We start from the raw sequence: 57,671 nt of genomic DNA, 5'->3' as shown, positions 1-57,671 counted from the left end.
CACCATTTCTTAAAAGACCATGAGCTTGGCCGCTTTAAAAATGTTAGTACCACGATGACAGATGTGCAGTTTGCCAAGGAAATGCAGTATTTAAAAAGCAAAAACTATGAAACAGTCAGTACAGATGAATTATTACGTTTTATGCGCAATGAAATAACATTGCCTGCTTATTCCATCGTCTTAACATTTGATGATGGTTTATTATCAACACGTGAATATGCATATCCTGTGCTAAAAAAACATGGTTTTCAAGCAGCGCAATTTTTAATTACGTATCGTAATGAACATTCGCCAATGGAGCAAATGTTTGATTATACAGACTTACAAGCTATTTCCCGTCAGGATATGGCTAATATGCAAGATGTCTTTACGTATGAGTCACATACGTATAACTTACATGATATGGTAGGTAACAAAGGAAAGATGCTGCTTATTCCATATCATGAAGTGGTACAAGATTTAAAACGTAGTTTAACTATTATTCCGGATGCCAAGGCATTTGCCTATCCGTTTGGTCAATATAATTCCAACACGATTTATGCTGTAAAAGAAGCTGGATTTTCAATGGCATTCTCAACAATGCCTGGCTATAACAATCCATATGATGATGTCTATCAAATTAAACGTTTGTATAGCGATCAAAAAACATCCTTTGCACAATACCAAAAAATGGTCTCTCCTATTGCGCAATAGCTAATTCTGAACTGAACTACTATTAGATGGTGCTCACCCAGAAAATAAAAGGTTTCGGGAATGCCAAACATTCCTGGAACCTTTTGCTTTTCTCTGTGGTTTTTCTAGAACACACGCGTATTGGCATACACCCAGTTAACGAGGGAGGAGTCTTTTGTTGGTGAAAAGCGAACGCTTCTTCAAAAACATCATTATGCTTTAATTACCGATAGCGTAAAAACAAACCCGCATCCTAAGTGATAAGATGCGGGTTTGTTGTGTAGTAGTTTAGATGTTAGCAATGTTCAGAATACAAGAAATTAGTGTAAGCCGATTAAGTGATGTTTGACAACTTCATATGCTTGGCAAACATTTTTGAATTGGTCTTTTTCTTCTGCAATTATGTTAGAAGCGATAGAGAATAATAAGTTTTCTTCATTGTGATCCTCCATGCTGTTCATTAAAGCCGCTTCCATTTTAGCTACATAAGAAATGATTTGAGAATTCATGTATATTTACTCCTTTTTTGGATAAAAAGTGTATTTGTTTTGTTTACGATGTTATCATACACCCATCTGTACTAAAAATCTAGCAAGGTTGTACTAATCAAAAAAGTTTTTGGATGAATGTGACACAAACATGAACTTGTTTTAAAAGTGCTTACTGGAAGCGTTTTCTTCTAATATGACTGATAAATCATACGAATGCTAAATTTTTTAACTGTATTTAAAAAGTAATACAGATTGTTATTTTTAGGCACTGATATAATACAGATTGATGCGTTGAGGAACAGATTATGGTGAAAAATCATATATTAATAAGTAAAAAACATAGGTATCAATTAGGGGTGAATGTATGCCAGCAATTACAGGACAGCAATATATTGATCGTATTGATGCATTGCAAACGTATATATCGTTAGATGGAGAAATAATTAAGGGAAAGATTTCAGAGCATCCAGCGTTTAAAGGTGTTATACAGAGTCAAGCAAGACTCTTTGATTTGCAATATGATGAAGCGGTACATGATAGTATGACCTATGTATCACCAACGACTAACGAGAGGGTGGGCATGTCTTTCCTTCAAACTGTGACGATTGAAGATTTAACGAAAAGACGTCATGCGGCTCGAGAGTGGGCCTTATGTAACCATGGTTTTATGGGAAGAAGTCCTGATTATATGAATACCACACTCATGGCTCTAGCATCAGCTGCGGAATATTTAAAAGATAAACCTAATTGTTTTCCTGATCATCTGCTTAATTTTTACGAGTATGCCCGTGAGCATGATCTGACAATGACTCATACATTTATTGAGCCACAAGTAAATAGGCAAAGATTTTATTATGAAGATGAAGAATTAACAATTGCAGCTAAAATTGTGGATAAAACAAAGAATGGTTTAGTGATTAAAGGGGCAAGGTTGCTTGCGACACAAGGTGGAATCACAGATGAGCTCCTTGTATTATCGACAAATGGCTATGACGAAGGCAAAGGATTTGGTTTCTCGATTCCCAGCAATACTAAAGGCTTGAAATTTTTATGTAGGCAGTCCTTTGTGGGTGGTGAATCAACTTTCGATCACCCGTTAAGCGCCCGTTTTGAAGAAATGGATGCTATTGTGGTCTTTGACAATGTAACAGTGCCTTGGGACCGCGTGTTTTATTTTGAGAATGTGGAAGTCGCTAATAATTTTATGAATGTTAGTGGTTTCCAAGCATTTACTTTACATCAAGTGTTGTCACGCCAGATTGCCAAGACTGAATTTGTATTAGGTGTTGTGCAAACAATTGTAGATACGATAAATATTGGCGACTATCAGCATGTTCAGCACAAGGTTGTTGAAGTCATTGTAACATTAGAAACGATGAAGGCTTTACTGCTAAAGTCAGAAATAGATGCCAAGCGAGATGCTTTTGGCTTCATTAGACCCGATCAGCCAACATTGCAAGTCGCGATTCAAATTTTCCCTAAAGTATATCCGTCCTTTACGGAAATAATCCAGTTGCTTGGAGCGAGTGGATTAATGTCGATTCCGAGCGAAAAAGCATTTGCAGCGGATGATGGTGACTTCGAACATTATTTACAATCCTCTCGTGATGGTGGGGAGGAGCGTGTGAAAAAATTCCGTCTTGCCTGGGATTTAACGATGAGTAGCTTTGGCACAAGGCAAACTTTGTATGAACGCTATTTCTTCGGTGATCCTGTACGCTTGTCGAGCATGCTTTTTCAATCTTATAATCGAGAAAATTTAGTGAAACGGGTGGAAGATTTTTTAAGTGAAAATTAAATAATGGTAGTCAGTAAATCATTATTGATAATTTGATCAAGTGAAGACATAGAAAAAATATTTGATTATATGAAGTGCAAAAGAGCAAGAGAAGTCGATAGTGATTTCCCTTGCTCTTTTACTTATAGTGTAAATGTACGTACTTCTTCTTGTAATTCTTCTGCGTATTTTTCGAGTGCTTCAGCAGTCGCAGCGATTTCTTGCATAGCAGATGCTTGTTTAACAGTCGCCTGTGCCATTGCCTCTACCTCATTTTTTGAAGAAAGTGAAATGTCTTCTATCACTTTCATGTCTCCTACAACTTGATGACTATTAGCAGATATCGTTTTTGATTTTTCTAATACATCATGGAGCTGATCATTAATTTCTTCAATGAATGTTTTCATTTCATGGAAGTTCTCTTCAGTTTGTGTAAACAACTGTAATCCTAAAGTCACTTCGCTATGGCTTGTATCCATTGATGTTGCTAGTTTTGATGCCTCTCGTTGGATAGCTGTAATTATTTGACGAACTTGTGAAGAGGAGTGGTTCGTTTGCTCGGCTAACTTCCGTACTTCATCTGCTACAACTGCAAAACCCTTACCATGCTCGCCTGCGCGTGCTGCTTCAATGGCAGCATTTAGTGCCAACAAATTCGTTTGTTCAGATATCGATGTAATAACCGCTAAAATTTCGTCAATTTCTTTGACATAGGTATTCACCGTTGTAATGTCCGTTGAAAGCTCGTTAATTTTGCCCTCGATTGTTCTCATTTGTTTTTGAGTAGATGCAACGACATTTTGACCTATATCAGCAGTTGCTTCAGCTTTTTCAGCTTTTTGCGTTAAGATATTGGTGTTTTCATAAATTTGATGAATGTCATTTGAAACTTGCTCTAGCGTATCAAAGCTTGCTACTAATTTGGCAGTTTGCTTGTCGATACCTTCAGAAACGGCGATGGCAGCCTGTGACACCCGTTCTGTAGCACGTGAGTTTTCGTCTGTAACTGCACTTAATTCCTCTGAGGAAGCAAGTAGTGAAGTTGATTTTTCGTGAATATGTGATAATACATCACGTAGTGAATCACTCATTTTTTGAAAGGCTTTACCGAGAACGCCGATTTCATCTTTTTTCTTGCTGACCACTTTTGCACGTAAATCACCTGCACTCATCGTTTTAGCTGCATTGATCATAGAGCCTAGTGAGAGTGTAATTGTACGAATTATGACATATAAAATGACACCGAAAAATGCTATAGAAAGACATACGACGATGAATGTAGAAATAAATATAGGTTTTGTCGCATTAGATATTTCACTTCTTGACATCGCTCCACCTACATGCCATCCGGTTAATGCATTTTGTTGTACAAACATTTGCTTTTCTTCATTATCTAATCGGTAGTTAATAAAGTTGTCTGTGCCTTCTAACATCGCTGATGCCCAAGACTCATCTGAAATATCTGCACCAACCTTTATTGTTGGGTGTGAAATGATTGCTTGATTACGACTTACTAAAAATGCATAACCTTCATTGCCAATATGTATGGTACCGATTAAATTTGCTAGCTCTTCCATTTTAAGATTGACAGCAAAGACACCATCGGCATTTTTAATTTCTTTGGAAATCGTCACAACCCAGTCACCTGTTGAAGCAGATTCGTGTGGGTCAGATATAACAACTTCTCCTTGTGCTTCAATGGCGTTCTTGTACCAATCCCGTGTACGTGGATCGAAATCCTTTTTTCCAGATAATCCGAGATTAGGAATTTGAATCATCTCCCCATTCCCAGTACCAATAAATGACGAAACAAGCCCTTTACTCGTATCGAAATATTGCTGCATGCTTTGTAGCAGGATAGTGCGTTCTTCTTGGGATAAAGTTGCCTCTGTTAATGAGTTGCCAAAGTAAGTCACATCTTCTACAATCGGTTGGATATGTTTATTGATAAATTCATCGACAACCGCAACGTTTTGTGAGGCACTTGTATGCATAGTATCGTATATTTCATTTTTTGCGACTGAATACGACGTTATAGCGATAAGTAGGCTCGGAATGATAAGTGCGAAGAAAAAAGTTAAGCCTAATTTTTTTCCAATCGTCATTGTTGTCATATGTTTCTGCTTGTGCATAATTATCCTCTCCTTGTTATAGTGTATCTTTATAGCGAGATACTATTTTAAGTATAACTTATTTTTATTGATAAAAAATGTATATTTTGGGAACGTTTAGACTGACGGAGTGGGGGGAATTATATGGACTATAAGAAGATTTCAACTTCAAGAAATGAACGCTTCACTGTTGGGGTAGACTATAGTGGACTTTAACAAAATTGTAGTTAGATCAATCATGTCAATGGAGAGAATAGTTTAAAAGATGGTAAGTGAACGCTAAATTAACCGTACATTGAAAAATTTCAAATAGTAGTTTATCTTTTAAAAACGGCTGTTGTGAAAGTATTTTAGCTATTCAATAATGGGATTATATATAGAAAATCTTCACAGTAATTCTTTGAGCAGTATTTACTTTAAAACAAGATGAACGTTGACACTCTTTGCAATCTTTTTTATAATTTATTGTATAATAGTAAAAACGAAGATGGAACAAGTACGTATTTGTACGTGGACAAGAAAGGGATTTCTAGGCTGGAAAAATCCTCACGACTAACAAATGCCGAAAGCTACTCCAGAGTGCAGCTAATCACTGCCGTTCACTTACGTTACAAGTGCTTGAGAGGTAAGTAGGTTATACTTACAACTAGGGTGGTACCGCGAGATAATAACAAGTCCTCGTCCCTTTTTTGGGGATGAGGGCTTTTTTTGTTTATTTAGCGGATTCATCTTTGTAATTTTACGTAGATAAGAGGAGGAACTTTCCACATGAAAGCAGCAGAAATTCGACGCATGTATTTAGAATTTTTTAAAGAAAAAGGACATCATCATGAGCCATCAGCACCACTTGTACCTATCAATGACCCATCGTTATTATGGATTAACTCAGGTGTTGCAACACTAAAACCTTATTTTGATGGTCGTATTATTCCTGACAATCCACGTATTACAAATGCACAAAAATCAATCCGTACGAATGATATAGAAAACGTCGGAAAAACAGCTCGTCACCACACATTCTTTGAAATGCTTGGAAACTTCTCAATCGGTGACTATTTCAAAAAAGAATCCATACATTATGCATGGGAGTTTTTAACAGATAAAAAATGGATGGGCTTTGATCCAGAACTATTATCAATTACAATTCATCCAGAAGACCAAGAAGCGTATGCTGTATGGCATAACGAAATTGGCATTCCAGAAGAGCGTTTAATCCGTCTAGAAGGGAACTTCTGGGATATTGGAGAAGGTCCATCAGGTCCGAACTCAGAAATTTTCTATGATCGTGGAGAAGAGTATGGCTCAGATGAAAATGATCCAGAAATGTATCCTGGTGGTGAAAATGAGCGCTATCTTGAAATTTGGAACTTAGTGTTCTCTCAATTCAACCATAATCCTGATGGCACATATACACCACTGCCAAAGCAGAATATTGATACAGGTATGGGTCTAGAGCGTATTGTTTCAGTGATACAAAATGTTCCAACAAACTTTGATACAGATTTATTCATGCCGATTATTGAAAAAATTGAACACGTCGCCAACCGTCAATATAAACGTCCAGGCGAAGTGGAATTAAGTGAAATCTTCGGATCTGAAGAAGACATTAACACACCGTTCAAAGTCATTGCTGACCATATTCGTACAGTAGCGTTTGCAATAGGTGATGGTGCACTTCCTTCAAACGAAGGTCGCGGCTATGTTTTACGTCGTTTACTACGTCGTGCAGTTCGCTATGCAAAACAAATTGGTATCGAAAAACCATTTATGTTTGAATTAGTACCAACTGTTGGTGAAATTATGGTTGATTTCTACCCAGAAGTAACAGAGAAATGTGAATTTATCCAACGTGTTATTAAAAATGAAGAAATTCGCTTCCATGAAACATTAGATGGTGGTTTAGCAATCTTTAACGATGTCGTTGAAGCTCAAAAATCTGCGGGTCATGACTATATTCCTGGTGCAGATGCATTCCGTTTATATGACACATACGGATTCCCAATTGAACTAACAGAAGAATATGCGGAAGAAGTGGGCATGAAAGTAGACCATGAAGGATTTGAAGCTGCAATGGAGGAACAACGTGAGCGTGCACGTGCCGCTCGTCAAGATGTAGACTCTATGCAAGTACAAAACGAAGTACTCGCAAACTTAACAGTGGCAAGTGAATTCGTTGGTTTCGAAACATTAACTGTAGATACAGAAGTTGCGGCGATGATCGTTAACGGCCAAGTGGCAAAAGTGGCTTCGGAAGGCCAAGAAGCGTTAGTGGTATTAGCAAAAACACCATTCTACGCTGAAATGGGTGGACAAATTGCTGACAGTGGTGTCATTTCTAATGATAGTTTTACTGCAATTGTCAAAGACGTACAAAAAGCGCCTAATGGACAACCTTTGCACACTGTAATTGTGGCATCTGGCGAAATGCATGTTGAAGATGCAGCAAAAGCGGTAGTTAGTCGTGATGAGCGTAATCTAATTATTAAAAACCATACAGCTACACATATTATGCAACGTGCATTAAAAGATGTTTTAGGCGACCATGTAAATCAAGCTGGTTCATATGTGGGTCCTGATCGTTTACGTTTTGACTTCTCTCACTTCGGCCAAGTAACAAAAGAAGAATTACAACAAATTGAACGTATCGTAAACGAAAAAGTGTGGGATGATATTGAAGTCGTGATTGAAGAAAAAGGTATTGATGAAGCAAAAGCAATGGGAGCAATGGCATTATTCGGAGAAAAATATGGCGATGTTGTACGTGTTGTATCCGTTGGTGACTACTCTATTGAGCTTTGCGGTGGTATCCACGTAAAACGCTCTTCTGAAATTGGTTTCTTCAAAATTGTCTCTGAAGGTGGTATTGGTGCGGGTACTCGTCGTATTGAAGCAGTTACTGGTAAAGTTGCCTACGAAGCCGTAAAAGAAGAAGAGGCGTACTTAAACGATGCAGCAACATTGCTAAAAGCAAATCCAAAAGATATTGTGACAAAAGTACAAGCGCTCCAAGCCGACTTTAAAGAATTACAACGTGATAATGAAGCACTATCACAAAAAATAGCGAACGCACAAGCAGGAGCGATCGTGGACGCAGCACAAACAATTGGTGATGTAACAGTGCTATCTACTAAAGTAGAAGCGAAGGATAATAATCAATTGCGTCAAATGATGGATGATTTAAAAGTAAAAATGACGAAAGCTATTGTCGTTTTAGGTGCTGTGGATGGCGATAAAGTGATGCTTTGTGCTGGCGTAACAAAAGATTTAAATGGTGGAAATTATCACGCAGGAAATATCGTGAAAATGGTCGCAGAAGCTTGTGGCGGTAAAGGCGGCGGCCGTCCAGATATGGCAATGGCAGGAGCAAAAGATGCATCAAAACTTGAAGAAGCTCTACTTTCTGTGTATGATTACGTTAAATCCATTTAATTAATCCGCCAAATCGGTTATAATAAAGAGAAATTGGAGATGAGCTTCTTTGCACATCTCCTTATTTCTGAAAGCGAGGTGCTGGTCATGAGTTCATTTGATCAAACGATGAAATTTAATTTTCCAGAAGAATCAATGGAACAGGAAGTCAAGCAGGTAATGTTGAAAGTACATTCTTCATTAGAGGAAAAGGGATATAATCCTATCAATCAGATTGTCGGTTACTTACTTTCTGGTGATCCGGCGTATATTCCTCGCCATCAGGATGCTCGTAATTTAATTCGCAAGCTTGAGCGGGACGAAATTCTAGAAGAGCTTGTTAAATTTTATATCAAAAAGAATAACGAGGACTAGAAATGAGAATTATGGGATTAGACGTTGGGTCGAAAACTGTGGGCGTTGCAATTAGTGATGCACTTGGCTGGACGGCACAAGGTATTGAAACCGTAAAAATTGATGAAGCAAATGGCGTGTTCGGCATCGACCGTATAGCCGAGCTAGTGAAGGAATACACGATAACAGAATTTGTTGTAGGATTCCCGAAAAACATGAATAATACGGTAGGACCGCGTGGAGAGGCTTCTGAAAACTATAAAAAGTTATTAGAAGAAACATTTTCTCTACCGGTCAAGCTATGGGACGAGCGATTAACAACGATGGCTGCAGAGCGCATGCTAATCGAAGCGGACGTGAGTCGTAAAAAGCGCAAGCAGGTTATTGATAAAATGGCTGCTGTGATGATTTTACAAGGCTATTTAGATAGCAAAAATTAACTGATGGGGTGACAGACATGGCACAAGAGCATAATCATGAAGAAGAATTACATGTACAACATATTACAGTGATTGACGAAAGTGGAAACGAGCAGCTTTGCGAAGTTATTCACGTACACGAGTCTCCTGAATTTGGCAAATCATACGTATTTTATGCAATGGTAGGCGCTGAAGAAGATGAAGAAGGTTCTGTTGAAATTTTCGTATCTTCATTCGTACCATCTGAAAACGGTGAAGATGGTGAATTAACACCTATCGAAACGGAAGCAGAATGGGATATGGTGGAAGACGTATTAAACGCTTTAGAGGATGAAGACGAAGAATAATCGTTTTTCTATTTAAAGTGTGGGAACAAGGATGGCAATGTGCGGTCCTTGTTCCTTTTTTACTGTGTTCATTCGTGAAGAGAAACCTCTACTGAACAGTTATTTTATGGTGATAGCTTCAAGGTCGCACCATTCGACAATTTCTCGCTCAAAGTATGAGGACGTAATTTTGATGTTGTTTAAGACAATTGTTTTGAAGAAGGAGTGATGTTTGAATGAACGAAGAAATACAAGAGTTTATGATAATAGGTAAGGATGGCAAGGAGCAAAAATGTCGTGTAGTCTTTACATTCGATGCGGAAGAAAAATCCTATGTACTGTTTTCACTAATTGATGCAGATGGCAATGAAATTCCCGGCGATATCTCAGCCATGACGTTCGACTATGATGACAACAATGGAGAAATGACCAATTTACAGCCTGTTGAAACAGAGGCAGAGTGGGAAATGATTAATGAGGTTGTTTTAACACTGCTTGATGAATTTGAAGAACAGCCACAACTTATTACAGTGACAGATGAAGAAGGTAATGATCAAGTGTGTGAGGTAATTCATACGTTTACATCAGAACAATTTGCTAAATCGTATGTGCTCTACGTTCCTGCGACGGACGAGCCAATTGAGGAGCGAGATATTTTTGCTGCGCAGTTTGTGCCAAATGAAGAAGGCCATATTGAGGAATTACTACCAATTGAAACAGATGAAGAATGGGCATTTGTGGAAGATATATTAAATGAATTATAAATGAAACTCTGAGTGGCGATATGCTATTCGGAGTTTTTTTGACGTTTTAGACGTAAGCCTAATTGAAAATTTCTATCGTATCACTAAAAGTTTTCTATCTGCAAACGTAAAATGCGCATTTTTAATTGAATATTTGTCATTAACGAGAAAATAATTGATTTTCGTGATTTTTACGTTCGTGATTTTTTAATTGTAAGGAAAAAATAAGATAAAGTGGCATTGACCAATTACAAGTAAACAGATAATATTTGTTTTAAATAAAAATAAGAAATTTCAAATTATTTGATTTTTTGAGAGGGAATTTTATATGTGCAAGAATTTTCTATTTTTTATTTCGTTATAAAACCAAGTAAATTTATTTACAAAGGGGGATATCGGATTGAGGAAATTAGGGGTATTGTTAGTCAGTGTGTTAGTGATTAGCGTATTAGCAGGTTGTGCTGCATCAGGTGAGGCAAGTAAGGATGAAACGGTCACATTAAAAGTAGGGGCAGCAAGTGTACCTCATGCACAAGTACTGGAATATTTGGCAGATGATATAGCAAAAGAGGGTGTGAAATTAGAAATTTCTATTTTAAAGGATGCCGTACAAACAAATCAACATACAGCAGACGGTGAATTGGATTTCAATTATTTTCAGCACATCCCATTTTTAGAGCAGACGAATAAAGAAAGCCATTTAGATTTAGTAAGTGTAAAAGGTATTCACATTGAACCGTTTGGTGTGTACTCAAAAACAATCGATCACATAGATGATTTACCACACAATGCAAAAGTAGCGGTACCAAATGATGTCGTCAATTTTTCTCGTGCATTATTATTGTTTGAGAGCAATGGTCTGATTGAATTAGATGATGCAAAGCAAAATGATTTTACAGTCGAGGATATAACAAAAAACGAAAAAAATATTCAATTTATTGGGGTGGATTCACTGTTTTTAGTTCGTTCATTAGACGATGTAGACGCATCTGCCATTAATACGAATTATGCCTTAGAAGGGGGCTATAACCCTGTGAAGGATGCACTCATCATTGAAGATTCACAATCACCATATGTCAATATTATCGCCACGACAAAAGATAAAAAGGATGATGCTGCCATTCAAAAAGTTGTCAAATGGTTGACAAGTGATAAGGCGCGCCAGTTTTTTGAAGAACAATATAAAGGTGCTGTCGTTCCAGCTTTTTAACATACATTTTGCAAAATTATAACGGCAAAAGGTTCACTGACAAGGAGGTAAAAATGCATGATTGAATTTATCGAAACGACGAAGGAATTTCAGGTAGGGCAATCCACTGTGAAGGCCCTGAATCACATCAATTTGACCGTTCAGAAAGGGGATATATTTGGCGTTATTGGTTTTAGCGGAGCTGGTAAAAGTACCTTGATTAGAACCGTAAACTTATTGGAAGAGCCAACAGCAGGTCAGGTTCTTGTAAATGGCATAAATCTTACTTCGTTGAGTAAAAAGCAATTACGAGAGGAAAAGAAAAAAATCGGGATGATTTTCCAACATTTCAATCTTCTCAACTCTAAAACGGTTTTTGAAAATGTGGCGATGCCATTAGAGTTAGCTGGTACCCAAAAAACAATAATTGAATCTCAAGTAAGCGAGGTATTAGCATTTGTTGGCCTAGAAGATAAGGCCAATCGTTATATAGACGAATTATCAGGTGGTCAAAAGCAACGGGTCGGGATAGCGCGTGCCCTTGTCACAAAGCCCAAAATTTTATTGTGTGATGAAGCGACAAGTGCGCTTGATCCACAAACGACAAAATCCATTTTAGAGCTATTAAAGCGTGTCAATATTGAGTTCAGTATTACAATTTTAATGATTACTCATGAAATGGAAGTAATACGCGACATATGTAATCGTGTTGCAGTCATGGAAAACGGTCAAATTATTGAAGAAGGGAATGTACTTGACATTTTTTCAGCACCGAAGGAAGACACAACTAAAAACTTTGTGCAATCAGTCGTACGTGATGACATTCCTCTGTCAATCTATGAGCAACTTAAAGAAAACAATGGCTCAAAACGGGTTTATAACATGAAATTTATCGGAGTGGATGTTGGGCAACCGGTCGTCTCGCAGGTGGCAAAGAGATTCAATGTCGATGTAAATGTACTGTTTGGTAATATTACTGAGCTACAAGGTATACCTTTTGGACATTTAATCGTCGAACTTGTGGGTCCTAAGGCAGAAATACAAAAGGCTTTTTTATATATTCAACATAAAAATATTCAGATGGAGGAGGTCAGTGCACATGAAGGTGAGCGCGCAAATCATTATCGACGCAGTGTTGGATACGCTGTACATGGTTAGTATCTCGTTATTTTTCGGAGCTATCTTGGGCTTTATTTTAGGCATTACATTGGTTGTAACAAGAAAAGGACATATTTTGGAAAATAAATTATTCTTCTCTATCGTGAATCCTATTGTAAATACGCTGCGCTCCATTCCCTTTATTATTTTACTGGTTGCCATTATTCCATTTACACGTTTAATTGTTGGTACGGCGATTGGTACAACAGCAGCAATTGTGCCGCTTATTTTGCATATTGGACCGTATATTTCAAGATTAATAGAAAATTCATTACTTGAAGTGGATGAGGGCATCATCGAAGCAGCAAAGGCAATGGGGGCCTCTCCGTTTCAAATTATCCGTAAATTTTTGTTGCCTGAAGCTTTCCCATCATTGATTTTAAGTGTCACTACAGCCACTATTGGCTTAATTGGAGCTACAGCAATGGCAGGCGCAGTTGGTGGCGGTGGTCTTGGTGATGTAGCTCTAACATATGGCTATCAGCGCTTTGATAATGTCACGATTTTAGTAACGGTTGTGATTTTAGTTGTGCTCGTTCAAATTATTCAAAGTATCGGCAATAGCTTTGAAAGAAAACTAAGAAGAGTGTCGTAGAAGGGAAGTCTCACAATGAAAAAAATTCACGTTCTCCTAGGATTGCTTACATTGCTCTTTTTACTTGTAGCATGTGGGAAATCCGAAGAAAAGGATGTCGTAAAAGTGGGGATTCGCAGCTCAGAACTGAAAACATGGGAATATATAAAAGAACAAGCGGCGAAGGAAGACCTTGAGCTAGTACTCGTTACGTTCTCCGCACAATTCGATCCAAATCAAGCGTTAGCAGAAGATGAAGTGGATATTAATGCCTTTCAGCATGTAGCCTACTTAAATTTATTTAATACAAATAATGATACAGATTTACAGGCGATAGGTACAACGATTATGGCACCTATTGGTCTATATTCCAACAAATACAGCTCATTAGCGGATATCAAAGAAGGTGCTAAAATTGCTGTACCAAACGATACGTCAAACTGGGGACGTGCATTGTTATTACTGCAAGAATATAATCTACTGACAGTTTCAGATGATTTTGATGGCAATGGTGGAGAGGACCGTATTAAAGACAATCCGAAAAATTTAACATTGTTACCTGTTGACGGTGCAACAACACCACGCGTAATGGAAGATGCAGATTTCGCGGTTATTAATAATGGTGTGGCAGTAGAAGCTGGCTTGCTTTTAAAGGACGCTATTATTCATGAGAATGAAACTGCAAAACCATTTATCAATGTGATTGTGGCAAAGGCCGAAGATAAGGACAATACCATATTGAAACAAGTTGTGGACATCTATCAACGTGAAGACACGGCGGATTTCATTCAAGAAATTTCAAAGGGGAATTATATTCCTGTAAAGATGTCATTGGAAGAATTAGCTTCATGGAAGAAGTTTTATTCATATTAAAAAGGGAGTGATGATTATGGTAAACAACAAGGAATTGAAGTTAGCGTTGTATTTAATAGGTGCAGGGATGCATGTTGCAGCGTGGAAACATCCGAAAGGGCAGGTAAATGCAAGTATTGATATTCAAGCATTGCAAAAGGCAGCTCAGATTGCGGAGAAGGGTAAATTTGATATTGCTTTTGTGGCAGACAGTTTAGCAATTAATCATGAATCTCATCCACATATTTTAAATCGTTTTGACCCACTCATTCAGATTACAGCTTTAGCGGCAGCAACGACAAAAATTGGTTTAGGTGCAACCGCATCCACAACGTATAGTGAGCCATATGTGTTGGCGAGACAGTTAATGTCTATTGACCATATAAGTAACGGTCGCGTTGCATGGAATTTAGTAACGACAGCCGACGCAACTGGTGAAACGGCTCAAAACTTTAGTCGTGATAAGCATTGGGAGCACGATCATCGATACGAACGTGCAGAGGAATTTATTGATGTCGTCCAGTCATTATGGGATTCATGGGAAGATGATGCTTTTGTTTATGATCGTCAAAATAACATTTTTTATCGCCGAGAGAAGGTCCATGAAACGGCCTTCAAAGGACAATATTTATCGGTAAAGGGTCCGTTAAATATCGCTCGTTCAGTACAAGGGCAGCCTGTTATTGTGGAAGCAGGTGCGTCGAAGCCTGGACAAAAATTGGCTGCACGGACAGCTGAAGTAGTTTTTGTACACTGGGATGATATAGAAAAGTCGAAGGAGCATTATCGTAATTTAAAGGCGCAACTTGCTCCATTTGGTCGTTCGGAAGAAGAGCTTCTTATATTACAGGGGATTTCACCGATTGTCGGTGATACGGAGGAAGAAGCCAATCGTAAGTACAATGAGTTACAAGCGCTGGTAGATCCGTATGAGAGTTTGAAGTTTGTGTCAGGTTATATGGGTAATGTTGACTTTTCGAAGTATTCTTTAGATACACCAGCAATCGAAGTAGAATTCCCGAAGGTCAACAGTATTCAAAGTCATTTCTATGAACATTTAGACATTATTAAAAAAGAAAATTTAAAGGTTGGGGATTTATATGCTCGCCTATTCGGTCCGGCACGCCGTGATGCTTTTGTAGGGACACCCATTCAAATTGCCGATGAGATGGAGCGTTGGATTAAAGAGCATGCAGCAGATGGCTTTATGTTGCAATTCCCACTTTTACCACGTGATTTAGAGGACTTTGTAGAAAAGGTAATCCCCATTTTACAAGAACGCGGCATCTATCGAAAAGATTATACAGGTTCGACCTTGCGAGAGCATTTAGGGCTGAAAATACCCGAAAATCGATTTGTCAAAAGCAAGGTGACACCACAATGAGCGATGTTTTTATTCGCAATGAACGTGAACAACAGCTTGTACAATATGCTCGTGGCTTATCCACACAAATTGAAAAAACGGCAGCTACCTATGATGAACGTGGAGAATTTCCATTTGAGCATTTTAAAATTTTAGAAGATGCGGGTTATTTCCGATTAACAGTGCCGAAAAAATATGGAGGGGATGAAATTTCACTCTATGAACTGTTATTAGTTCAGGAGCAGTTAGCTCGAGGTGATGCTTCAACTGCACTGTCAGTCGGCTGGCATTTATTAACCTTTTTAAATGTTCGAGAGGCAAGGACATGGCCAGAACCAGTGTTTGCAGAACTGAGCCGTAAAGCGGTTGAGGAAGGATCGTTACTAAATATTATAACTAGTGAGCGTGGGAAGGGCAATATTTCACGCGGTAGCTTGCCTGGAACGATTGCTAAAAAAGTTAATGGTGGCTATATTATTTCAGGTGAGAAGGCCTTTGCTTCATTAGCGCCGATATTAAAGCAATTTACGATTATCGCCTATTTAGAAGAAGAAAATTTAACTGCGGAGTTTTTAATGACGAAAAACGAGCAGGTAGAAGTTCTTAATACATGGGATGCGATGGGCATGCGTGCTACAGGTAGTCATGATATTATTTTTCATGACACATTTGTGCCTGAAGAAGCATTATTATACCGTCATCGCCCGAATGAAGTGAATCGTTTTTTAGCAGATGGTCGGGTCTATTCACTAGAAATTCCAGCTGTCTATTTAGGTATTGCAGGGTCTGCCAGGGATTATGCGATTGACTGTGCGAAAAATACCTATTCATACAGTCTTAATAATACGATTGCCCATGCTAGTCATGTACAACAAAAAATTGGCGAAATGGAAGTGTTGTATCAAACAGCCAGACGTACTCTTTATAGCATTGCCTCGCAGGTAGAACAGATTCCAGCTATTAAGGAGCAATTAGCGGATGATGTGAGTATTGCAAAGTATATGATTTGTAATAATGTGATTGAAATTGTGACAAAAGCTATGCAAATTGTTGGTGGGCGTAGCATTTCGAAATCCAATAAATTGCAGCGCTTATTCCGGGACGTACAGTGCAGCCGTTTCAATCCACCTGCTGACGATGTGGTCATTTCACAACTTGCACAAGGCTTATTGGTGGACGAAAAACAAGGTGCTTTTCAATTATGAAAATCAGGTAATCTGCTGACAAAAGTGTCAGCAGATTTTTTTATGTGTGCTAATTCTCCTGAATTGTCGATTTCTGTTTGTCGTAAAAGTTGATTTCTAGTATGATATTGGATAGTGATAGGGGGGAAACCCGTGGATAACGGTTCAAAAAAACAAGAAATGTTTTCAAAAATGCAGGAAAAAAAATCTGAGGTAAAAATTGTGAGAAAAATAGTTGCTATTATAGCAATTGTTTTTGTTCTAGTATTAGGGATTGTTGGTTTTATGGGCTATAACTATGTGAAGAGTGCACTAAAGCCGATGGATCCTGATGCAACAAAAACAATTGCCGTTGAAGTACCAATTGGTTCAAGTTTAGGGTCTATTTCGGCTTTATTAGAAGATAAGAACATTATTAAAGATGCACGCGTTTTTAAGTATTATGCCAAGTTTAAAAATGAATCACAATTCCAAGCTGGAAATTATGATTTAACACAAGCTATGACATTGGACGAGCTGATCGAGAGTTTAAAAACTGGGAAAGTTTATCGTACGCCAGTCTTCGCAATGACAATACCAGAAGGCTTAACACTTGAACAAATAGGTAAAATTATTGAGAAGAAAACGCCGTATACGCAAAAAGAATTTATGGAACTTGTGACAAGTGAGACGTTTGTGCAGCAAATGATGGCCAACTATCCTGAACTTGTGACAGAGGCTGTTTTAGCAGATAATATTCGCTATGATTTAGAGGGCTATTTATTCCCAGCAACGTATTCATACTTTGAAGAAAAACCTTCCTTAGAGTCTATAGTAGAAGAAATGATAGCCGCTATGAATAATGTTGTGAAAAATTACAGTGATGTTTTAACTGAAAAACAAATGTCAGTGCATCAGCTTTTAACATTTGCCTCATTATTGGAGGAAGAAGCGACAGCGCAAACAGATCGTGAAACAATAGCAAGTGTATTCTTTAATCGTATCGATGAAGGCATGCCATTGCAAACAGACCCAACTGTTTTATATGCACTTGGATCTCATAAAGACCGTGTACTATACGAAGATTTAGAAGTAGAAAATGCTTATAACACATACAAAAACAAAGGCTTACCACCTGGACCAATTGCGGGTGCTGGAAAAACATCGATTGAAGCGTCGTTAAATCCTAGCAAAACGGATTATTTCTATTTCTTAGCTGATAAAGAAGGGGTCAACCACTTCTCGAAAACTTATGATGAGCATTTACAAAAGGTAGAAAAATATTTACGCCAAGCTGAATAGTTGCATGTAAATAGAAAAAAGCATATGCAATAGCATGAATAGAAGGAAAGAAAAATAGCTTTCCTTCTATTTTCATGCTATTATAAGTTGTGATTTTAACATTATTCAGCAAAATACTACCTTTATAGGTTGATGCAAGTGCAGGTTTCGACTTGCCGTAAGCAGGCATAGGAAATGACTGTAGAATAAAGTTAATGCCTCCGTGATTGTCACAGCTGTTTTTTACGCGAAAATGAAGCGTCAATAAAGACTCTGCAAGTATTGGATTGTGTTCACACAATTCATCATCTGGACGCAATTACACTTAGTGTAATTGATTCAATATATACGTGGTGGCAATTGTTTCGAGCATATTCGAAAAAACAATTGCTCATTTTTGTATGGCAAAGTACCAAGACATCACGTTTGGTCTTTTTCTTTTTGTAGTAAATGATGATGAAATATGGGTATCGTCAATGGGGCTTCTCTCGTTGCTTGTAATTTATCAGCAGGTCTTTTTTATGTGACGACCAGAATCCTCTACTACGGGGATAAGTGCCAAAAAATATTTTAGGCTCAATTGAGATTCAAACTCAACTGAGTCAAGTGAAAGCGCCCAGCGAATGTCAAAATTGAGGAAAGGTCTAAAGCTAAAAATGCCAATTTCTATGGTTATCCTAGGTTATTGACATCGACTCTACCTTCTTGCATTGCTACATGCAATGTGAATTTGGACGTATTGTTATCTATGTGAAAACAGTCTGCTAGCAATGGGTCAATGGCAATTCTGCGGTGGTGTGATTAATTGAGGTGTAAATAAAACAATGGAATTATCGGATGCATATATACAATCATTTATTCAACCACGTAATGATTTGCTTTTAGAAATGGAAGCGTATGCGAAGGACCATCATGTACCAATTATGCAACTTGCAGGCATAGATGCATTGAATCAGTTACTGCGTATTCAAAATCCATCTAACATTTTAGAAATTGGTACGGCCATCGGTTATTCGGCACTACGTATGGCACAAGCTTTGCCAAATGTGCAAATCGTTACGATTGAGCGTGATGTAGACCGGGTTAAGAAAGCAAAGGATTATATAGCACGATCCACGGATTCAAATCGTATTACTGTTATTGAGGGGGACGCCTTAGAAGTGGATGATGAGGCGATTCATACGGCATTCGATGCAGTTTTTATTGATGCAGCAAAAGGACAATATCAACGTTTTTTTGAAAAATATGCACCGCTTGTGAAATCAGGTGGAGTGTTATATATCGATAATATGTATATGCATGGCTTGTCAGATTTGGACTTAAAGGACGTGCCGCGTCGCAAGCGCACTATGATTCGAAATTTAAAAAACTTCACTGATTGGATTATGCATCATCCTGATTATACAAGTGCATTTTTACCAGTCGGTGATGGCTTATTATTATGTTTGAAGAGGTGACTACTATGAAAAAACCTGAATTGCTTGTAACACCACAGACGGTGGACCATGTAAAAGCATTATTAGAAACTGGAGCAGATGCTTTTGTCATTGGTGAACAACAATTTGGCCTTCGTCTAGCTGGAGAATTTTCTGTCAGCGAAGTAGAAGAAGCAACAAAGCTTATTCATGCAGCAGGTAAGAAAGTATATGTGGCAGTGAATGCGCTTTTCCATAATGAAAAACTAGAAGCGCTTGGCAACTATTTAAAAGAGATGCAGCGAATTGGCGTTGACCGTTTAATTTACGGTGACCCTGCTGTTATCATTGTACGTCGTGAGCAAGGTGTCACAATTCCACTGCACTGGAATCCAGAAACAACCGCGACAAACTGGTTTACGGCTAATTACTGGGGAAAACGTGGTGCCACTCGAGCGGTTCTAGCACGTGAACTTTCGTTAGATGAAGTGATAGAAATTAAAGAAAATGTCGAGATGGAAATAGAAGTTCAGGTGCATGGTATGACATGTATGTTCCAATCGAAGCGTCCTTTATTAGGCCATTATTTCTTATATCAAGAAAAAGTTATGGAGATTGAAAATCGTAAGGAAAATCGGAATATGTTCCTTCATGATGATGAACGTAACAATAAGTATCCGATTTATGAGGATGCAAATGGTACACATATTTTCAGTCCAAATGATATGTGCATGATCGATGAGCTCGGAGAATTATTCGAGGCTGGTATTGATGCATTAAAAATTGAAGGTGTACTGCAAACACCGGAATACGTTGTAACGGTAACACAAACTTATCGTCAAGCAATTGACACATATTTTGACGAATCAGAAGATGCTTATGAAGACATTAAAGATGATTTACTAGCAAAAATTGAAGACATTCAGCCAGCAATCAGACCTCTCGATACTGGGTTTATCTTCAAAGAAACAGTGTACTAGGAGGTGGCAAGAACATGGCATTAGCATTAGAACAAAATGACAAAATCCGTGGAATCGTGGATGGTAAGCGTGTCATTACAAAGAAACCTGAACTACTTGCCCCCGCAGGTAGCTTAGAAAAATTAAAAGTGGCCGTTCATTACGGTGCAGATGCTGTATTTATTGGTGGTCGTGAATTCGGTCTTCGTTCAAGCGCAGATAACTTCTCTATTGAGGAAATGCGTGAGGGTGTAGGATTCGCCAACAAATATGGCGCAAAAATCTATGTGACAACGAATATTTTTGCCCACAATGAAAATATGGATGGCTTAGAGCAGTATTTAAAGGATATTGAATCTGCGGGTGTAACGGGCATTATCGTAGCGGACCCGTTAATTATTGAAACATGCCGTACTGTTGCACCTAAGCTTGAAATTCATCTTTCTACACAACAATCTCTATCTAACTGGAAGGCAGTACAGTATTGGAAAGAAGAGGGCTTACACCGTGTAGTATTAGCACGTGAAGTAGGCGGCGAAGAAATGAAGCTAATGAAGGAAAAAGTCGATATTGAAATCGAAGCGTTTGTTCATGGTGCAATGTGTATCGCTTATTCTGGCCGATGTGTACTATCTAATCATATGACTGCACGTGACTCTAACCGTGGAGGATGCTGTCAATCTTGTCGTTGGGATTATGATTTATATGAGGTAGAAGACGGTGCGGAAAAAGCATTATTCGATGATAATCATGCGCCGTTTGCTATGAGCCCAAAAGATTTAAAATTAATTGAAGCAATTCCTCATATGATTGAGCTTGGTATTGATTCGTTAAAGGTAGAAGGCCGCATGAAATCAATACATTATGTGGCAACCGTAGTTTCTGTTTATCGTAAAGTAATTGATGCTTATTGTGCTGATCCAGATAACTTCATCATTAAACGTGAATGGCTTGAAGAGCTAGATAAATGTGCAAATCGTGACACAGCGGAAGCATTCTTCCATGATGCGCCTGGCCACGAAGAGCAAATGTTTGGCGTTCATGGCCGTAAAACGACCTATGAATTTGCAGGGTTAATTTTAGACCATGATCCAGCATCGAACATTGTGACAATGCAACAGCGTAACTATTTTAAACCTGGAGACGAAGTAGAATTCTTTGGGCCAGAAATTGAAAACTTCCGCTTAACAATGGGTGAAATTTGGGATGAGGATGGTAATAGCCTAGATGCGGCACGTCATCCATTACAAATTGTTAAATTTAAATGCGATACGCCCTTAAAACCGCATAATATGATGCGAAAGGAGAATAATTAATGGCAACAAAGCGTCCAGTCGTCATCGGAATCGCTGGTGGCTCATGCTCGGGTAAGACGAGTGTGACACGTGCTATTTATGATGTTTTCCGTGAGCATTCCGTAGTGGTAATCGAACAAGATTATTACTACAAAGATCAAAGTCATTTAACGTTTGAGGAGCGTTTAGAGACAAACTATGACCATCCACTTGCGTTTGATAATGATTTGCTAATTGAGCATATTAACAAGCTATTAAAGCGTCAGCCTATTGAAAAACCTGTATATGACTATGTACAACATACAAGGGCGCAGGAAGTAATCCAGGTAGCCCCAGTCGATGTTATTATATTAGAAGGTATTTTAGTACTAGAAGATGCAGATTTACGTGATTTAATGGATATTAAATTATTTGTAGATACAGATTCTGATTTACGTATTATCCGTCGAATACTACGTGATATTAAAGAGCGAGGACGTACAACGGATTCAGTAATCGATCAGTACCTATCTGCAGTTCGTCCGATGCATAATTTATTTATTGAACCAACAAAACGTTATGCTGATATTATTATTCCTGAAGGTGGGGATAATGAGGTGGCAATCGATTTGATGGTAACGAAAATTAAAACTATTCTTGAAACTGACCACGTATTGTAATAAGATAGAGTGGTATTGACAATATTTACATGCTTATCGATGCATATACTTGTAAAGCATGCATACTATTAGGTCAAAGAGCATTTTGAAATGGATTAAAAATAATAAAATTCGATTAAATGCATCATTGCATGCATTTGGTCGAGTTTTATGTTTTTATATTGAAGAATTAGGGAGTGAAGAACTGTGTCAAATGAAAAACAGTACCCAATGACAGCTGAGGGTAAGAAAAAATTAGAAGAAGAATTAGTGAAATTAGAAACAGAAACACGTAAGGAAATCGTAGAACGTATAAAAATTGCACGTGACTTCGGGGATCTTTCTGAAAATGCGGAGTATGATTCTGCTAAAGAAGAACAAGCCTTTTTAGAAGGACGTATCTCTACTTTAAAATCTATGATTCGTAACGCGGTAATTATCGCAGAAGATGAAACAGATAACAGTGTAGTTTCACTTGGGAAAACGGTTACATTTGTAGAGATTATTGATGGAAAACCATCAACAGATAAAGAATCATACACAATTGTTGGTTCAGCAGAAGCGGATCCAATGGAATTCCGTATCTCAAATGAATCACCGATTGCTAAAGGTTTGCTAGGACGAGCAGAAGGTGAAGAGGTAGCTGTTCAAACACCTGGTGGCGAGATGAAAGTGAAAATTATTTCGATTAAATAATTGATGTGTACAAGCAGTTAGCTTTTCTTTCTTAAGAAGGGCTAGCTGTTTTTATTTTGCAAGTGGTCAGGAACTTGTTAAAATATTGGCTAGAGAGGGGGAGATTTCGTGAGTGAACGACAAACACGAAGCAGTCGTCATCTACAGCCATCTCACAATAAAAAGTTCGATAAACTTTTAAATGTATTAATTGGCGTTGTGCTTATACTAATTGTTATAACAGCAATATATGTGATTAAATGGCAAGACGACTCAGAAGAAACAGCAAAAGAGGACCCAGGTCAGGAGCAAAAGAACGAGGAGGCGACGAAAGAGCCTTCAAAAGAGGACAACGAAGACGGCAAAGTAGATGAGGAAGATGTCAACGTAGACGAGGAAGTATCTAAAGAGGAACTGCCTACAGAGGAATCACAACAGCCTGAGCAGGATACAGCTGTTGAAACAACATCCGATAATCCAATTGTTGACCGTGTGGTGACAGATAAGAACTGGCAACCTACACCTACAACCCAGACAGGTGAGCATGTGTCGTCCTATAATGATAAATCTGTAGACTGGGCAGAAAAAGTAGCAACCATTACAGCTGCAACAGGCATTGCCGAAAACAATATGATTATTTGGCGTTTAAAAAATAATGGTAGCGCTGATACAGCCATTGCTACGGTATCCACTAATGACAAGGCAGAAATGTATCGAGTGAGCATGGAGTGGGTTAATAATGAAGGCTGGCTGCCTGTAAAGCTTGAGCAACTGAATACATTGGAAGGTGCCTATTGACGAAAGTAACTCTATTGATTATTTTTAATAGAGTTGAATATAGAAGGGAAGTAACATACACATGAAAATCGCTGTAATCGGTGCAATGGAAGAAGAAGTAGAACTATTACGTGCATCTTTAGCAAATGCTAAGAGCACAACAATTGCGGGTAGTGAATATACAACTGGAACGTATGAAGGCAATGAAGTTATTTTATTGAAGAGCGGTATTGGTAAAGTCAATGCAGCCATGTCAACAACAATTTTATTACATGAATTTCAACCAGATGTAGTGATAAATACAGGCTCTGCTGGAGGCTATGACGAGGCATTAGAAGTGGGTGCAGTTGTTATTTCAGATGAAGTGCGTCATCATGACGTGGATGTGACGATTTTTGGTTATGAGATGGGTCAGATGGCTGGTATGCCGGCAGCATATATATCAGATGCAAAGCTTATGAAAGTCGCTGAAGAGGCTGTGAAGGCAGTAGGCGAACATCAATATGATATTGGATTAATTTGTTCAGGTGATGCCTTTATGAATGATCCTGTGCGTGTCGAAGCTGTACGTGCTCATTTCCCCCAAATGAAAGCAGTCGAAATGGAAGCAGCAGCTGTTGCACAAGTATGTTACCAATTTGGAACACCTTTTGTTGTTATTCGTGCTCTATCTGATATTGCAGGAAAAGAATCAAATATTAGCTTTGATGAATTTTTACCGGTGGCAGCAAAACATTCGACACAAGTAGTGTTAAAAGCGATTTCCTCGCTATAATCTACACAAAATGGTCAAAATGAGTGCCTGAAAAGTGAGAAAAATCACAGTTTTATAGTGCATACTAATGCTACACTGTCATTAATAAAATTAAACTTTAATCATGGAACTTTCGATGTTCAGGACATGCTATACAAGCATTGATACACTATAGTAGTTCATCATCCACGATTTTAGCCATCAGGAGCGGGTCCAACATACGGTACCACACAATGCGGTGAACTGTATGTGTGTTCCTATTAGCCCTCATAAATGCGCACCTACTCACCTTGAAGATAGGTGTCAGAGCACCCGTTAATATGGGGTAAATTCTCTTTACATTCGGATGGGAGGCATGAATGATGTTATTTTTGACAGCAGGTGTAGTCATTCTTACGACGTTAATCGGTTCACTTATATCAGCTGAACTTTCTGAAGCTACTCATTAATAGTATGTAAAGCTCCTTTGAGGCTGCTAAAGCCGCAAAGGAGTTTTTTCTTATCAGAGGAGATAACAAGCTACTTAGACTAATAATTTTAGACGCGGTCATGAATTATTATGACTTGTGTTGAATTTTTGTCTTTAACAAATTACAATAAACTACTCAATAGACTTTTGATCCCGTTTATAAAATTGATAGAGTTTAATGAGTGCTCGCTTTTCAATGCGAGATACATAGCTTCGAGAAATGTTCAAACGCGCAGCAATTTCTTTTTGCGTGAGTGCATCCTGATGATTTAAGCCATAACGGAGTGTCACAATTTCAAGCTCACGTTCATCGAGCATGTGTAAATAGTGATATAGCTGTGCAACGTGTTCCTTATGTTCGAGCTTTTCTGTCGCACTTTCTTCATCACATTGTAGAAGGTCACGAATTTGCAAAGCATTGCCATCTTTGTCTGTACCAATTGGTTCAAACAAGGATACATCCTTTTGAACTTTCTTTTGGGTACGCAGATGCATTAAAATTTCATTTTCGATACAGCGTGCTGCGTACGTAGCTAACCGTGTTTTTTTGTCAGGGGTATAGCTTTCAACGGCCTTCATAAGACCAATCGTACCGATGGAAATATAGTCATCAAGCTGCTCATGTTTTGGATGGAATTTCTTTACGACATGTGCGACGAGCCTCATATTGCGTTCGATTAAATCTAGACGTGCTTGCTCATCACCACCTAAAAATCGTTCAATACAAGCAGCTTCCTCTTCCTTTGAAAAGGGTTTATGGAATGTTTGCCCTTTTAAGTAACCTAATAATGCTGGGATCTCAAACCATAATTGAAGCATAGAAGTAAAAATTCCGCTCATTGAATGATTTCATCCTTTCCCCATTTTTCGACAGTATATGTTAAGAAACGGCGTTCAATGAAAAAAAGTGCAACAGCAAGTTTGCTGTTACACTTTTTTTAGCGTAAATGTACTAATCATTAATAACGCTAGTATTGGAAAAAGGAAAAGATAAAACGCAGGGTGGAACGTATTTGATGCAAAATACGTTAATGTTAATAACGTACCTGCAGCTGTAATCGGTAACCCTGTGAAAAAGCCGTTAGCTTCACTAATATTGAAGCGAGCTAATCGCATTGCACCGCAGACGATGTAAAGAACGGTCATCATCATACCGACAAAACCAAAGTCGACTAGGACAACTTCATACATTAATAATGCAGGTGCTACACCAAATGATATAATATCACTCATAGAATCTAATTGCTTACCTAACTCAGATTCTTGTCCGAGCGCGCGCGCTACTTTTCCATCGTAGCGATCAAGAAGGGCTGCAATAAAGATAAACAGGACACTATAGCTATAATATTCATGTAAAGTGGCCATAATGGCCGCGCCACCAAAGGACATATTACTAATTGTAATGAAGTTTGCTGCGTGCGATTTCATTTTCTTAACCGTGGTATCCACCAACTTGTGATAAAAAAACAAGGGGGATCACTCCTTTGCACTTAAGATATTGTACCATTATACTTCGGATGCGAAAAAATTGACAGTCTAATTTAATCGATAGGAGTTTTGCTTTATGAAAGAGAAACTGTATCAACGTTTGATAGAATTAACGAATGGCAAGCAATCTTCCCATCTTTTGCAAACTATTGCAAAAGCAAAGTGGAGTAAACGTATTATTCCAAGCTATATGAAAATATACGATATTAACCTTGAAGAAGTTTCAAAAAAACCACAACAATTTTCAAGTTTACATGACTTTTTTACACGAGAGCTTTTAGAAGAAGCACGACCAATCGAACAAAGTCCAACAGTCTATGCAAGTCCTGTTGATGCGAAAGTGGAATCGTTTGGCCGAATTGAATGGGATATGACTTTTCTTGTGAAAGGCAAGCCCTATTCTTTGCAAGACTTACTAGGGAATGCAGAGCGTGCTGCGCGCTATGCAGATGGACATTACATCGTATTTTATTTAAGCCCAGCGGATTATCACCGGATACATAGCCCAATTGATGGCCATGTACTACGACAATATACACTCGGTCAAACGTCCTACCCAGTTAATCAACTGGGTCTCACATATGGTAAAAAACCGATTTCACATAATTATCGTCAAGTGACGGAGCTGAAAACAGTGAATGACCAACAAGTCGCATTCATCAAAGTTGGTGCTACCTTTGTAAACTCCATTGTGTTGACAAATACAACAGCTCATTGGCGTAAGGGCGAGGAAGTCGGCTATTTTTCATTCGGTTCAACAGTAGTTATGCTTTTTGAAAAAGATGCCATTGCATTTACTGATAATGTAGTGCAAGGTAGCCCAATTCGAATGGGTGAAGCCTTTGCAAATATGCTATAATGGTCGAATAATACGTTTAGATTAGGGGTCGCTATTTTGTATAATTTTTTATTACCAGATGAATTTGTGACGAGTATTTTTGAAATCACACCAGAAAAGCTTCAAGAACTAGGTATTAAAGGCATTATTACGGATTTAGATAACACGCTTGTAGAATGGGATCGTGCAGACGCAACTGAAGAGCTAATTATTTGGCTACGTATTATGAAAGAGTCGGGCATTCGTGTTATCATCGCGTCGAATAACAATGAGGCACGTGTAAAACATTTTGCTGAACCACTTGGGATTCCGTATATCCATAAAGCGAAAAAGCCATTCCGTAATGCATTTTATAGTGCCATTATTCAACTAGGGTTACGTCCAAATGAAGTAGTAATGGTTGGAGATCAGCTACTAACAGACGTAATGGGGGCTAATCGATTGGACTTGCATACGGTTTTAGTAAAACCGGTTGCACAATCTGATGGGCTCGTTACAAAATTTAATCGTTTCATTGAACGCCGAGTGTTCAATGATTTAAAACGAAAAGGAATACTTACTTGGGAGGAAAAAGAATGAACGAAATGCCAAATTGTATTGGCTGTGGTACGACAATTCAAACAGAAGATAAAACAGCAGTTGGGTATGCACCCCCTTCATCATTAGAAAAAGACGTGGTCATATGCCAACGTTGCTTCCGTTTGAAAAATTACAATGAAATTCAACCAGTGTCATTAACAGATGACGACTTTTTACGTATTTTAAATGGTCTAGGAACACAGCAAGGCTTAATCGTAAAAATAGTTGATATTTTTGACTTCAATGGGAGCTGGTTGCCAGGTCTACACCGCTTCGTTGGCAAAAATCCAGTGTTACTAGTAGCAAATAAAGCCGATTTACTACCTAAATCTGTGAAGCCTAAGAAAGTCATTAATTGGTTAAAAAGAGAAGCGAAGGCACTCGGTTTACAACCAATTGATGTACTTTTAGTCAGTGCACATAAGGGTAAAGGCATGGCTGAAGCAATGGAGGCTATCGACGAATACCGTAATGGGCAAAACGTTTATGTTGTAGGTTGTACAAATGTTGGGAAATCAACGTTCATTAACCGCATCATAAAACAAGCAACTGGTGAAGGGGAAGTGATTACAACGTCTCATTTCCCAGGAACGACATTAGATATGATTGAAATTCCACTCGATGATGGTAGTGCATTATATGATACACCGGGGATTATTAATCACCATCAGATGGCACACCATATTGACGCAAGTGAATTGAAATATATTATGCCCAAAAAAGAAATTAAGCCTAAAGTATATCAGCAAAATGCTGGTCAAACTTTATTTATTGGGGCACTTGCACGCTTTGACTTTATCCAAGGTGAGCGTTCAGCATTTACGGTACATGTGGCTAATGATTTGCCAATTCACAGAACAAAGCTTGACAAGGCGGATGCATTGTATGCTGAGCATAAAGGCGAATTACTTGCACCCCCAACGGCAAACTTTATCGACCAATTGCCAGAATTGGTACGTCACGAATTTTCCATAAAAGAAGCAAAAACCGATGTGGTGTTTTCTGGTCTCGGTTGGATTACGATACAGCATGCAAATGTTGTCGTTGCCGCTCATGCACCAAAAGGTGTACAAGTATCGATTCGTCCGTCACTCATTTAATTATTAGAAGAGAAGAGGCACTAGAAAATGAAGAAATGGTTTGCAGTTATTGGTGATCCAATCGAGCATTCGAAATCACCAGCAATGCACAATGCTTGGTTTGAGGAGATGGCAATCGATGCAACGTACATACCAGTGCATGTGCCATCAGAAAATTTAGAGGCGGCTGTTAGTGGTTTTAAAACATTAGGTGCAAGTGGCTGGAATGTCACAATCCCACATAAAACAGCGATCATTCCTTATTTAGATGAGCTAGATCAGTTAGCAGAGAAAATGGGAGCAGTAAATACAGTTGTACGGACAAATGAAGGCAAATTAAAAGGCTATAATACAGACGGTGTTGGATTTGTTCGCTCACTTGAAGAAGCGATTGGCACATCGCAGAAAGAAAAGCCTGTGCTTCTTATTGGAGCTGGTGGAGCGGCACGTGGCATCGCTTTTGCAATGCATCAGCAAGGCTATACAAATTTAACGATTGCTAATCGTACTGTCGCGAATGCACAAACTATCGTCGATGAAATGGGTACTGGTCGTGCCATTTCGTTAGCACAGGCAGAGGAAACATTGGCCGACTTCAGCATTTTAGTGCAAATGACGTCAGCTGGGCTTGCTACGGGTAATTTTTCAATGCCATTTTCACTAGATCGACTTGCAAAAGGCGCAATTGTTGCGGATATTGTGTATAATCCATTAATGACGCCTTTTTTACAAGCGGCTGAGGAAAAAGGGGCAACTGTCGTTGCAGGTCTTGGAATGTTCGTGCATCAAGGAGCAATTGCTTTCAATTACTGGCTTGGCGAATACCCAAATACAAATTCAATGATTGCGCAATTGAAGGCGCAATTAGGAGGACAATAATTTTTATGTTAACAGGTAAACAAAAGCGTTTTTTACGTGCGGAAGCACATCATTTAACTCCAATTTTCCAAGTAGGAAAAGGCGGCGTTAATGACGAAATGACAAAGCAAATTCGAGAAGCATTAGAAGTACGTGAGCTTATTAAGGTACGTATTTTAGATAACTGTGAAGAGGACAAGCATGATGTGGCACAGGCTCTTGCGAAAGGGGCACATGCAGAGCTTGTTCAATTAATAGGTCTAACAGTTGTTTTATATAAAGAATCACGCACGAACAAAAAGATTGTATTACCAAAAGCAGCGAAATAGGTGAGACAATGAAGAAAGTCGGTTTACTCGGAGGGACGTTTAATCCACCACATATCGGACATTTAATGATGGCGAATGAAGTATTTCATGCGTTGGCATTAGATGAAGTCCGTTTTATGCCGAATGCATTACCACCGCATAAACAAGCTCGACATGATGCAAGTGATGCTCATCGCCTTGAAATGGTAAAGCGTGCAATAAGTCCATATCCGCAATTTCGTGTAGAGTCGTATGAGGTAGTCAAAGGTGGCGTATCCTATTCGTATGACACACTTGCTGCATTATGTGCGAGAGAGCCGGATGTAAAGTTTTACTTTATCATTGGTGGAGATATGATTGATTCGCTTCATACGTGGTACTGTATTGACGAATTAGTAGAGCTTGTACAATTTGTAGGTGTGAAACGTCCAAGTACGGAGGCACGAACCGAGTACCCTGTATTAATGGTGGAAGTGCCACAAATCGACTTATCGTCAACCTTGATTCGTGAACGCCTTGCTACTGGTGGAACGGTAACATTTTTACTGCCTGAAGCGGTAGAGACGTTCATACGAGAGGAAGGTCTATATGGAACGTGAAGAGTATTTAGCGGCGATTAAGCCACGAATGCCTGAAAAACGCTATATTCATACGATAGGTGTGATGGAAACAGCGATTGCGTTAGCGAAGGTCTATGGCGAGAACGAGAAAAATGCTGAAATAGCGGCCATACTGCATGATATTGCAAAGTACGCAGACATAGCTTGGATGGAGAAAATTGTTCGAGACGAAAAACTGGATCACCGTCTGATTGGATGGGGTAGTGAATTACTACATGGACCAGTTGGAGCGTATATTGCAGAACATGAATTTGGCATTGTTGAGGAAGATATATTAAATGCAATACGTTTTCACACAACAGGGCGCGTGGGCATGAGCCGTTTAGAAAAAATACTTTTTGTTGCAGATATGATTGAACCTAATCGAAAATTTAATGGTGTAGAACGTCTGCGCAAGAAGGCACAAAAGAATTTGGATAAGGCTGTGAGTGCTTGTGTACGTCATACATTGGCGTTTTTAATTGATACAAAGCAACCGATTTATCCATTATCAATAGATTGTTATAACGATATGATGAAAAGAGAGGACAGTGAAGGATGACTTCAACTTTATTACAGGCAGCTTACAAAGCAATTGACGACAAACATGGTGAGGATATTGTCGTGTTAAATATGCAAGGTATTTCACTATTAGCAGATTACTTCATTATTGCTCATGGTAACTCAGACCGCCAAGTGCAAGCTATTGCACGTGAATTACAAGATGTGGCAGTAAAAGAGGGTCATGAGATTCGTCGTGTGGAAGGTTTTGATGGCGCACGTTGGATTCTTGTAGACCTAGGTGATGTAGTGGCACACGTATTCCACAAGGATGAGCGTGCTTATTATAACTTAGAGCGTCTATGGGGCGATGCACCTCAGTTAGACATTGCTGAGGCGTAAGTGAGTAGCTATGAGCGTTTTGCTCAGGTGTATGATGAGCTGCAAATTGACATTCCTTATAGTAGCTATGTGGATTGGGTGATGCGGCATGCACCGAGCAAACAATTCTCGAATCTTTTAGATATTGGCTGCGGCACAGGTGTGCTTGGTCTAATGCTTGCAAATGCTGGTTACAAGGTAAGTGGAGTCGATTTATCTGAGGAGATGCTCGCCATTGCGGCGGAGCGTTTCGCAGATGTAGGCTTGCATGTACCACTATACTGTATGTCGATGCATGAATTAGACGGTTTTGTGAATTTTGATGTTATCTCTATTGCAATTGATTCACTCAATTATGTTGTTGAGGAAGCGGATGTTTATGCAACATTAAAACATATTTACGAGGCTTTACGAGATGGTGGACAGCTATTCTTTGATGTCCATTCATTATTTAAAATGGATGACATCTTTTTAGATGGACCTTTTACGTATGATGATGGTGATATTAGTTATGTATGGCATACTGAACCTGGTGACTTTGACCATTCAGTTGTCCATCAAATGACGTTTTATGTGCGTGATGCGGCAAGTGATTTGTACGAACGCTTCGATGAGGAGCATGTACAACGCACATTCCCGATTGAACAGTATATAATATGGCTTCGTACTATTGGTTTTACGGATGTTGAGGTAACGGCTGATTTTACAGACGAAGCACCTGAATACGAAAGCGAACGCATTTTTATACGTGCGGTGAAATAATGGACAGCCCTGTTGAAGTTCTAAACTTTATAGGGCTGTTTTTTATGTCCAACAGCAGTCGTAGTCCATCAAATAAGTACTTGATGTTTTAAATCTTTCCATCCATAGACATGCTCAAAGATTTCAGTGAGCCTGTACCTAAGAAGCAGCACTTGGCAACGATTCGGAGTTGAAAGTTCGCGCATGGAATACGATGTATGCTAATCCCATAGAGTTAGCACCTATTATTCAGCTTATTTTAACAGTTATGTTACTTGATGAGGAAGATATGATGCAGTTTGTTTATGTTAACCATTTCAATAAGGAAGGTGTGTTAACACAAGAGCTAAAATTAAAATATAAATCGATAATAGAGTGATACAATACTTTTTAAATTTTAAGGGAATATTGTATAATAAAGATAGCTCCATATGATGTGCCTTTTGACTAGAAAGGATGTTTGTTATGATCCAATCTTTATGGCAAAAGTATAAAAGTGTGTTGCTCCCCGGCATACTTGTCATCAGTGGACTTTGTTACTTCTATTTTTCGAGTTTTGACTCTTCACCTCCCCAAGAAGAGCTCATCGAAACAATCCAACTTACTGAACAAACAGAAACGGTAGAGCCTGTCCAAGAAGCGGTCTTTCAACAGGTGATTGTTGATGTAAAAGGTGCTGTATTACATCCTGGTGTTTATGCGCTTAAACCTGAGCAACGTATCATAGATGCCGTCCAGCTTGCAGGTGGCTATACACAGGATGCAGATACACAGTTTATGAATCATGCACAAAAAGTGTTAGATGAAATGGTCATTTATATACCTGCAAAGGGTGAGCAACTAGAACAAGTACCGTCTCGTTTTATCGCTATGCCGACAGTTGAAACAACTAAAGGGAATGAGGGCGTGAAAGACGGAAAGGTAAATTTAAATAAGGCAGATGCTGCCACACTAACAACTTTAGTTGGAATAGGACCGTCTAAGGCGCAAAGTATCATTGCCTATCGGCAGGAAAACGGTAGCTTTAAATCCATAGAAGATTTAAAAAAGATTACCGGTATAGGCGATAAGACATTTGAAAAACTAAAAGATTCAATCACGGTTAATTAAACTCTTCAATATTTTGAGATATTGACGACTCTTTTCGAAAAGGGCTACACTAGAGTAGAAAAGCATCGTTGACAGTTAGTCGCGATAGCCTAATATTATTGGAGGTAGTCATATGGAGCGTATTACTTGGGATCAATTTTTCATGGCACAAAGCCATTTACTCGCATTACGAAGCACTTGTACAAGACTAGCGGTAGGTGCAACAATTGTACGTGATAAACGTATTATTGCAGGAGGCTATAACGGTTCGATTACTGGTGATGAACATTGTATTGAAGAAGGCTGCTATGTTGTGGATAATCATTGTGTGCGTACAATACATGCAGAAATGAATGCACTTCTACAATGTGCAAAATATGGTACACCAACGAAGGGTGCAGACCTATATGTTACGCATTTCCCCTGCCTACCATGTACAAAATCAATTATTCAAGCTGGTATTGAGCGCGTGTATTATGCTACAGACTATAAAAACAACCCGTATGCACAAGAATTATTTAGAAAAGCGGGCGTGGAAGTCTTGCATGTACCATTTGATGAACGTAAAATTGACTTCTTAAGCAATGAAAAATTAGCTTTGTACATAGACATGCTGAATGAGTTACGTGAGAGTGGCCTACCGGCAGAAAAATTACTCCCTTATGAACAGAAGGTGAGTGCATTATTTGGCAAAACACTGTAAAACATAAATGGATTTACCTAGCATTAGCTGTACTTGTAGCATCCATAGCCGTACACAAGTCAGCATGGCTACTCATTATTTTACTACTACTGGCAATGTGGCTAATCTATAAAGGTGAGACACATGTGTTTTCAGCGCTCGTTGTGAGCGCTGGACTTCTTTCATTTTTCTTCTTATTAGTCGTGCAATTGACGGAACCTTCCCCTTTACCGTCATCCTTTCAATTAACATGGACAAACGAATATAAAATCAATGGGCAAAAGCTACGTGGCTTTGCGAAAACAGAGACCGGTGAAAAGCTTTATGTTGTGTATAGCTTTGCCTCAGAGCAAGAGAAAAATTTTTATATAAATACATCAATTACAGGCTTCAACTATCTTGTACAAGGCGAACTTGTAGCGCCAACACCCCCTGCACACGCTTATGCTTTCTCAATGCAAGATTATTTGGTGAGTAAAGGTGCAAATGGCATATTCGAAGTGACAGACTGGTCCTACGTATCCACAGAAAAATCGATTCGATCCTTTCTTGCGAAGCAAAGGTTGCAGGTGAAAAAGCATATTGAGGCTACGTTCCCACAATCATTAGCTGCAGAGGCACAGGCGCTTCTTATAGGCTTGCAAGATCATGTCGACGATGAACTACAACGTGCTTATCAAAAACTTGGCATTACGCATTTGTTTGCGATTTCAGGTCTACATGTAGCACTCGTGTCATGGCTGTTTTACGAAGGACTATTGCGTGTTGGTGTACGCAAAGAAATAGCTAGGGTTGTTTTACTTATTATTTTACCTATGTACGGAATTTTGGCTGGTGGTGCCCCTTCCGTATGGCGTGCAGTTTCAGTGGTTGAATTTGTCTTGCTGATGCGGTATGTGAAGTGGCAAGTGCCTATTGATGATGCACTAGCAATTAGCTTTATTGGCTTTATTCTACTTGAACCTGGTGTCATTTTTCAGGTAGGATTTCAATTATCGTATTTAGCTACGTTGGGCATTGTCTATTCAGGAGTACTCTTTAAACTGTCAAAGGGCTGGTTGATGCAGTCATTTTTAATAACAGTTGTTTGCCAAGTGCTTGTTTATCCACTATTACTTCATCATTTTTATGAAGTTTCCATTTCCTCATTTTTTGCAAATATAGTCTTCGTACCATTGTTTTCATTTGTAATATTACCATCTAATATTGTGCTGCTAGTTATAACGTATATATCCATACCTGCAGCAAACTGCGTGTTCCATCTATATGAGCCGTTACGTGTTTTACTGACGGAGGCAATCGTATATTTACAAACATTTCCATATCAACTTTGGACACCTGGTAAGCCTGCAATTTGGCTTGTTTGTTTGGCATTTGTTAGTGTGTTAACAGGTTTATATTTTTTAGAGGAACGGTACTATGGAAAATTTATAACAGTGCTTATCATCCCAGCTATGTGTATTCACATCGCTCCAATGTTATTTAACGATACAAAGCTCACGTTTTTAAATGTAGGTCAGGGAGATTGTACCGTTATTGAATTGCCTTTTCGCAAGGCTGTGTATGTTGTGGATGCCGGTGGGCTTCTGCGCTTTGAACAGGAGGCATGGAAGACATCTCGTAGCCCATATGAGGTTGGAAAACAGGTTGTTGTACCTTTTTTAAAGGGCAAAGGGATCCGAACAATAGATATTTTCTTAGTCACACATGCGGATGCAGACCATGTAGAGGGAGCAGAAGAAGTATTAAAGGAGATTCGTATGCTCGAAATTCATGTAACGCCTGGCTCCATGGATAAACCTGTGATGCGAGATTTGTTAGTAGAAGCGTCGCAACAAAAAGTGCCTGTGAAGGAAAAGATGCAGGGAACAGCCTGGCAAATGGGCGAGTCAAGCTTTCACTATTTATGGCCCCGTGATACGGATTACGAGGGCAATGACGATTCAATTGTCTTATATATGCAACAAGGGACGTTTAGAGCGTTGCTAACAGGTGATTTAGAGGAGGATGGGGAAAGAGAGCTCATCAAGCTTTATGGAAGCCTGTTAGCGAATATGACGCTTTTAAAGGCAGGGCATCATGGCAGTAAAACATCAAGCATCGAGTCTTTTGTTGAACTGTTACAGCCTGAATTGACAATTTTTAGTGCAGGGCTCAATAATCGCTATCAACACCCACATGATATGGTTGTAGAACGTTTTAGAAAGCGTCAATTAATGACAAGGACAACTGCAATCGATGGCACTATTGAAATCCGAATACAAGCGAATAGATGGACAATGCATACAGAAAAAGACCTTGTCCAATATTGAACAAGGTCTTTTCACCTGTCTGAGTGGTAGATTTACATTGCAGCGTAGTCTACTACTATTGCGATGATGAACATAATAGCGAAGACTGCAAAAGATACGCCGAAACCAATGCCTGAGTCGATTGCATCGTTACGTCTGCATTGTATATTTTTACCTTCAAATGGATTCATTGTTATCCCTCCAATTCTGTTATTTATTATAAGACATCATTTTCATAAAAGCTATATCGAAAACGTGAATTAACCGTGCTGCAAGGGACACAAATTAGTCAAAGTCACAAAGGGCCATAAATCATGTATACTATTTCTATTGCTAAATGGAGGGGAAACAATGATTTCAAACGTTTGGAACAACATAAAAAAAGGTGAGCTTTCGCCAGTTTATTTGCTCGTTGGGGAGGAAAGCTATTTTATAGATGAAACTGTAAAACGTTTAAAAGAAGCAATTGCTGCAAATGATGAGGTAGAAATGACTACATTTGATTTAGAAGAAACGCCCGTTGATGTAGTGATTGACGAAGCAGATACCATCCCTTTTTTCTCAGAACGTAAGCTTATTATTGCCAAAAATGCTTCCTTTTTAAAAGCGACAGAAAAAGGTAAAGAAAAAATTGATCACGATGTGAAACGGTTAGAGGCATGGCTAGGAAATCCTTCAGATTTTTCTGTGACGGTTTTTATTGCCCCATATGAAAAGCTTGATGAACGTAAAAAAGTAACGAAAATGATGAAAGAACATGCCTTTTTAGTACAAGCAGAAACACCGAAAGAGCAAGATTTAGCTGTGTGGATTCAAGGGCTTGTCAAGGCACAGGGAAACACTATTACACAAAATGCCATTGAACAGCTTGTAACGATGGTTGGCTCAAACATGCTTCAACTTCAAATGGAAATTGAAAAACTGTCCTTATATTTAGGAGAGGGTGGGGAAATTACAGTTACTTTAGTTGAGGATTTAGTGGCGAAAACATTGGAACAGGATGCCTTCAAAATGTTGAATGCTTATTTAGCCAATGAGCCTGTTGCGGCACTATCTATTTATCACGATTTGCTGCGCCAAAAGCAAGAACCCATCATGCTTGTAGGTCTTCTAGCATCCAATGTACGTACAATGTCGAATGTTTTTTATTTATTGAAAAAAGGTTATCATCCGCAGCAAATTGCCAAAAATTTAAAAATTCATCCTTATCGTGTGAAGTTAATGGTTGAACAGCGTAATCGTCCCTCGGAGGAAAGTTTACTCAAGGCTCTATACCAATTAGCTGAAGTAGATTTACAACTAAAAACGGCCGGTGGTAATCGTGAGCGTTATTTAGAGCTGTTTTTACTACGACAACTGTAAAATTTATTTTTGAGTTAGACTTAAATGGTTGTATAATGTCGTGGGAGGTTTTGAACGTGCAAAAACGAATTCAGTATATGGATAGCTTACGTGCCATTGCAATTTTAGGCGTGTTATTATTGCATGTAGCGACTCCGTATGTCGTACTTTATGGCAAAATAAATGAAATTGATTGGCAAATCGGCATTATTTATAATGCTTTGTCTCGCTGGTGTGTGCCAATTTTTTTAATGATCAGTGGGGCACTTCTGCTGGGCAGAACGGAAGAACCACTAGGTATCTTTTTCAAAAAACGAGCCAATAAAATTTTACTGCCGTTTATTGCTTGGTCAATTATCTATTACGCATGGGCAACATATATGTGGAGCCCTGGTTATTCATGGAAAGAATTTTTTATTATGTTTTTTAATAATCAAATATATTATCATTTGTGGTATTTTTATGCACTTATCGGCATTTATTTGCTAGCACCGATAGTTAATATTTTTGTCAATCATGCATCCAAACAAATGATTGGCTATGTGGTGGTTCTATGGATTTTATTTTATGGAGTCTTGCGCTATTATTCCTATATAGTGAGTAATGAATTTACATTGTTTTTCCCGTTGAGTGAATACATTGGCTTCTTTTTACTGGGCTATTACTTGGCGGCATTTGAGTTAACAAAGAAATGGCGTATAGGGATATATGTCTTAGGGTTTATCGGAGCAATGGAAACGGTATTACGGACAAATGTTTTAACGGCGGAGCAGGGACAATTCACAAGCTATGCTTTTTCGTATTCCAGTCCCAATGTCATTGCAATGAGTGTGGCACTCTTTGTCTTTGTGAAATATTGGGTCAATCGAAAAGCTGCTCGCGGCACTTATAGGACAAGCGGAATTATAAAACTAATTGGCCAAACAAGTTTTGGTGTGTACTTAGTTCATGCGATGATTCTTGATAAAGTACGTCCTTACTTTTTTGAAGACGATGAGCTTTTTTTAAAGCCGATTATGGCCATTCCAATGCAAGTGTTCATTATTCTAGTGCTGTCCACGATGATTGTATGGATCATTCAAAAAATACCACTAGTAAAACGCATTGTCTAGATTTGTTAAAAAAGACTGTCCAATATTAATGTTGGGCAGTCTTCTCTCATTAAAAATGAAAAAAGATCAGCTACTCCTAAGAGAGTAAACTGATCTTATAAACACTTACGCTTTTTTAGCTAGGCGAGACTTTTTACGAGCCGCCGCGTTTTTGTGGATAAGTCCTTTTGAAGCTGCTTTATCTAAAGATTTGTAAGCTGCTTGTAAAAGTTCTTGTGCGTTTTCAGCGTTAACAGCAACAGCGTTTTCAGCTTTTTTCACTGTAGTACGCATTGCAGATTTAGCTTGAGAGTTAGCAGCGTTAGCTTTTGCGTTAACTTTTACGCGTTTAATCGCAGATTTAATGTTTGGCATATCTTTCACCTCCTAAATTAGGTACGAGATGATATCTTCTCATTGATTTCTTGTGTCAATACAACAAAAATCATTTTAACAAACGCTAGGCTAAATTGCAATAGATAAATGCAAAGAATATTTACTTGACAGTTTGAACAAACTACCGATTGAGGTGAATTATATGCAAAATTTAAATTGGCAACGTTCAGACTTAATTGATGAATCAGATGAGGTTGTTTTACATCAAACGAGGGAACAGAAACAAACGCTAGAGCAGTCGAGTGGTATACAAGTTGAAGATCGAAATGCTGGCCGAGTGAAAATTACGGATGTGCAAGTCAACGGTGAGGGCGAAAAGCAAATCGGTAAAAAGCAAGGGCAGTATATTACCCTGTCCGTACCAACCCTTACATTAGAAGATAAGGATGGTTTTCAACAGCTAGAGAAAGCACTCCTGACGAATTTTAAAAAATTACATGAATCGATTTCATGGAAAGATGATGACAAAATTTTAATTATAGGTTTAGGAAATCGCACAATTACACCGGATGCTATCGGCCCTTATTTGATAGACCATTTGCATAGTCTAGAGCAAATCGATGACAAATTCGTGATGTACGCTCCAGGTGTAACCGGCCAGACTGGCTATGAAACAGGTGAATTTGTTGCGGCGTTGGCAGAACGTATAAAACCAAAATTAATTATCGTCGTCGATGCACTCGCAACGAGGGCAAGTAGCCGTTTATGCAAAACAGTTCAGCTTACAGATACGGGGATTCACCCTGGTTCTGGTGTAGGGAACCAGCGCCAGGAAATTTCATTTGAAATGCTTGGCGTGCCTGTGACAGCAATTGGTATCCCAACAGTAGTGGATGCACCCGTTTTAATTGCAGATGCTGTAGAACTGATGCTACGCTCTATAGCGGCACGTGTCGCAGAACGTGGTAAACCTTCATCTAAGTTATCACTGTCTTCTTGGCAACCAGACACTAATAAAGAATTAGATATGTCTCTGATAACACCTATTTTTGGGGAATGGGCTACTTGGTCAAAGGAGGAGCGACAACAATTGTTTGAAGAAACATTTGCGGCCTCTCATTCACAGCTGATGGTCACGCCAAAGGAGGCAGACTATTGGATTGATAAGTATGCAACACTCATTTCTTCTATGCTAACGAAATGGGCAAGCGAACTATAATTTCATCGTTCTAAAAGACACATCCCCTCCATACGATAAGGGGAGGAGGGTGTGACTTTGCTAAAAAAACTACAATGGTCAACTGGTCTATTATTGTTCTTCTTCGTATTACCTGTCATTGCTGGGCAACTTCCGTTCAACAAGCAAGCATCGACTCCGTTAAAACAACAAGAGGATAAACAAGTCGTGTTTGCCGCTACTAATTTAGCTGAACAAAGTGTGTTAGAGCAGACGAAAGATCCCTTTAAAGTTTTATTGTTATTTACCCATTCACATGAAGCATATGAACCGATTGTGCAAGCTGTCAACGGAAAAGTAGCAACTTCTCATGAAACGACCAATATTTTTAGTTTGCAAGATATGATTGTCAATCATTTTAATGTAAATGGACTGCAAACAGATGTTTTAGATGTAGATGTCATGAAAGAAATTAAACTAGAAGGCAGAGGGTATCATGAAGCTTACAATGTGATGAGACCACATTTGAGTAAACATTTGGAAACAAATAAATATGATTTAATATTAGACTTGCATCGAGATTCTTTAAAACATGATCGAACAACTTTAACATTGAATGGTGAAAACTATGCGAAAATTGCCCTTGTTGTAGGGGCTGAGCATGTAAATTATCGATGGAACACGGCATATGCTGAAAGTTTGTCAACAACCTTAAATTCGATTGTTCCTAATATTTCCAAAGGTGTTATCTCAAAAAGTGGCGATGGCGTGGACGGACGTTACAATCAGGATTTAGCAAAACAAATGATGATTGTAGAGGTTGGTGGAATTGGCAATACTGAAGAAGAAATCAATCGAACAATTGCCGTTTTAGGGAAAGCTATTGCGAAAGCTTTCGCAGCGGAGAAAAAATAATAGTCATTGTTAGAATTGAAAAATACACCATGATTAACTAATATGAGACTTCAAATAATTCAAAACGTTAATATATCAAAGTATAGAGAAAGTAAGGCTAGTTATTAGCCACTTTTTCCCTAACAACTTTTTAGCTACATCCCAAAGCAACTGGAGATGGAGCTAAAAAGTTGTTTTTGTTTTTCTAGAATTCGATGTCCATAAAATAAATAACCACTAAGAAGTTTAATTGTTAGCTATGCACCGTGATAGCACTATAGAAGACCCTTCAAAGTCAGCCTTTGTTTTAGTTTTAGGTAAAAAAATTTTTGTCTTAAACTTTTAAAGTAAATCATGCGTCTTTTTATATAGAAAATGATTCAGAACGAAAAAGGGGACGTTGTTTATCATCAGACAAAAAATTTGCAACATATAAAAATAGAGGTTGTACAGATTATTGGAGGAATTTTATGTTAAGCAAGACATTAAATCATCGTTATATCCCTGGATTAGATGGGATTAGAGCTATAGCAGTACTATCTGTCATTGCTTACCATTTTAACTTTAGTTGGGCCAGTGGAGGGTTCTTAGGAGTTGATATCTTTTTTGTATTATCAGGATATTTAATAACCTCCACAATTTTACCGGTAAAAGGAAATGGCTTAAAGTTAAGTTTAGGTCAATTTTGGATTGGTAGGATTCGACGTCTCTTACCAGCTGCATATGTCATGATAATTGTTACTTTTGTTTGGGTAATGCTATTTAACAAGGAACTTCTACATACTTTGCGGGGAGATGCAGTTTCGTCTCTGTTTTATATGAGCAATTGGTGGTTCGTTTATCATAAACTTTCATACTTTGATAGTTTCGGTTCGCCTTCACCCTTTAAAAATTTATGGTCACTAGCCATTGAAGAACAATTTTATGTTGTATGGCCTATCATATTAACAGTTGGGTTATATATTTTTAGAAAGCAAAGCAAATTATCGATATTTATCTTTATCAGTGCATTATGTTCGGCGATATTAATGAGCATACTGTATCAACCAGGAATGGATCCGAGTCGTGTTTATTATGGGACCGATACGCGCGCGTTTGAGTTACTTATTGGCTGTTGGTTAGCACTAGTCTGGCCCATGAAACGGCTTACGTCCCAAAAACTTTCTAGCGAACACGTCAATAAACTAAATATAACAAGTTGGGTTGCTTTTAGTATCTTGATACTTTGTGTTTTTTTTGTAGATGAATATCAAGGGTTTTTATACAGAGGAGGCATGTTCCTTGTTTCGATAAATGCAGCGATATTGATAGCATGTGTTTGTCACCCAGTTAGCTTTTTGGGAAAATTACTTTCATGGAAGCCCTTTTGCTGGATAGGCTCAAGATCATATGGAATTTATCTTTGGCACTATCCTATAATGGTGTTGGGTACCCCTGTTCACGAAATCGGAAATCCAGTATACTGGCGTATCGCTTTACAGATGATCGTTATATTGATTATTGCTGAACTGTCTTATCGTTTTATTGAAACGCCGATTCGCAAACGTGGATTCCGTTCATTTTATCGTCAGTATGTTGTAATCGATCTAACAAAATGGGCAAGTTTTTCTTTTGCAAGAAAAATATCAACGGTACTTTTACCACTATTTCTTCTAGTGTTTTTTACAGGCATTACAGGGGTAGTTGGTGAAGCACAAAAGGATGCAAAAGAATTATATCCAACGCATGTAAAAATAGATGGTGAACCACAGACTTCAAGCAGTGACATCGATAACAATCCGGAAACATTGGATCAGAAATCTCGCGATAATGGAGAAATAGCTGGCACTAACATCGAACACAATAAAGAAACGCCTCAAACGGAGACAAACGATTCTAATTCTAACTCATTGAATGATTCTTATGAGGGAATATTAGCCATTGGAGATTCTGTAATGATTGATATTGCTTCAAGCTTACAAAAAATATATCCTAACATTACAATTGATGCAAAAATTGGCAGACAAGTTTCGCAAGCTGTCAAGTTGGCACCTGCTTTTGCTAATTTTAATCAATCGAAAAAAGCAGTCATTATTCAACTAGGTACAAATGGTTATTTTACTAACAATCAAATAGACATGCTTCTTGGAGCATTTTCAAATGCTCACCTTTATTTAGTAAATACGCGTGTACCACGTCCATGGGAAGGAAAAGTGAATAACGCTTTGTATAGGAAGGCTCAAGAGCATGACAATATTACGCTGATCGATTGGCATGCCGCAGCCATTGATCATCCTGAATATTTTGCTCCAGACGGTGTACATTTGGAACAAAAAGGAGTCGAAACGCTAACAAATCTAATTCAACAAGCACTACTGAATCAAACGCATGTTGAGGAATAACAAACTCTTCTTCAATTGAAGTTTTTTCTGACAGTAAAGGGATATATAACACACAAGTAAGAATGCTTATTGCGTTCTTGCTTTTTCAATATCGTAAGAAAATTGTCGTGCTGTTATTTTTGAAACCTTTTCACGTACCATTCGTATTATAACTAGACAATTTGAATTGAGAGAACTGAAAAAAGGGAGACATGAATTTTTGAACCGTTGAATGAAACTATTACTTTTTGTGATTTACTTGATTGTCATTGCGGATGCGTATTACGCAACGTTGTTTATTGAACCAAAAACACCGCCGCAACACCAGACGATGAAAGGGACTACCATTACGATGGCACAACTGCGGTAGCAACCCTAACAAAAGGAAACCTACAACACATCGTTTGAAGCCATCTCTACTACAATCCATCAAGCAATTTCTTCAGAGCACTATGTGTTCCAAAGAAAAAGAGATGATCAACAATCTGTTCACGCTTAGATTGGACGTATGCAGAGTAATGCAAGAGCCACCTTTCATCTTTAATCGATATCGACTTTTACGTTGCTGATAATAATGTTAGCAATAGTTAAGCTAAAAGCTGCAGGTCTCTTGGCAGCTTTTTTTGTTTGGTACATTAATTTTCCTGTCCAATTGTAGAATATATTCGAGATCAGAAACCTTATAAAGTACCCTAGTATGTTGAAAGTATCAATCTTTTTAGAAAACAGCCCAAATGTAAAAAGAGGGACGCAAATGCCCCAATCATTCCTTTCTCACATACGCCTGTACATAAGCTCGCCCTATGATTATTAGCCCCACCTAGCCCCAAATCTATGCATTTATATGCCGTATCTTGCAAAATCTAAAAACAGCATAAAACACTTCAAGTATTGATGTTATAGGCTTTCAAGTCTAGTTGCTGTTGTACTTTGCATATCGTTCATAGTATAATTCATTATAGTTTAATTAGGAGTGGAAGATATGAACCGAGAAGCACGTTTAAAAAGACAAGAGAATATTCGAAATTTCTCTATTATCGCACATATTGACCACGGGAAATCAACGCTTGCTGACCGCATTCTAGAGCAAACGAAATCACTGACGTCCCGTGAAATGAAAGCACAGCTACTCGACTCAATGGATTTAGAACGTGAGCGAGGCATAACGATTAAATTAAATGCAGTGCAATTAAAATATGAAGCAAAAAATGGCGAAGTGTATACATTTCATCTAATCGACACACCAGGACACGTCGATTTCACATATGAAGTATCACGTAGTTTAGCCGCTTGTGAAGGCGCTATTTTAGTCGTCGATGCAGCGCAAGGCATCGAAGCGCAAACACTCGCAAATGTTTACTTAGCACTAGATAATGACCTTGAAATTTTACCAGTCATCAATAAAATTGACTTACCAGCCGCTGATCCGGAACGTGTACGTCAAGAAGTAGAAGATGTAATTGGTCTAGATGCTTCTGAAGCGGTTTTAGCTTCTGCTAAAGCTGGTATCGGGATTGAAGAAATTTTAGAACAGATTGTAGAAAAGGTACCAGCACCAACTGGTGATCCAGATGCGCCTTTACAAGCACTTATTTTCGACTCAGTGTATGATGCGTATAAAGGTGTTATCATCTCTATCCGTATCATGAATGGTACAGTAAAAGCGGGCGATAAAATCCGCATGATGGCCACTGATGCAGAATTCGAAGTTATTGAAGTCGGAATTCATACACCAAAAATCACACCACAAGCAGAACTAACTGTTGGGGATGTTGGTTATTTAACAGCGTCAATTAAAAATGTAGGCGACACGCGCGTAGGGGATACAGTGACATTCGCAAAACGCCCAGCAACAGAAGCATTAGCTGGTTATCGTCGTTTAAATCCAATGGTATATTGCGGTTTATATCCTATAGACACAGCGAAATATAATGACTTACGTGATGCATTAGAAAAATTAGAGTTAAATGATTCTGCGCTTCAATATGAACCTGAAACATCACAAGCACTTGGCTTCGGTTTCCGTTGTGGATTCTTAGGACTTTTACATATGGAAATCATACAGGAACGTATCGAGCGTGAATTCAATATTGACCTAATTACAACGGCACCATCTGTAATTTACGATGTGAATATGACAGATGGCTCGTCAGTGAAGGTCGATAACCCGTCAATGATGCCAGATCCACAAAAAATTGACCGTGTAGAAGAGCCATATGTCAAAGCGACGATTATGGTACCGAACGATTATGTAGGTGCAGTTATGGAGCTTTGTCAAATCAAACGGGGTAATTTCATGACGATGGATTATATCGATACTACACGTGTTAGCATCATTTATGAAATGCCATTATCAGAAATTGTCTATGATTTCTTCGATTACCTAAAATCGAACACAAAAGGTTATGCATCGTTTGACTATGAATTAATTGGGTACAAACCATCGAAACTTGTAAAAATGGATATCCTCCTTAATGGTGAACAAGTAGATGCACTTAGCTTCATCGTTCACCGTGACTTTGCTTACGAGCGTGGTAAAGTGATCGTAGAAAAACTAAAAGAATTAATCCCGCGTCAACAATTCGAAGTACCAATTCAAGCAGCAATTGGTCAAAAAATTGTAGCACGTTCAACAATTAAATCAATGGGTAAAAACGTACTTGCAAAATGTTACGGTGGGGATATTTCTCGTAAACGTAAATTACTTGAAAAACAAAAAGCGGGTAAGAAACGTATGAAACAAGTTGGTTCGGTCGAAGTTCCTCAAGAAGCATTCATGGCTGTTCTGAAAATGGATGATACGAAATAGCTGATATATCAATGGTTTGAGCGTATGGTAAAAAAGACCAATATTGAATTTGCCGACATTTTGCCGACGCAATGTATTTTTCCTACTAAAAGAACTTGCCGACCAGCGGCAACTGATCGGCAAGTTTTTATTTGATGTCATCCAATGCTCGTTCGAAAATATCGACTGATTCTTTTTGCATTTTTTCGGTAAGATGCGAATAAGTGTCTATGGTAATAGCAGATCGGCTATGACCTAACCGAGCTTGGATGTCTTTTATTTTAGCTCCATTTTCCATCAACATTGTTGCGTGTGTATGACGCAGCGAGTGAAAGTTGAATGGAATTTGGAGTTCTTTTTTTAATTTGTTAGTGTTATATTTCATGCTACTAGGAGTAATAGGTTCACCACTTTCTTTTACACAAACATGTTCGCTATCTATATAGTGTGGTCCATAAAATAATTTATTTTTCTTAATCCAAAGGCGATGCTCTTTCAACAATTTAATGATTGTTGGACCGAGCGGTATAGTTCGCTCGCTGGATGCAGTCTTTGTTGAACTTAGTACCCATTCCCCTTTAGAATTTACCATTGCACGCTCGACCGTGAGTGTGCGTTCATCGAGATCAATATCCTCGCCATAATAAGCCGCAAACCTCGCTCACACGTAATCCAGTATGTAAACCGATATGAAACGGCATATATAGTGGCATATCAGACTTTAAATATTCCATAATTCTAATGAGATCATCGCGCTTTATAATTTTAAATTCTTCTTTAGATACTTTTTTACGTTGGCGTTTTGGCATAGTTACATATTGCATAGGATTCTCCTTCAATAAACCCCACGGATAAACTGCATGGCGTAAAGCACTGTTAATGACGCAACGGAAAATTGACATAGATTTGTCGGAATATCCTTCGGGACGCTTATCGTTGATCCAAGTTTGCAATATCGTTGGTGTTAGATTGCGCAGCGCTATGTCACCTATTGGAGGGGCGATATGTTTTTTTATAACCATGCGATAGTTTTCCTGTGTATTTTCTTTTAAATTGAGTAATGCATATTCGGCAAACCAATACCACATATAATCCTCCAGGGGCGATTTTGAAGATTCGAAAAAGCGACCTGTTTCGTTTAGTTCGTTGAGCGCGGTTGTTAAAGCTTTTTCAGCTTCGGGCTTTGTATCGCCACCAACACGCTCAATTCTTTTCCGTTTGCCGTTCCTGGTAGGTAGTTCAAATGAGTAATACCACCGATTATCGCGTTTCCTTACTGATCCTCTCATATAGATCTCCTTTCTTCTAAGGAAAAAGAGCAAGATTTCTATCTTGCTCTTTTTTTAATTAATTTGCAAATTAATCAATAATCTTTCACTCCACTCTCCCTAGATAGGAGAGATGTAACTTTTCTTTCACTTAATAATCAATGCCGAAAATACAGTTGTTATATGTCCAGTCAATAATCTTTTCATCTTCGTTAGTTTCGTAGAACTCCGATAAGAGTTCGTTCCAGTGTTCTAGTTTTTTTTCTTCAATAGGGAGAATGCCATTTCCATTAAGTAGCAAGATATAGTTTGCTGAAATAAGCGCTGTTCGTTTGTTACCATCCCAGAAAATTTGTGTACGCATAGCATAATACATGTGTTTCAATGCGCGATAAGTAGTGGAAATGCTCTCGTCAGTTAAAATTGCTTGAATCTGTGCTGCCACTTCATCTTCTACAGAAATACAGGGTTGATAATTAAGACCATGAATACCGACATTCCCATTCCGTACAACACCCCATATATTTTGACTATGGGCAATAATAATTCAGACTTATAGCTAAATGAGACGGTAGCGACGTTAATTGGCATTGAAAGCAAGGTGAAAAAGGTGAAAGAGAAACGAAAATCCCCTAAGCCAGAAAAGGCAAAGGGGATAGAGCAAAGCGTTGGTTGAAAAAACAGAAGAAGTACGAAAAATTCGAGTTGAAGTATATCTACGTAACAGAATTTAATAACGCAGAGGGAAAAAAGGTTCATATTCATCATCACATGGTTACAAACTTCCCGGACAGAGATGTTGCAGAGGAACTTTGGAATGAAGGGGGACGAGTACAGACACTTTATTAAAGTACATTAAGATTCGATATTTTAAATAGATAAAGACCAAACATATTAGTCATATAAAATATGTTTGGTCCATTAATTTATTTAATTTTTTTCGATTTTAGTCTTGATAAGAAAGATATTGTTCAGTAAGAGAGTGAGAACACGGGTTATCAATTACCTGATATAAATGAATAAATCTGAAAAGAAAAAAGGAGCAAATCCTTGGTCAAAGGATACTTACTCCTAACTATCTTTACCGAGTATTTTATCTTTAAACAATAGGACTTAACATTTTAAGGATAATAGAAGCATTTACGTTTGTTTGTGTGCCTCCTGCTAAAGTTTGAAGGATTACTGCTGCGGCGGAGGTATGATTTCTAAGTGTAAGAATACCGCCGGCTGGTATAGCAATTATTACCTGACCTGTGTTTTGTTGAGTACCAGCCCCTGAACCGTAGACTGATTCTGGAATCGGTACACCATTTAAAAATAGTGTAAATTGGTTAGGTTCAACACCTGATACGCTGAAAGTAACCTCGTAGATTCCTGGTGTGGTAACAACAATTTGAGAGGTTCCTGGAATGTGCGTAATTCCAGGTGTAACTATACCTGTTGAATCAAAAATAACATCAGCCTCTACAGCTACAGTTTCAGGACCTAGATTATATATATAACCATATTCGCAAAGACCGCTACATGCTGTTGGTGTTACAGGAGGAATAGAGCCTGTAATTCCACAGAGATCGACTGCTGTGAATGGTCCTATTTGGCTTCCACATAAACAGGAACGTTTATTACAGTTACTACAGTTATCCATTTTTTCACCTCCATTTGTAGTATTTTATTCGAGTGAAATATGGAATAAAGGGCAATAGGCTAACAATCGACTAAATTTAATCGTCATTTTTGATGTTTTATGTAAAAGGAATTTGATTACAAGGTTAAAACTAAATTATATAAATGTTAAGTTAATGCACATTTTGAGGATCGTGTCAGAAAGACATTGTGCAGAAAAAAATGCGGTAATCGTAATCTACCGCATTAAATTCTCTTTTAATTTTATTGCTTCATTCACAATTCCCTTATGATATAAGCTAGGATTAGAAATTATTTTTTCAACAATTTCTAAGGTTTCTTTTTGAATCTGAGTAAATTCTTTATTTTTTATTTCAAATTCAATTAAATATTCATTCCAAAATCTATCGAATTCTTTATGTGAAATTGTCATAACCTATCACTCCTTTAAGAAAGAGTGTAGACATACAAATTAAATTTAATACTGAACAATTTGAGGATCGTGTCAGAAAGATATTGTTCAGGAAGGATGGTGGAAAAATGAAGTGTGAACATAAAACAATTGTTTTAGCTAATGCCACAGGGAAAAAGTCAGACACAGGTGGTTATGAAGTAGACTTTCTTGTTAGATGTGGTGATTGTGAAACAGAGTTTTCTCGCACAAGCGAGTACAAAAAAGAAATAATAAATATTTCAAAGCACTAGAAAGAAAATGTGCAGCAAGAGTAGCTTTAATGAAGTAAGTTCAGATATGCCGACATTCTTTCATACACATTTAGCAAGTAGACATATTTGCCGTTCATGCGCAAAAGACTTTTCGAAAATACTATTGTGTATAGTACGTCCAAAGAGCGTAGCAATAGTCACAAAGGATGATAGTTAGAATTATCATCCTTGAAGAAAGGTTAAATCATTTATAAAAAGAGTAAATAAAACCGAGTGTTCATTTAGGGGGTGAAGAGATTCTTAAATAATATCCATCTGGATCGACCAAACGAAAATCTTTCAGGCCCCATTCTTGCTGTTTTAGTTGGGATTCTAATTCAATTTGCATCTCGCATACACGTTGATGAAAGCTTTGAATATCAGGAACAATAATGATTATCTCTACCCCCATTCCTTTTCGAGAGGTATTAATATTGCTGAAATAATGGTCGTTTGAAAGGATACTTTGTTGCGTTAAAAGTACATTAAGATTTTTCGATTTAAATCTAGCACTAGTTTCATTTTGAGAATATAACTCTAATTGAATTACATTTTTATAAAAGTCAACAGACCTTTTCAAATTTTGTACGAACAATTCTAAACGCATATTAATTTCCATTTTCAAGCCTCCATAGATAAAAAATAGTTACATCAAAGTGATAACGAGTTGAAATGATTTGTGTTACCAATGTTAATATTACAAAATTTAATTGTTTTATCATTCATCCAAAGGACTGAATATATTCTACATTTTAAATTTAAGGGGCTTTAAATTACTTCACAATTTGAGGATTAATCGATAAATTCTATTCAGGAAGGGGAATGACAATGCCAGAACAAATTAAATTAAGTGAATTAGAGCCTGGTACATTATTTAAACGTGGTGAAACCTACGGCTTTAAAAGCGAGTACCGTAATGATAAAGGCATTTGTGAATGTTACATTCTAGGCTCAGGAGAAATGTTTTGGGGTGGTACAGGTCAACCAAATAATTTAAAAGTAGAACAGATTGATTTCCATTCCCTTATCAAGCAGGCAGAAAAAATTAAAGAACTACAATATGAATTACTACAAGCAAATAATCAAGTGCATGAATTAGAAGCATTTAAAAATCATGCAGAATTTTTACTTGGTGAACGTCAGTATGAATATTTAGAAAAGGAAACACAAATGCACCTGTTAGGAGAAAAGGCAGATATTTAACTGAAAGATTTTGTGCAGAATTATCACATTAAATGCTGTTCTTTTGCTTCTTACCAGTTTCAACACCTACTTCAAAATAAAGATGACCATAAGAAAGAATAAAACAATTTTCAAAGTGAAGGTTTCTGTCCAAAATCCCAAATAATACAAGAACACTATAACAATAGATAAAAGAGTTTTAACAATCTTTAGGGCCATTCTGATACCTCCCAATATTTGGAATGATGTATTACAAAAGAATAACATAATTAGGAATTTTTTAGAACTATGAATGGATTCATTTACTGCACAATATGAGTATTCGTTTCAGAATCATTATGTTGAGTAAAGGAGAAATGGAAATTGACAAAAATTTTAAGATTTAAGGAAAAAACTAATATCACTGATTTTGAAGGTTTAAGCGTAAATGGTGGAGCTTTTAAAGAAGGTGACGGCTTTATTCAAAAAAATACTATTGTAATGGACGTGCCTGACACTTTTAGATTTTCTACAAAAATCGAAGTTTATAGTAACGGAGAGGGTATTTGCGATTTAATTATGTCGCAATTTTTAACAAGAGGTCCTGAATTGTGGGAAATGGGAGATGCTTTTTATCGCATCGGATTCAACGATGAAGGTAACACAGAACAACAATTACGAAATTTGTGCGACGAGTTAATAAATCGCGGCTTAGTTGATTGGGTTAACTAGGCATAATGAAATTCGTGTCAGAAAGAAAATGAACAGAAAGAAGGGTGATAGGATGAGAGAATTCCTAAAAGGATTTAGCGAGAGACGTGCAGCATTCGAAACGAAGACATTGTGTTTTTAAATGAATTTGATGGAGAAAAAATGACAGGACGATGGACTGAAAGAGTTATTACTTACGTTAAGAATTATGAACAAAAAGAAGGGTATGTGGTGTTTGGCATTATAAGTCCATATTAAGCAATCGAAAGATATTGTGCAGGAGAGGAAGATGCTTGGGTTGGGAATGGTGGGCTAGCAAAAGGCAATTACAGTCTGGGGCGATGTAAAAGTAGCTATCCCGAAACTAATATATGTAATGGGGTTTAATACCATTCCAACTGTATGAAAAGAATTTCTAAGAGACAAATGGGATTACTAAACAAATATTATAGGGTCACTCGTAGGAAAGTGACCCAGAACTAACAATTCAGGAGGTGCCAAGCTAAGCGAAATTAGCTTAACACTACTATTTATATGATTGGATAACTAGGTTTGTATAGTTCATTGCCTTTGAAATAGATTAAAAAGTAAAAAACCGCAGCGTTATTACACACTACGGTAAACAAGGGTCACGTGTGGGAGTGACCCATTGTTCAAGAAAGGAGTGATCTTGATATCTTGTAAGGCTAAATTAGCTTTACACTATTATTAATATGAAGTTATAGCTATGTTTGTATAGTGAATTGCCTTGAATAGATAAAAAAAGCCTGTTGTTGAGCGATAAGTATAATCCTTAGCAATATGAAAGAAAATATGCATTAAAGCAGTAGGGAAAGAAAAAATGTTTAGATTGAAAAATTACTGAATAATTTAAAGATCCAAAAGAGATTGGAGGGCAACGAGAAAATTATGGGATGGATATGGTTTTTTGTATTTATGGGCGGCGCTATTCTTATTTGTGCGATTTTATGCTATGTATTCGTTAAATTAGATATATGGGATATAAAAAGAAAAAAGAGGAATAAGGATATATAGTTTTAAATACATCAAGACAGCATGTAACGCTAAACGTAACGGTTATTGGGGTTAAATGATTTTTGGATAACTAGGAATTATTCGGAAATGGGTTTAATTACTGAACAATTTGAGGATCGTGTCTGAAAGATATTGTGCAGCAGAAGTGACGAGCTAATTAAAAAAACACTAGGGGATTTAAATTATTATGCCTTTTTACTGAATTTTAAGCCAGCCTTTATATGTTGCAAAGTATAATCCTGCATCAGGATCGTGCACATATTCAAAAAGAGTTAGTGTACCTGAGTAAAGAAAATCTCCATCTCTATGAGTGAAATACTTTTGCCCTGGTGGGAACGATGAAGTTGTAGTGTATTTAGTGACATATATTTCTCTTATTGCTAGAGGACTGATATTTCCCTCACTTGTATTAGAGCTTTGGATAATACTCTCTTGTGCTGCTGAAACATTACCAGATGGATAGATGAAAAAAGAAAGAAGTAAAGCTGATAGTAAACTAAAACCAAAAATACGACTATTAATCTTTTTTGTCATTATTATTCCTCCAGTCTAGTTAAATCCCCTAGTAGTTTAAGTTTTAACATAAATTACAGGAAATTTCAATAAATTCAAAATATTTCTTTTGGAAATATTAGGAGATTCAAATAAAGAAGTCATTATTTTGCAGGTAATTATTGAGAATTATATAAAGATTAAAAAAGGTAGGTGCTGCACATGTACGAATGGTTGAAGGATTATCGTAAACTCGAGGAAGAAATAGCATACCTTGAATTCAACCTTACTAAAACCAAACATGAATTAAACCGTTGGGAGAACGTAAATGACTTAGGTATGTTTAAGTTAGAAGCCAAGTCACTCGGGGCGAATGTAGAAGAAAAAATAGAAGCAATCGAATATGAATTGGCTCATAAAATGAACGACCTACATGATTTAAAGAAGCTGATTTGTACATTTAATGGGCTTGAATATAAAATCCTTTATCGTAAGCATGTGGAAGGCAAGACGCTCGAAACAATTGCTAACGAATTAAATTACAGTACGAATTACATCAAGATTAAGCACGCAAACATCATGCGTATGATGGAGTATGCTGAAAAAGTTTCATCAAAGTAAGGTATTAAAATAGTACCTTACTAAGTAGAGGCTGAAACTATTGAAAAACCGTTATATGATAGTAGTATCAAAAAGCGCACGGAAATGCGTACACTAAATTGCCTTACAATAATAACCACGTTCGCTTGTACGTGTGTTTCGCAAACAAGCAACGAGTCACACCTAACCAGGTGTGGCTTTTTATTATGCCTTGAATACTGTATCAAACAGCCATACAAATAACAATGGACTAGTTTACGGGTGAGTAAGTATCTTAGGAACATTAGATACCGAAGAGCACTGGCATGTACTAGTAACCGATAGGGCGGAGTTTGATGCAGTCTTGAAGATATAAAGTCGAAAGCTAAACAGACTATAAAAGCTAATGAGCAATCACTATGAATTGTGGAGGGATGAAGAGTGAGTGTAAAACAAGTAAAAGAGGCCTGTCTCAAAAGTAATTAAAAAACGACTTTAGGACAGACACTCTTTTTTAATAGAAATACATTAATATCCTATTTTTAAAATTAGGGTAGGTGATCTAATCCAATCCTACTGCTCTAAATTGAAAGCCAACCTCGGAACCTTTTGCATCAATACTGAAAGAATAACTACCATCAGTTAAATTTTTAGTAATTTCTTTTTGACCATTTGCTTTTATTGTTTCGTCAACTATATTAGTTTTACCTTTTTTTACTTTAACTGTAATAGGTACATCACCGTTGTTTTTAATATACATTCTCACTTGTCGACTTTCATCTACATCAAATGAACCATTGTAAAACCCGTCTTCTGTCTTATCAGTGACGTCAATTAGTAGTTCAATTGCAGCCATTTCCATCATCACAGGAACAGTATTAGTAATGTTAGATTCACTTGCGCTTGCAATATCACCTGAAAATCCAAAACCTAATGTTAAAGCAGCTAACGGAACTACAATTAATTTTTTCATACTTTTACAACTCCCTTTGATTTATTTTTAGTAGGATTTTATTATAAATCTTACTAAATATTACAATACCATATTTTTGGTAAATATCAAGTTATTTTCCTTTTTGATAATGAAATGGTTAGATTACTATCGAATATTATGCCTTGAGAGGTGGTGTGTCACATGGAGTCATGGATAATCGTATTCCTAAGTGTATTTATAATAGTGTCTACTATTGCCAATGAGGTAACACATCGCAAGAAGTTAGATGAAGCATATAAGCGTGGGCTATCAGATGCAATGAAAAAGAAAGAATATTAATTGTGGAGGGCTGAACAATGATTAAACATAATCTTTTCTCACAATATTTTGGTGGACTTACATTAACGAAAAGAGGGGTATGACCGTCCTCACTTTGAAGTAAAAGCTAATTGGATAATGCTAAAGGGATACAAATTAGAGGGAAAAATAAATGTCCCAACTAATAGTAAAGGACAAGTTCAATTAATTGTGGAAGACAAAAAGGAGGAAATTAAAGTGACAAATTGGAATCCAGGTTCACCAGCTATGAAAACTGAAACAGAAAACTTTATTGCACAGGCTGTTAAAGATGGTATCATTCAAGCTTCACATCTGAAAGATTTACAGAATGGTACCATGACTACGGATCGTTTGATTGGATTGCAAATTACTATTCAACAACGTAGAAGCAAACAGTAAATAAACAACAAAGCCAAGATAGCTAAAGGACTGACCCCTGTCTTTAAGACTGGGATTAGTCTGATTGATTAAAGTGGCCTTTTTTATGGACAGTATTTCTATATTTGTAAAAAAAGTAGATTAATGCCCATTTCCTATTTTGTATAAGTTAAATTATACTATAAAAGAATATAGCCTAATACGGAGGAAAATTACATGAAAAGCATTGCAGTTTTTTGCGGATCCAGCATAGGGGCTTCTGAAGCTTACAGAGAAGGAGCTATACTTTTAGGGAAAGAATTAGCTAAACGAAATATTACATTAATTTACGGTGGAGCTAGTGTAGGTGTAATGGGAACGGTAGCAGACACAGTTCTTAGGGAAGGGGGCAAGGTCATTGGTGTTATACCAACATTACTTGAGGACCGAGAAATTTCTCATAAACATTTAACAGAGCTTATTGTTGTAAATTCTATGCATGAGCGTAAAAGTAAAATGATGGAGCTAGCTGATGGCTTTATAGCTTTACCTGGTGGCCCGGGTACATTAGAAGAATTTTTTGAAGTGTTCACGTGGAATCAAATTGGTTTAATTCAAAAACCTTGTGGAATTTTAAACATTAATCATTATTATGATTTACTTATAGCATTATTTGATCATATGCAAGAGGAACAATTTTTACAAACACAGTATCGAAATGCACTTTTAGTAGATAATGACGTATTACTGCTATTAGAAAAATGTTTAGCTTATGTGCCTCCAGCAATTAAAACATATCAAAATAATTAACATTTTGTTTAAACTTAAGCTCTGCTTTTGAAACAATTAACTAAGCTGGTCTTTATAAGGGGGAATAATAATGAAAAAAGAAAAATTACCAAAAGTCGGAGTTGGAGCAGTTATATTAGATGAGAATAACCGGATTTTACTTGTATTACGTAAGAAATCGCCTGAATCTGGCTACTGGAGTTTACCTGGTGGGAAGGTCGATTATATGGAGACGATAGAAAATGCTGTTATACGTGAGATTAAGGAAGAGCTTGGGGTTGACATCGAAATTGAACGATTAGTATGTGTTACAAATCATATCGTTCAATCAGAAGATGTTCATTATGTTGCTCCTACTTTCATCGCTCATATTACAAATGGTAAAGTACATAATAAAGAGCCCCATGCTTTAGAGCAAGTGCAATGGTTCCCTATAGATGATATACCCGAAAACATTACGATTACAACAGACTATGCTCTTAAACAGTTGAAGTGAAAAATGAATCAGCTAAGGGGGAAGTATGGATACTATTTTATTTGATCTAGACGGTACACTACATGATAGCGAGAAATGGTATATTCAAGCATGCTGTCACTGTATAGAAACAATTAGGGAGAGTCAACTTACCGATGAAGAAAAAAGTTATTTAAATGGAAAACCAATTACTAGAATTATAGATGAGTGGTTTAGCGGGCAAAAAACAGAGGTATTGGAATCATTTTTTAGACACTACGAAATGATAAATGACCAAGTTGGGGAATATAACGGTATATACAAGGTGTTAACTGAATTAAAAGATAGGGGGGTAACAATGGGAATTGTATCATCTAAATATAAAAAATATGTTATCCAGGAATTGCATAAAACAAAGCTCTATCCTTTTTTCAATGTTATTGTAGGACTAGATGATTGTAAAGAGCACAAACCAAATCCTGCACCGTTGTTAAAAGCAGTTAACGAGTTACAAATTGAACCAAAGAATTGTATTTATATTGGAGATCAGCCGACAGATATTTTAGCTGCTAAAGCAGCTGGTATCAAAAGTTTTGGAGCATTATGGGGAGAAGGGAAAAAGGAAAAATTAGAAAGTACTTTTCCTACTGGTTTATTACAAAAACCAGAAGATATATTGATCATTAATCGTATTTACAGTGTTAGTTAATAATATATTTTTTAATTAAATTAAAACCTATTTCTGCAATAGAAGCTATTGAGTTATATATACACCTTAGACAAATATAAAAACAAAGGACCAGGCGCTCATTTTGATATGCTCCCTATTAGGTAGACAGATTAAAAAATAAAATCTGTTTATCTAAGGGGAGCATTTTTATGGGGCGAAGTAAACATTCACTCGAGTTAAAACTACATATCCTTCAATTGTACGAAGAAG

Annotated in this window: 64 protein-coding genes and 1 other annotated feature (1 of these 65 running past the window's edge); of the genes, 50 read left to right on the top strand and 14 right to left on the bottom strand. The window is 37.6% G+C overall.

Annotated elements, in window-relative coordinates; translation table 11 throughout:
* A protein-coding gene (locus tag C9J35_RS12690; protein ID WP_107924789.1) for a polysaccharide deacetylase family protein crosses the window boundary here: on the top strand, positions 1 to 693 show its 3' end. It extends 999 nt beyond the left edge of the window; only the last 693 of its 1,692 coding nucleotides appear in the window; its start codon lies off the left edge, out of view; the stop codon is at positions 691 to 693.
* Positions 694 to 992: 299 nt separating this feature from the next.
* On the opposite strand, the gene C9J35_RS12685 is transcribed toward C9J35_RS12690, so the two are convergent.
* On the bottom strand, positions 993 to 1,181 hold the full coding sequence (locus C9J35_RS12685; protein ID WP_054767782.1) for a hypothetical protein: 189 nt from the start codon (positions 1,179 to 1,181) through the stop codon (positions 993 to 995).
* Between the two features lie 346 nt (positions 1,182 to 1,527).
* On the opposite strand from C9J35_RS12685, the gene hpaB reads away from it, so the two are divergent.
* Entirely contained in the window at positions 1,528 to 2,961 is a 1,434-nt protein-coding gene (gene hpaB / locus C9J35_RS12680) for a 4-hydroxyphenylacetate 3-monooxygenase, oxygenase component (RefSeq protein ID WP_107924788.1), read from the top strand.
* Positions 2,962 to 3,083: 122 nt separating this feature from the next.
* Here hpaB and C9J35_RS12675 read toward each other — a convergent pair whose 3' ends face one another.
* Entirely contained in the window at positions 3,084 to 5,072 is a 1,989-nt protein-coding gene (locus C9J35_RS12675; protein WP_107924787.1) for a methyl-accepting chemotaxis protein, read from the bottom strand.
* 454 nt (positions 5,073 to 5,526) lie between these two features.
* Positions 5,527 to 5,740, top strand: a binding site (T-box leader).
* Between the two features lie 79 nt (positions 5,741 to 5,819).
* On the opposite strand from C9J35_RS12675, the gene alaS reads away from it, so the two are divergent.
* The 19 genes from alaS to mtnN all read left to right on the top strand — a co-directional run bounded on the left by alaS (position 5,820) and on the right by mtnN (position 24,415).
* Positions 5,820 to 8,480 carry an alanine--tRNA ligase gene (gene alaS / locus C9J35_RS12670; RefSeq protein ID WP_107924786.1) on the top strand — a complete coding sequence of 887 codons (2,661 nt, stop codon included), beginning with the start codon at positions 5,820 to 5,822 and terminating at the stop codon, positions 8,478 to 8,480.
* 87 nt (positions 8,481 to 8,567) lie between these two features.
* A complete protein-coding gene (locus tag C9J35_RS12665; RefSeq protein WP_004226839.1) occupies positions 8,568 to 8,834 on the top strand; it encodes an IreB family regulatory phosphoprotein in 267 nt (88 codons plus the stop codon).
* Positions 8,835 to 8,836: 2 nt separating this feature from the next.
* Positions 8,837 to 9,253, top strand: a complete 417-nt coding sequence (gene ruvX / locus C9J35_RS12660; protein WP_107924785.1) for a Holliday junction resolvase RuvX — start codon at positions 8,837 to 8,839, stop codon at positions 9,251 to 9,253.
* 17 nt (positions 9,254 to 9,270) lie between these two features.
* The gene (locus C9J35_RS12655) at positions 9,271 to 9,579 is read left to right on the top strand and encodes a DUF1292 domain-containing protein (protein WP_054767779.1); all 309 of its coding nucleotides are present in this window, start codon (positions 9,271 to 9,273) and stop codon (positions 9,577 to 9,579) included.
* A 215-nt stretch (positions 9,580 to 9,794) separates the two neighbouring features.
* Positions 9,795 to 10,322 carry a DUF1292 domain-containing protein gene (locus C9J35_RS25065; protein ID WP_107924784.1) on the top strand — a complete coding sequence of 176 codons (528 nt, stop codon included), beginning with the start codon at positions 9,795 to 9,797 and terminating at the stop codon, positions 10,320 to 10,322.
* Between the two features lie 379 nt (positions 10,323 to 10,701).
* Complete coding sequence (locus C9J35_RS12645) at positions 10,702 to 11,511, top strand: MetQ/NlpA family ABC transporter substrate-binding protein (RefSeq protein ID WP_107924783.1); 810 nt, start codon at positions 10,702 to 10,704, stop codon at positions 11,509 to 11,511.
* Positions 11,512 to 11,568: 57 nt separating this feature from the next.
* Positions 11,569 to 12,648 carry a methionine ABC transporter ATP-binding protein gene (locus C9J35_RS12640; RefSeq protein ID WP_107924782.1) on the top strand — a complete coding sequence of 360 codons (1,080 nt, stop codon included), beginning with the start codon at positions 11,569 to 11,571 and terminating at the stop codon, positions 12,646 to 12,648.
* A complete protein-coding gene (locus C9J35_RS12635; RefSeq protein ID WP_054767777.1) occupies positions 12,590 to 13,243 on the top strand; it encodes a methionine ABC transporter permease in 654 nt (217 codons plus the stop codon). Before C9J35_RS12640 ends, C9J35_RS12635 begins: the two co-directional genes overlap by 59 nt.
* A gap of 15 nt (positions 13,244 to 13,258) precedes the next feature.
* Positions 13,259 to 14,095 carry a MetQ/NlpA family ABC transporter substrate-binding protein gene (locus tag C9J35_RS12630; RefSeq protein WP_107924781.1) on the top strand — a complete coding sequence of 279 codons (837 nt, stop codon included), beginning with the start codon at positions 13,259 to 13,261 and terminating at the stop codon, positions 14,093 to 14,095.
* A 16-nt stretch (positions 14,096 to 14,111) separates the two neighbouring features.
* Positions 14,112 to 15,458 carry an LLM class flavin-dependent oxidoreductase gene (locus tag C9J35_RS12625; RefSeq protein WP_107924780.1) on the top strand — a complete coding sequence of 449 codons (1,347 nt, stop codon included), beginning with the start codon at positions 14,112 to 14,114 and terminating at the stop codon, positions 15,456 to 15,458.
* Positions 15,455 to 16,642, top strand: coding sequence for an acyl-CoA dehydrogenase family protein (locus C9J35_RS12620; protein WP_107924779.1), 1,188 nt, complete (start codon positions 15,455 to 15,457; stop codon positions 16,640 to 16,642). Before C9J35_RS12625 ends, C9J35_RS12620 begins: the two co-directional genes overlap by 4 nt.
* A 132-nt stretch (positions 16,643 to 16,774) precedes the next feature.
* Entirely contained in the window at positions 16,775 to 17,902 is a 1,128-nt protein-coding gene (gene mltG / locus C9J35_RS12615) for an endolytic transglycosylase MltG (RefSeq protein WP_107924778.1), read from the top strand.
* Positions 17,903 to 18,705: 803 nt separating this feature from the next.
* Positions 18,706 to 19,338: an O-methyltransferase gene (locus C9J35_RS12610; RefSeq protein ID WP_107924777.1), complete on the top strand. Its 633-nt coding sequence runs from the start codon at positions 18,706 to 18,708 to the stop codon at positions 19,336 to 19,338.
* A gap of 5 nt (positions 19,339 to 19,343) precedes the next feature.
* Positions 19,344 to 20,276, top strand: a complete 933-nt coding sequence (locus C9J35_RS12605) for a peptidase U32 family protein (RefSeq protein ID WP_054767775.1) — start codon at positions 19,344 to 19,346, stop codon at positions 20,274 to 20,276.
* A 14-nt stretch (positions 20,277 to 20,290) separates the two neighbouring features.
* Entirely contained in the window at positions 20,291 to 21,571 is a 1,281-nt protein-coding gene (locus C9J35_RS12600; RefSeq protein WP_107924776.1) for a peptidase U32 family protein, read from the top strand.
* The gene (gene udk / locus C9J35_RS12595; RefSeq protein WP_107924775.1) at positions 21,571 to 22,209 is read left to right on the top strand and encodes a uridine kinase; all 639 of its coding nucleotides are present in this window, start codon (positions 21,571 to 21,573) and stop codon (positions 22,207 to 22,209) included. Before C9J35_RS12600 ends, udk begins: the two co-directional genes overlap by 1 nt.
* A gap of 186 nt (positions 22,210 to 22,395) precedes the next feature.
* Positions 22,396 to 22,884, top strand: a complete 489-nt coding sequence (gene greA / locus C9J35_RS12590; RefSeq protein WP_107924774.1) for a transcription elongation factor GreA — start codon at positions 22,396 to 22,398, stop codon at positions 22,882 to 22,884.
* Positions 22,885 to 22,992: 108 nt separating this feature from the next.
* Positions 22,993 to 23,661 carry a YrrS family protein gene (locus C9J35_RS12585; protein ID WP_054767773.1) on the top strand — a complete coding sequence of 223 codons (669 nt, stop codon included), beginning with the start codon at positions 22,993 to 22,995 and terminating at the stop codon, positions 23,659 to 23,661.
* Positions 23,662 to 23,722: 61 nt separating this feature from the next.
* Positions 23,723 to 24,415: a 5'-methylthioadenosine/S-adenosylhomocysteine nucleosidase gene (gene mtnN, locus C9J35_RS12580; protein ID WP_054767772.1), complete on the top strand. Its 693-nt coding sequence runs from the start codon at positions 23,723 to 23,725 to the stop codon at positions 24,413 to 24,415.
* Positions 24,416 to 24,995: 580 nt separating this feature from the next.
* On the opposite strand, the gene sigK is transcribed toward mtnN, so the two are convergent.
* Together sigK and pssA are read right to left on the bottom strand one after the other, a co-directional pair.
* On the bottom strand, positions 24,996 to 25,703 hold the full coding sequence (sigK, locus tag C9J35_RS12570; RefSeq protein WP_107924773.1) for an RNA polymerase sporulation sigma factor SigK: 708 nt from the start codon (positions 25,701 to 25,703) through the stop codon (positions 24,996 to 24,998).
* Positions 25,704 to 25,790: 87 nt separating this feature from the next.
* Entirely contained in the window at positions 25,791 to 26,291 is a 501-nt protein-coding gene (gene pssA / locus C9J35_RS12565) for a CDP-diacylglycerol--serine O-phosphatidyltransferase (RefSeq protein WP_107924831.1), read from the bottom strand.
* 136 nt (positions 26,292 to 26,427) lie between these two features.
* Between pssA and C9J35_RS12560 the strand changes: the two genes are divergently transcribed.
* The 13 genes from C9J35_RS12560 (at position 26,428) to C9J35_RS12500 (ending at position 36,318) form a co-directional block, all read left to right on the top strand.
* Positions 26,428 to 27,210, top strand: a complete 783-nt coding sequence (locus tag C9J35_RS12560) for a phosphatidylserine decarboxylase (RefSeq protein WP_107924772.1) — start codon at positions 26,428 to 26,430, stop codon at positions 27,208 to 27,210.
* 36 nt (positions 27,211 to 27,246) lie between these two features.
* Positions 27,247 to 27,768 carry a YqeG family HAD IIIA-type phosphatase gene (locus tag C9J35_RS12555; protein WP_107924771.1) on the top strand — a complete coding sequence of 174 codons (522 nt, stop codon included), beginning with the start codon at positions 27,247 to 27,249 and terminating at the stop codon, positions 27,766 to 27,768.
* Complete coding sequence (gene yqeH / locus C9J35_RS12550) at positions 27,765 to 28,868, top strand: ribosome biogenesis GTPase YqeH (protein WP_107924770.1); 1,104 nt, start codon at positions 27,765 to 27,767, stop codon at positions 28,866 to 28,868. The genes C9J35_RS12555 and yqeH overlap by 4 nt, the downstream gene beginning before the upstream one ends.
* Before the next feature lie 27 nt (positions 28,869 to 28,895).
* Positions 28,896 to 29,726 carry a shikimate dehydrogenase gene (gene aroE, locus C9J35_RS12545; protein WP_107924769.1) on the top strand — a complete coding sequence of 277 codons (831 nt, stop codon included), beginning with the start codon at positions 28,896 to 28,898 and terminating at the stop codon, positions 29,724 to 29,726.
* A gap of 5 nt (positions 29,727 to 29,731) precedes the next feature.
* Positions 29,732 to 30,034, top strand: a complete 303-nt coding sequence (yhbY, locus tag C9J35_RS12540; protein WP_107924768.1) for a ribosome assembly RNA-binding protein YhbY — start codon at positions 29,732 to 29,734, stop codon at positions 30,032 to 30,034.
* 8 nt (positions 30,035 to 30,042) lie between these two features.
* Positions 30,043 to 30,612, top strand: coding sequence for a nicotinate-nucleotide adenylyltransferase (locus tag C9J35_RS12535; RefSeq protein ID WP_054767770.1), 570 nt, complete (start codon positions 30,043 to 30,045; stop codon positions 30,610 to 30,612).
* The gene (yqeK, locus tag C9J35_RS12530) at positions 30,602 to 31,174 is read left to right on the top strand and encodes a bis(5'-nucleosyl)-tetraphosphatase (symmetrical) YqeK (RefSeq protein WP_107924767.1); all 573 of its coding nucleotides are present in this window, start codon (positions 30,602 to 30,604) and stop codon (positions 31,172 to 31,174) included. Before C9J35_RS12535 ends, yqeK begins: the two co-directional genes overlap by 11 nt.
* Positions 31,171 to 31,515, top strand: coding sequence for a ribosome silencing factor (gene rsfS / locus C9J35_RS12525; RefSeq protein WP_010859952.1), 345 nt, complete (start codon positions 31,171 to 31,173; stop codon positions 31,513 to 31,515). The genes yqeK and rsfS overlap by 4 nt, the downstream gene beginning before the upstream one ends.
* Positions 31,516 to 32,256: a class I SAM-dependent DNA methyltransferase gene (locus C9J35_RS12520; protein ID WP_054767769.1), complete on the top strand. Its 741-nt coding sequence runs from the start codon at positions 31,516 to 31,518 to the stop codon at positions 32,254 to 32,256.
* 169 nt (positions 32,257 to 32,425) lie between these two features.
* Positions 32,426 to 32,614, top strand: coding sequence for a hypothetical protein (locus tag C9J35_RS12515; protein WP_054767768.1), 189 nt, complete (start codon positions 32,426 to 32,428; stop codon positions 32,612 to 32,614).
* Positions 32,615 to 32,700: 86 nt separating this feature from the next.
* Complete coding sequence (locus tag C9J35_RS12510; RefSeq protein WP_107924766.1) at positions 32,701 to 33,345, top strand: helix-hairpin-helix domain-containing protein; 645 nt, start codon at positions 32,701 to 32,703, stop codon at positions 33,343 to 33,345.
* Positions 33,346 to 33,457: 112 nt separating this feature from the next.
* Positions 33,458 to 34,027 carry a ComE operon protein 2 gene (locus C9J35_RS12505; RefSeq protein WP_054767767.1) on the top strand — a complete coding sequence of 190 codons (570 nt, stop codon included), beginning with the start codon at positions 33,458 to 33,460 and terminating at the stop codon, positions 34,025 to 34,027.
* A gap of 125 nt (positions 34,028 to 34,152) precedes the next feature.
* A complete protein-coding gene (locus tag C9J35_RS12500) occupies positions 34,153 to 36,318 on the top strand; it encodes a DNA internalization-related competence protein ComEC/Rec2 (RefSeq protein WP_235616294.1) in 2,166 nt (721 codons plus the stop codon).
* 32 nt (positions 36,319 to 36,350) lie between these two features.
* Here C9J35_RS12500 and C9J35_RS12495 read toward each other — a convergent pair whose 3' ends face one another.
* Positions 36,351 to 36,488 carry a YqzM family protein gene (locus C9J35_RS12495; protein WP_107924764.1) on the bottom strand — a complete coding sequence of 46 codons (138 nt, stop codon included), beginning with the start codon at positions 36,486 to 36,488 and terminating at the stop codon, positions 36,351 to 36,353.
* A 160-nt stretch (positions 36,489 to 36,648) separates the two neighbouring features.
* Between C9J35_RS12495 and holA the strand changes: the two genes are divergently transcribed.
* Complete coding sequence (gene holA / locus C9J35_RS12490; RefSeq protein WP_107924763.1) at positions 36,649 to 37,659, top strand: DNA polymerase III subunit delta; 1,011 nt, start codon at positions 36,649 to 36,651, stop codon at positions 37,657 to 37,659.
* Between the two features lie 56 nt (positions 37,660 to 37,715).
* A complete protein-coding gene (locus C9J35_RS12485; RefSeq protein ID WP_167395964.1) occupies positions 37,716 to 38,750 on the top strand; it encodes an acyltransferase in 1,035 nt (344 codons plus the stop codon).
* Between the two features lie 105 nt (positions 38,751 to 38,855).
* Here the strand turns inward: C9J35_RS12485 and rpsT are convergent, their stop codons facing one another.
* The gene (gene rpsT, locus C9J35_RS12480; protein ID WP_107924761.1) at positions 38,856 to 39,104 is read right to left on the bottom strand and encodes a 30S ribosomal protein S20; all 249 of its coding nucleotides are present in this window, start codon (positions 39,102 to 39,104) and stop codon (positions 38,856 to 38,858) included.
* A 163-nt stretch (positions 39,105 to 39,267) separates the two neighbouring features.
* Between rpsT and gpr the strand changes: the two genes are divergently transcribed.
* From gpr to lepA, 4 genes are all read left to right on the top strand, one after another.
* Entirely contained in the window at positions 39,268 to 40,284 is a 1,017-nt protein-coding gene (gpr, locus tag C9J35_RS12475) for a GPR endopeptidase (protein WP_107924760.1), read from the top strand.
* 51 nt (positions 40,285 to 40,335) lie between these two features.
* Positions 40,336 to 41,157 carry a stage II sporulation protein P gene (gene spoIIP / locus C9J35_RS12470; RefSeq protein WP_235616293.1) on the top strand — a complete coding sequence of 274 codons (822 nt, stop codon included), beginning with the start codon at positions 40,336 to 40,338 and terminating at the stop codon, positions 41,155 to 41,157.
* 449 nt (positions 41,158 to 41,606) lie between these two features.
* Positions 41,607 to 43,517 (top strand): acyltransferase family protein, encoded by a 1,911-nt coding sequence (locus C9J35_RS12465; RefSeq protein WP_107924758.1) that lies wholly within the window; start codon positions 41,607 to 41,609, stop codon positions 43,515 to 43,517.
* 961 nt (positions 43,518 to 44,478) lie between these two features.
* Positions 44,479 to 46,305, top strand: coding sequence for a translation elongation factor 4 (gene lepA / locus C9J35_RS12460; RefSeq protein ID WP_107924757.1), 1,827 nt, complete (start codon positions 44,479 to 44,481; stop codon positions 46,303 to 46,305).
* A gap of 127 nt (positions 46,306 to 46,432) precedes the next feature.
* Here lepA and C9J35_RS23945 read toward each other — a convergent pair whose 3' ends face one another.
* The 5 genes from C9J35_RS23945 to C9J35_RS12440 all read right to left on the bottom strand — a co-directional run bounded on the left by C9J35_RS23945 (position 46,433) and on the right by C9J35_RS12440 (position 49,608).
* Positions 46,433 to 46,876, bottom strand: a complete 444-nt coding sequence (locus tag C9J35_RS23945) for a tyrosine-type recombinase/integrase (protein WP_201262068.1) — start codon at positions 46,874 to 46,876, stop codon at positions 46,433 to 46,435.
* Positions 46,877 to 46,910: 34 nt separating this feature from the next.
* The gene (locus C9J35_RS23940) at positions 46,911 to 47,573 is read right to left on the bottom strand and encodes a tyrosine-type recombinase/integrase (RefSeq protein WP_201262067.1); all 663 of its coding nucleotides are present in this window, start codon (positions 47,571 to 47,573) and stop codon (positions 46,911 to 46,913) included.
* A gap of 130 nt (positions 47,574 to 47,703) precedes the next feature.
* Complete coding sequence (locus C9J35_RS12450; protein WP_327323477.1) at positions 47,704 to 47,997, bottom strand: hypothetical protein; 294 nt, start codon at positions 47,995 to 47,997, stop codon at positions 47,704 to 47,706.
* 654 nt (positions 47,998 to 48,651) lie between these two features.
* On the bottom strand, positions 48,652 to 49,197 hold the full coding sequence (locus C9J35_RS12445; RefSeq protein ID WP_107924755.1) for a BclA C-terminal domain-containing protein: 546 nt from the start codon (positions 49,195 to 49,197) through the stop codon (positions 48,652 to 48,654).
* 216 nt (positions 49,198 to 49,413) lie between these two features.
* The gene (locus tag C9J35_RS12440) at positions 49,414 to 49,608 is read right to left on the bottom strand and encodes a hypothetical protein (protein ID WP_107924754.1); all 195 of its coding nucleotides are present in this window, start codon (positions 49,606 to 49,608) and stop codon (positions 49,414 to 49,416) included.
* A 107-nt stretch (positions 49,609 to 49,715) separates the two neighbouring features.
* Here C9J35_RS12440 and C9J35_RS23610 point away from each other — a divergent pair, with 107 nt between their 5' ends.
* A complete protein-coding gene (locus C9J35_RS23610; protein WP_167395963.1) occupies positions 49,716 to 49,880 on the top strand; it encodes a hypothetical protein in 165 nt (54 codons plus the stop codon).
* A gap of 238 nt (positions 49,881 to 50,118) precedes the next feature.
* Here C9J35_RS23610 and C9J35_RS12435 read toward each other — a convergent pair whose 3' ends face one another.
* Complete coding sequence (locus C9J35_RS12435; protein ID WP_054767759.1) at positions 50,119 to 50,499, bottom strand: VOC family protein; 381 nt, start codon at positions 50,497 to 50,499, stop codon at positions 50,119 to 50,121.
* 209 nt (positions 50,500 to 50,708) lie between these two features.
* Here C9J35_RS12435 and C9J35_RS12430 point away from each other — a divergent pair, with 209 nt between their 5' ends.
* The 3 genes from C9J35_RS12430 (at position 50,709) to C9J35_RS24870 (ending at position 52,010) form a co-directional block, all read left to right on the top strand.
* On the top strand, positions 50,709 to 51,083 hold the full coding sequence (locus C9J35_RS12430) for a hypothetical protein (protein WP_107924753.1): 375 nt from the start codon (positions 50,709 to 50,711) through the stop codon (positions 51,081 to 51,083).
* A 342-nt stretch (positions 51,084 to 51,425) separates the two neighbouring features.
* Positions 51,426 to 51,773 carry a hypothetical protein gene (locus C9J35_RS12425; RefSeq protein ID WP_107924752.1) on the top strand — a complete coding sequence of 116 codons (348 nt, stop codon included), beginning with the start codon at positions 51,426 to 51,428 and terminating at the stop codon, positions 51,771 to 51,773.
* Positions 51,774 to 51,866: 93 nt separating this feature from the next.
* Positions 51,867 to 52,010, top strand: coding sequence for a DUF3850 domain-containing protein (locus C9J35_RS24870; RefSeq protein WP_107924751.1), 144 nt, complete (start codon positions 51,867 to 51,869; stop codon positions 52,008 to 52,010).
* Between the two features lie 972 nt (positions 52,011 to 52,982).
* Here the strand turns inward: C9J35_RS24870 and C9J35_RS12415 are convergent.
* On the bottom strand, positions 52,983 to 53,321 hold the full coding sequence (locus tag C9J35_RS12415) for a hypothetical protein (protein WP_107924750.1): 339 nt from the start codon (positions 53,319 to 53,321) through the stop codon (positions 52,983 to 52,985).
* A gap of 180 nt (positions 53,322 to 53,501) precedes the next feature.
* Here C9J35_RS12415 and C9J35_RS12410 point away from each other — a divergent pair, with 180 nt between their 5' ends.
* Complete coding sequence (locus tag C9J35_RS12410) at positions 53,502 to 53,900, top strand: hypothetical protein (RefSeq protein ID WP_054767755.1); 399 nt, start codon at positions 53,502 to 53,504, stop codon at positions 53,898 to 53,900.
* Between the two features lie 520 nt (positions 53,901 to 54,420).
* Here the strand turns inward: C9J35_RS12410 and C9J35_RS12405 are convergent.
* Entirely contained in the window at positions 54,421 to 54,831 is a 411-nt protein-coding gene (locus tag C9J35_RS12405; protein ID WP_054767754.1) for a hypothetical protein, read from the bottom strand.
* Positions 54,832 to 54,993: 162 nt separating this feature from the next.
* On the opposite strand from C9J35_RS12405, the gene C9J35_RS23605 reads away from it, so the two are divergent.
* The 5 genes from C9J35_RS23605 to C9J35_RS12385 all read left to right on the top strand — a co-directional run bounded on the left by C9J35_RS23605 (position 54,994) and on the right by C9J35_RS12385 (position 57,440).
* A complete protein-coding gene (locus C9J35_RS23605) occupies positions 54,994 to 55,131 on the top strand; it encodes a hypothetical protein (RefSeq protein ID WP_167395961.1) in 138 nt (45 codons plus the stop codon).
* A 216-nt stretch (positions 55,132 to 55,347) separates the two neighbouring features.
* Positions 55,348 to 55,530 carry a hypothetical protein gene (locus C9J35_RS23395; protein WP_153062957.1) on the top strand — a complete coding sequence of 61 codons (183 nt, stop codon included), beginning with the start codon at positions 55,348 to 55,350 and terminating at the stop codon, positions 55,528 to 55,530.
* Positions 55,531 to 55,725: 195 nt separating this feature from the next.
* Positions 55,726 to 56,298, top strand: a complete 573-nt coding sequence (locus C9J35_RS12395) for an LOG family protein (RefSeq protein WP_107924749.1) — start codon at positions 55,726 to 55,728, stop codon at positions 56,296 to 56,298.
* Positions 56,299 to 56,368: 70 nt separating this feature from the next.
* Positions 56,369 to 56,773 (top strand): NUDIX domain-containing protein, encoded by a 405-nt coding sequence (locus C9J35_RS12390; RefSeq protein ID WP_201262066.1) that lies wholly within the window; start codon positions 56,369 to 56,371, stop codon positions 56,771 to 56,773.
* 25 nt (positions 56,774 to 56,798) lie between these two features.
* The gene (locus tag C9J35_RS12385) at positions 56,799 to 57,440 is read left to right on the top strand and encodes an HAD family hydrolase (RefSeq protein ID WP_107924747.1); all 642 of its coding nucleotides are present in this window, start codon (positions 56,799 to 56,801) and stop codon (positions 57,438 to 57,440) included.
* Positions 57,441 to 57,671 lie beyond the last annotated feature (231 nt).

The organism is Lysinibacillus parviboronicapiens (assembly GCF_003049575.1).
GTDB lineage: Bacteria > Bacillota > Bacilli > Bacillales_A > Planococcaceae > Lysinibacillus > Lysinibacillus parviboronicapiens.
The sequence above is the reverse complement of the archived record's forward strand: the minus strand, read 5'-3'. Positions and strand labels throughout refer to the sequence as shown.

What these genes read in the sequence shown, in the direction of transcription:
- holA (WP_107924763.1), top strand. Translation starts at nt 36,649, where the DNA reads ATGATTTCAAACGTTTGGAACAACATAAAAAAAGGTGAGCTTTCGCCA.
- C9J35_RS12655 (WP_054767779.1), top strand. Translation starts at nt 9,271, where the DNA reads ATGGCACAAGAGCATAATCATGAAGAAGAATTACATGTACAACATATT.
- C9J35_RS23610 (WP_167395963.1), top strand. Translation starts at nt 49,716, where the DNA reads ATGAAGTGTGAACATAAAACAATTGTTTTAGCTAATGCCACAGGGAAA.
- C9J35_RS12435 (WP_054767759.1), bottom strand. Translation starts at nt 50,499, where the DNA reads ATGGAAATTAATATGCGTTTAGAATTGTTCGTACAAAATTTGAAAAGG.
- udk (WP_107924775.1), top strand. Translation starts at nt 21,571, where the DNA reads ATGGCAACAAAGCGTCCAGTCGTCATCGGAATCGCTGGTGGCTCATGC.
- alaS (WP_107924786.1), top strand. Translation starts at nt 5,820, where the DNA reads ATGAAAGCAGCAGAAATTCGACGCATGTATTTAGAATTTTTTAAAGAA.
- C9J35_RS12610 (WP_107924777.1), top strand. Translation starts at nt 18,706, where the DNA reads ATGGAATTATCGGATGCATATATACAATCATTTATTCAACCACGTAAT.
- ruvX (WP_107924785.1), top strand. Translation starts at nt 8,837, where the DNA reads ATGAGAATTATGGGATTAGACGTTGGGTCGAAAACTGTGGGCGTTGCA.
- yhbY (WP_107924768.1), top strand. Translation starts at nt 29,732, where the DNA reads ATGTTAACAGGTAAACAAAAGCGTTTTTTACGTGCGGAAGCACATCAT.
- lepA (WP_107924757.1), top strand. Translation starts at nt 44,479, where the DNA reads ATGAACCGAGAAGCACGTTTAAAAAGACAAGAGAATATTCGAAATTTC.
- C9J35_RS12410 (WP_054767755.1), top strand. Translation starts at nt 53,502, where the DNA reads ATGTACGAATGGTTGAAGGATTATCGTAAACTCGAGGAAGAAATAGCA.
- C9J35_RS12560 (WP_107924772.1), top strand. Translation starts at nt 26,428, where the DNA reads ATGAAAGAGAAACTGTATCAACGTTTGATAGAATTAACGAATGGCAAG.
- C9J35_RS12395 (WP_107924749.1), top strand. Translation starts at nt 55,726, where the DNA reads ATGAAAAGCATTGCAGTTTTTTGCGGATCCAGCATAGGGGCTTCTGAA.
- C9J35_RS12390 (WP_201262066.1), top strand. Translation starts at nt 56,369, where the DNA reads ATGAAAAAAGAAAAATTACCAAAAGTCGGAGTTGGAGCAGTTATATTA.
- C9J35_RS12600 (WP_107924776.1), top strand. Translation starts at nt 20,291, where the DNA reads ATGGCATTAGCATTAGAACAAAATGACAAAATCCGTGGAATCGTGGAT.
- C9J35_RS12665 (WP_004226839.1), top strand. Translation starts at nt 8,568, where the DNA reads ATGAGTTCATTTGATCAAACGATGAAATTTAATTTTCCAGAAGAATCA.
- C9J35_RS12385 (WP_107924747.1), top strand. Translation starts at nt 56,799, where the DNA reads ATGGATACTATTTTATTTGATCTAGACGGTACACTACATGATAGCGAG.
- C9J35_RS23940 (WP_201262067.1), bottom strand. Translation starts at nt 47,573, where the DNA reads ATGAGAGGATCAGTAAGGAAACGCGATAATCGGTGGTATTACTCATTT.
- C9J35_RS12675 (WP_107924787.1), bottom strand. Translation starts at nt 5,072, where the DNA reads ATGCACAAGCAGAAACATATGACAACAATGACGATTGGAAAAAAATTA.
- C9J35_RS23945 (WP_201262068.1), bottom strand. Translation starts at nt 46,876, where the DNA reads ATGGTAAATTCTAAAGGGGAATGGGTACTAAGTTCAACAAAGACTGCA.
- aroE (WP_107924769.1), top strand. Translation starts at nt 28,896, where the DNA reads ATGAAGAAATGGTTTGCAGTTATTGGTGATCCAATCGAGCATTCGAAA.
- C9J35_RS12495 (WP_107924764.1), bottom strand. Translation starts at nt 36,488, where the DNA reads ATGAATCCATTTGAAGGTAAAAATATACAATGCAGACGTAACGATGCA.
- C9J35_RS12620 (WP_107924779.1), top strand. Translation starts at nt 15,455, where the DNA reads ATGAGCGATGTTTTTATTCGCAATGAACGTGAACAACAGCTTGTACAA.
- hpaB (WP_107924788.1), top strand. Translation starts at nt 1,528, where the DNA reads ATGCCAGCAATTACAGGACAGCAATATATTGATCGTATTGATGCATTG.
- C9J35_RS12605 (WP_054767775.1), top strand. Translation starts at nt 19,344, where the DNA reads ATGAAAAAACCTGAATTGCTTGTAACACCACAGACGGTGGACCATGTA.
- C9J35_RS12635 (WP_054767777.1), top strand. Translation starts at nt 12,590, where the DNA reads ATGAAGGTGAGCGCGCAAATCATTATCGACGCAGTGTTGGATACGCTG.
- C9J35_RS12440 (WP_107924754.1), bottom strand. Translation starts at nt 49,608, where the DNA reads ATGACAATTTCACATAAAGAATTCGATAGATTTTGGAATGAATATTTA.
- C9J35_RS12445 (WP_107924755.1), bottom strand. Translation starts at nt 49,197, where the DNA reads ATGGATAACTGTAGTAACTGTAATAAACGTTCCTGTTTATGTGGAAGC.
- C9J35_RS12625 (WP_107924780.1), top strand. Translation starts at nt 14,112, where the DNA reads ATGGTAAACAACAAGGAATTGAAGTTAGCGTTGTATTTAATAGGTGCA.
- C9J35_RS12685 (WP_054767782.1), bottom strand. Translation starts at nt 1,181, where the DNA reads ATGAATTCTCAAATCATTTCTTATGTAGCTAAAATGGAAGCGGCTTTA.
- yqeK (WP_107924767.1), top strand. Translation starts at nt 30,602, where the DNA reads ATGGAACGTGAAGAGTATTTAGCGGCGATTAAGCCACGAATGCCTGAA.
- C9J35_RS12510 (WP_107924766.1), top strand. Translation starts at nt 32,701, where the DNA reads ATGATCCAATCTTTATGGCAAAAGTATAAAAGTGTGTTGCTCCCCGGC.
- C9J35_RS12415 (WP_107924750.1), bottom strand. Translation starts at nt 53,321, where the DNA reads ATGACAAAAAAGATTAATAGTCGTATTTTTGGTTTTAGTTTACTATCA.
- rpsT (WP_107924761.1), bottom strand. Translation starts at nt 39,104, where the DNA reads ATGCCAAACATTAAATCTGCGATTAAACGCGTAAAAGTTAACGCAAAA.
- C9J35_RS12405 (WP_054767754.1), bottom strand. Translation starts at nt 54,831, where the DNA reads ATGAAAAAATTAATTGTAGTTCCGTTAGCTGCTTTAACATTAGGTTTT.
- C9J35_RS12430 (WP_107924753.1), top strand. Translation starts at nt 50,709, where the DNA reads ATGCCAGAACAAATTAAATTAAGTGAATTAGAGCCTGGTACATTATTT.
- C9J35_RS12535 (WP_054767770.1), top strand. Translation starts at nt 30,043, where the DNA reads ATGAAGAAAGTCGGTTTACTCGGAGGGACGTTTAATCCACCACATATC.
- C9J35_RS12630 (WP_107924781.1), top strand. Translation starts at nt 13,259, where the DNA reads ATGAAAAAAATTCACGTTCTCCTAGGATTGCTTACATTGCTCTTTTTA.
- sigK (WP_107924773.1), bottom strand. Translation starts at nt 25,703, where the DNA reads ATGAGCGGAATTTTTACTTCTATGCTTCAATTATGGTTTGAGATCCCA.
- C9J35_RS12465 (WP_107924758.1), top strand. Translation starts at nt 41,607, where the DNA reads ATGTTAAGCAAGACATTAAATCATCGTTATATCCCTGGATTAGATGGG.
- C9J35_RS25065 (WP_107924784.1), top strand. Translation starts at nt 9,795, where the DNA reads ATGAACGAAGAAATACAAGAGTTTATGATAATAGGTAAGGATGGCAAG.
- pssA (WP_107924831.1), bottom strand. Translation starts at nt 26,291, where the DNA reads ATGAAATCGCACGCAGCAAACTTCATTACAATTAGTAATATGTCCTTT.
- yqeH (WP_107924770.1), top strand. Translation starts at nt 27,765, where the DNA reads ATGAACGAAATGCCAAATTGTATTGGCTGTGGTACGACAATTCAAACA.
- rsfS (WP_010859952.1), top strand. Translation starts at nt 31,171, where the DNA reads ATGACTTCAACTTTATTACAGGCAGCTTACAAAGCAATTGACGACAAA.
- mtnN (WP_054767772.1), top strand. Translation starts at nt 23,723, where the DNA reads ATGAAAATCGCTGTAATCGGTGCAATGGAAGAAGAAGTAGAACTATTA.
- C9J35_RS23605 (WP_167395961.1), top strand. Translation starts at nt 54,994, where the DNA reads ATGGAGTCATGGATAATCGTATTCCTAAGTGTATTTATAATAGTGTCT.
- gpr (WP_107924760.1), top strand. Translation starts at nt 39,268, where the DNA reads ATGCAAAATTTAAATTGGCAACGTTCAGACTTAATTGATGAATCAGAT.
- C9J35_RS12640 (WP_107924782.1), top strand. Translation starts at nt 11,569, where the DNA reads ATGATTGAATTTATCGAAACGACGAAGGAATTTCAGGTAGGGCAATCC.
- C9J35_RS12505 (WP_054767767.1), top strand. Translation starts at nt 33,458, where the DNA reads ATGGAGCGTATTACTTGGGATCAATTTTTCATGGCACAAAGCCATTTA.